General features: G+C 71.2%; 52 protein-coding genes (1 of these 52 cut by a window edge). 20 read left to right on the top strand and 32 right to left on the bottom strand.

All coding sequences use genetic code 11. The annotated features are described in order from the left end of the window. Both ACZ6O2_RS27780 and ACZ6O2_RS27775 read left to right on the top strand, forming a co-directional pair. On the top strand, window positions 1-167 hold the 3' end of the coding sequence (locus ACZ6O2_RS27780) for a hypothetical protein (protein WP_466024925.1). It extends 274 nt beyond the left edge of the window; the window shows 167 of its 441 coding nt (coding positions 275-441); the start codon falls outside the window, past its left edge; the stop codon is at window positions 165-167. Window positions 168-417: 250 nt separating this feature from the next. Then, window positions 418-903 (top strand): hypothetical protein, encoded by a 486-nt coding sequence (locus ACZ6O2_RS27775; protein ID WP_466024924.1) that lies wholly within the window; start codon window positions 418-420, stop codon window positions 901-903. 132 nt (window positions 904-1035) lie between these two features. Here ACZ6O2_RS27775 and ACZ6O2_RS27770 read toward each other — a convergent pair whose 3' ends face one another. The 4 genes from ACZ6O2_RS27770 to ACZ6O2_RS27755 form a co-directional block, all read right to left on the bottom strand. Beyond that, window positions 1036-1680, bottom strand: coding sequence for an SMI1/KNR4 family protein (locus ACZ6O2_RS27770; protein ID WP_466024923.1), 645 nt, complete (start codon window positions 1678-1680; stop codon window positions 1036-1038). Between the two features lie 612 nt (window positions 1681-2292). Then, window positions 2293-2715, bottom strand: a complete 423-nt coding sequence (locus ACZ6O2_RS27765) for a roadblock/LC7 domain-containing protein (RefSeq protein WP_393268154.1) — start codon at window positions 2713-2715, stop codon at window positions 2293-2295. Next, the gene (locus ACZ6O2_RS27760; RefSeq protein ID WP_466024922.1) at window positions 2712-5210 is read right to left on the bottom strand and encodes a sensor histidine kinase; all 2499 of its coding nucleotides are present in this window, start codon (window positions 5208-5210) and stop codon (window positions 2712-2714) included. Before ACZ6O2_RS27760 ends, ACZ6O2_RS27765 begins: the two co-directional genes overlap by 4 nt. 102 nt (window positions 5211-5312) lie before the next feature. Beyond that, window positions 5313-6692 (bottom strand): FGGY family carbohydrate kinase, encoded by a 1380-nt coding sequence (locus tag ACZ6O2_RS27755; RefSeq protein ID WP_466024921.1) that lies wholly within the window; start codon window positions 6690-6692, stop codon window positions 5313-5315. Between the two features lie 157 nt (window positions 6693-6849). On the opposite strand from ACZ6O2_RS27755, the gene ACZ6O2_RS27750 reads away from it, so the two are divergent. After that, window positions 6850-8058 (top strand): RNA-guided endonuclease InsQ/TnpB family protein, encoded by a 1209-nt coding sequence (locus ACZ6O2_RS27750; RefSeq protein ID WP_466024920.1) that lies wholly within the window; start codon window positions 6850-6852, stop codon window positions 8056-8058. 273 nt (window positions 8059-8331) lie between these two features. Continuing rightward, the gene (locus ACZ6O2_RS27745; RefSeq protein WP_466024919.1) at window positions 8332-10311 is read left to right on the top strand and encodes a chorismate-binding protein; all 1980 of its coding nucleotides are present in this window, start codon (window positions 8332-8334) and stop codon (window positions 10309-10311) included. A gap of 85 nt (window positions 10312-10396) precedes the next feature. Here ACZ6O2_RS27745 and wrbA read toward each other — a convergent pair whose 3' ends face one another. Both wrbA and ACZ6O2_RS27735 read right to left on the bottom strand, forming a co-directional pair. Further along, the gene (gene wrbA, locus ACZ6O2_RS27740; RefSeq protein WP_357703889.1) at window positions 10397-11014 is read right to left on the bottom strand and encodes an NAD(P)H:quinone oxidoreductase; all 618 of its coding nucleotides are present in this window, start codon (window positions 11012-11014) and stop codon (window positions 10397-10399) included. A 140-nt stretch (window positions 11015-11154) separates the two neighbouring features. Continuing rightward, window positions 11155-11541 carry a DUF4190 domain-containing protein gene (locus ACZ6O2_RS27735; RefSeq protein ID WP_466024918.1) on the bottom strand — a complete coding sequence of 129 codons (387 nt, stop codon included), beginning with the start codon at window positions 11539-11541 and terminating at the stop codon, window positions 11155-11157. 164 nt (window positions 11542-11705) lie between these two features. Here ACZ6O2_RS27735 and ACZ6O2_RS27730 point away from each other — a divergent pair, with 164 nt between their 5' ends. Then, window positions 11706-12764 (top strand): winged helix DNA-binding domain-containing protein, encoded by a 1059-nt coding sequence (locus ACZ6O2_RS27730; RefSeq protein WP_466024929.1) that lies wholly within the window; start codon window positions 11706-11708, stop codon window positions 12762-12764. A 51-nt stretch (window positions 12765-12815) separates the two neighbouring features. On the opposite strand, the gene ACZ6O2_RS27725 is transcribed toward ACZ6O2_RS27730, so the two are convergent. From ACZ6O2_RS27725 to ACZ6O2_RS27690, 8 genes are all read right to left on the bottom strand, one after another. Beyond that, window positions 12816-13292 (bottom strand): alpha/beta fold hydrolase, encoded by a 477-nt coding sequence (locus tag ACZ6O2_RS27725; protein WP_466024917.1) that lies wholly within the window; start codon window positions 13290-13292, stop codon window positions 12816-12818. 534 nt (window positions 13293-13826) lie between these two features. After that, complete coding sequence (locus ACZ6O2_RS27720) at window positions 13827-14249, bottom strand: SHOCT-like domain-containing protein (RefSeq protein ID WP_466024916.1); 423 nt, start codon at window positions 14247-14249, stop codon at window positions 13827-13829. 11 nt (window positions 14250-14260) lie between these two features. Beyond that, the gene (locus tag ACZ6O2_RS27715) at window positions 14261-14518 is read right to left on the bottom strand and encodes a hypothetical protein (protein WP_466024915.1); all 258 of its coding nucleotides are present in this window, start codon (window positions 14516-14518) and stop codon (window positions 14261-14263) included. Then, a complete protein-coding gene (locus ACZ6O2_RS27710; protein WP_466024914.1) occupies window positions 14518-14895 on the bottom strand; it encodes a DUF2089 domain-containing protein in 378 nt (125 codons plus the stop codon). Before ACZ6O2_RS27710 ends, ACZ6O2_RS27715 begins: the two co-directional genes overlap by 1 nt. A gap of 154 nt (window positions 14896-15049) precedes the next feature. Continuing rightward, entirely contained in the window at window positions 15050-16255 is a 1206-nt protein-coding gene (locus tag ACZ6O2_RS27705; protein WP_466024913.1) for an ABC transporter ATP-binding protein, read from the bottom strand. A 9-nt stretch (window positions 16256-16264) separates the two neighbouring features. Continuing rightward, complete coding sequence (locus ACZ6O2_RS27700) at window positions 16265-17098, bottom strand: carbohydrate ABC transporter permease (RefSeq protein ID WP_357458894.1); 834 nt, start codon at window positions 17096-17098, stop codon at window positions 16265-16267. A 1-nt stretch (window position 17099) separates the two neighbouring features. Next, the gene (locus ACZ6O2_RS27695; RefSeq protein WP_466024912.1) at window positions 17100-18095 is read right to left on the bottom strand and encodes a carbohydrate ABC transporter permease; all 996 of its coding nucleotides are present in this window, start codon (window positions 18093-18095) and stop codon (window positions 17100-17102) included. Further along, complete coding sequence (locus ACZ6O2_RS27690) at window positions 18092-19396, bottom strand: ABC transporter substrate-binding protein (protein ID WP_466024928.1); 1305 nt, start codon at window positions 19394-19396, stop codon at window positions 18092-18094. The genes ACZ6O2_RS27695 and ACZ6O2_RS27690 overlap by 4 nt, the downstream gene beginning before the upstream one ends. Before the next feature lie 216 nt (window positions 19397-19612). Between ACZ6O2_RS27690 and ACZ6O2_RS27685 the strand changes: the two genes are divergently transcribed. The 4 genes from ACZ6O2_RS27685 to ACZ6O2_RS27670 all read left to right on the top strand — a co-directional run bounded on the left by ACZ6O2_RS27685 (window position 19613) and on the right by ACZ6O2_RS27670 (window position 22056). Beyond that, window positions 19613-20191 carry a DsbA family protein gene (locus tag ACZ6O2_RS27685; RefSeq protein ID WP_466024911.1) on the top strand — a complete coding sequence of 193 codons (579 nt, stop codon included), beginning with the start codon at window positions 19613-19615 and terminating at the stop codon, window positions 20189-20191. A gap of 218 nt (window positions 20192-20409) precedes the next feature. Next, window positions 20410-21114: a VOC family protein gene (locus ACZ6O2_RS27680; protein WP_466024910.1), complete on the top strand. Its 705-nt coding sequence runs from the start codon at window positions 20410-20412 to the stop codon at window positions 21112-21114. 187 nt (window positions 21115-21301) lie between these two features. Continuing rightward, a complete protein-coding gene (locus tag ACZ6O2_RS27675) occupies window positions 21302-21733 on the top strand; it encodes a RusA family crossover junction endodeoxyribonuclease (RefSeq protein ID WP_466024909.1) in 432 nt (143 codons plus the stop codon). 47 nt (window positions 21734-21780) lie between these two features. Next, window positions 21781-22056, top strand: a complete 276-nt coding sequence (locus ACZ6O2_RS27670) for a hypothetical protein (RefSeq protein ID WP_350684079.1) — start codon at window positions 21781-21783, stop codon at window positions 22054-22056. 187 nt (window positions 22057-22243) lie between these two features. Here ACZ6O2_RS27670 and ACZ6O2_RS27665 read toward each other — a convergent pair whose 3' ends face one another. After that, a complete protein-coding gene (locus tag ACZ6O2_RS27665) occupies window positions 22244-22642 on the bottom strand; it encodes an SDR family oxidoreductase (RefSeq protein ID WP_466024908.1) in 399 nt (132 codons plus the stop codon). A gap of 141 nt (window positions 22643-22783) precedes the next feature. On the opposite strand from ACZ6O2_RS27665, the gene ACZ6O2_RS27660 reads away from it, so the two are divergent. From ACZ6O2_RS27660 to ACZ6O2_RS27650, 3 genes are all read left to right on the top strand, one after another. Beyond that, entirely contained in the window at window positions 22784-26005 is a 3222-nt protein-coding gene (locus tag ACZ6O2_RS27660) for an efflux RND transporter permease subunit (RefSeq protein ID WP_466024907.1), read from the top strand. Window positions 26006-26069: 64 nt separating this feature from the next. Continuing rightward, window positions 26070-26528: a hypothetical protein gene (locus tag ACZ6O2_RS27655; RefSeq protein ID WP_466024906.1), complete on the top strand. Its 459-nt coding sequence runs from the start codon at window positions 26070-26072 to the stop codon at window positions 26526-26528. A gap of 35 nt (window positions 26529-26563) precedes the next feature. Then, entirely contained in the window at window positions 26564-29761 is a 3198-nt protein-coding gene (locus ACZ6O2_RS27650; protein ID WP_466024905.1) for an efflux RND transporter permease subunit, read from the top strand. Between the two features lie 67 nt (window positions 29762-29828). Here the strand turns inward: ACZ6O2_RS27650 and ACZ6O2_RS27645 are convergent, their stop codons facing one another. The 3 genes from ACZ6O2_RS27645 to ACZ6O2_RS27635 form a co-directional block, all read right to left on the bottom strand. Beyond that, window positions 29829-30584: an AfsR/SARP family transcriptional regulator gene (locus ACZ6O2_RS27645; RefSeq protein ID WP_350711163.1), complete on the bottom strand. Its 756-nt coding sequence runs from the start codon at window positions 30582-30584 to the stop codon at window positions 29829-29831. Window positions 30585-31009: 425 nt separating this feature from the next. Then, window positions 31010-32323 (bottom strand): sensor histidine kinase, encoded by a 1314-nt coding sequence (locus ACZ6O2_RS27640; protein ID WP_466024904.1) that lies wholly within the window; start codon window positions 32321-32323, stop codon window positions 31010-31012. A gap of 49 nt (window positions 32324-32372) precedes the next feature. Continuing rightward, on the bottom strand, window positions 32373-33050 hold the full coding sequence (locus ACZ6O2_RS27635) for a response regulator transcription factor (protein ID WP_350711167.1): 678 nt from the start codon (window positions 33048-33050) through the stop codon (window positions 32373-32375). Window positions 33051-33235: 185 nt separating this feature from the next. Between ACZ6O2_RS27635 and ACZ6O2_RS27630 the strand changes: the two genes are divergently transcribed. The 3 genes from ACZ6O2_RS27630 to ACZ6O2_RS27620 are packed head-to-tail and all read left to right on the top strand — an operon-like array spanning window position 33236 to window position 35600. Then, window positions 33236-34207 (top strand): ABC transporter ATP-binding protein, encoded by a 972-nt coding sequence (locus tag ACZ6O2_RS27630; protein WP_350711169.1) that lies wholly within the window; start codon window positions 33236-33238, stop codon window positions 34205-34207. Further along, a complete protein-coding gene (locus ACZ6O2_RS27625; protein WP_466024903.1) occupies window positions 34204-35046 on the top strand; it encodes an ABC transporter permease subunit in 843 nt (280 codons plus the stop codon). The genes ACZ6O2_RS27630 and ACZ6O2_RS27625 overlap by 4 nt, the downstream gene beginning before the upstream one ends. Continuing rightward, window positions 35043-35600 (top strand): hypothetical protein, encoded by a 558-nt coding sequence (locus ACZ6O2_RS27620; RefSeq protein WP_466024902.1) that lies wholly within the window; start codon window positions 35043-35045, stop codon window positions 35598-35600. Before ACZ6O2_RS27625 ends, ACZ6O2_RS27620 begins: the two co-directional genes overlap by 4 nt. Window positions 35601-35624: 24 nt before the next feature. Here the strand turns inward: ACZ6O2_RS27620 and ACZ6O2_RS27615 are convergent, their stop codons facing one another. The 4 genes from ACZ6O2_RS27615 to ACZ6O2_RS27600 form a co-directional block, all read right to left on the bottom strand. After that, on the bottom strand, window positions 35625-35873 hold the full coding sequence (locus ACZ6O2_RS27615) for a hypothetical protein (protein WP_466024901.1): 249 nt from the start codon (window positions 35871-35873) through the stop codon (window positions 35625-35627). A 407-nt stretch (window positions 35874-36280) separates the two neighbouring features. Further along, window positions 36281-37084 (bottom strand): L,D-transpeptidase family protein, encoded by an 804-nt coding sequence (locus ACZ6O2_RS27610; RefSeq protein WP_466024900.1) that lies wholly within the window; start codon window positions 37082-37084, stop codon window positions 36281-36283. Window positions 37085-37576: 492 nt separating this feature from the next. Further along, window positions 37577-38284 (bottom strand): HAD family hydrolase, encoded by a 708-nt coding sequence (locus ACZ6O2_RS27605; protein WP_357703915.1) that lies wholly within the window; start codon window positions 38282-38284, stop codon window positions 37577-37579. Window positions 38285-38358: 74 nt separating this feature from the next. Beyond that, on the bottom strand, window positions 38359-39513 hold the full coding sequence (locus ACZ6O2_RS27600; protein WP_466024899.1) for an RNA-guided endonuclease InsQ/TnpB family protein: 1155 nt from the start codon (window positions 39511-39513) through the stop codon (window positions 38359-38361). 18 nt (window positions 39514-39531) lie between these two features. Between ACZ6O2_RS27600 and tnpA the strand changes: the two genes are divergently transcribed. Continuing rightward, the gene (tnpA, locus tag ACZ6O2_RS27595; protein ID WP_466024898.1) at window positions 39532-39963 is read left to right on the top strand and encodes an IS200/IS605 family transposase; all 432 of its coding nucleotides are present in this window, start codon (window positions 39532-39534) and stop codon (window positions 39961-39963) included. Between the two features lie 139 nt (window positions 39964-40102). Here the strand turns inward: tnpA and ACZ6O2_RS27590 are convergent, their stop codons facing one another. Together ACZ6O2_RS27590 and ACZ6O2_RS27585 are read right to left on the bottom strand one after the other, a co-directional pair. Beyond that, entirely contained in the window at window positions 40103-40501 is a 399-nt protein-coding gene (locus tag ACZ6O2_RS27590) for a hypothetical protein (RefSeq protein WP_466024897.1), read from the bottom strand. Window positions 40502-40618: 117 nt separating this feature from the next. Next, on the bottom strand, window positions 40619-43324 hold the full coding sequence (locus tag ACZ6O2_RS27585; protein ID WP_466024896.1) for an MGH1-like glycoside hydrolase domain-containing protein: 2706 nt from the start codon (window positions 43322-43324) through the stop codon (window positions 40619-40621). Between the two features lie 42 nt (window positions 43325-43366). Between ACZ6O2_RS27585 and ACZ6O2_RS27580 the strand changes: the two genes are divergently transcribed. From ACZ6O2_RS27580 to ACZ6O2_RS27570, 3 genes are all read left to right on the top strand, one after another. Then, complete coding sequence (locus tag ACZ6O2_RS27580; protein WP_466024895.1) at window positions 43367-45310, top strand: amylo-alpha-1,6-glucosidase; 1944 nt, start codon at window positions 43367-43369, stop codon at window positions 45308-45310. Window positions 45311-45452: 142 nt separating this feature from the next. After that, a complete protein-coding gene (locus ACZ6O2_RS27575; protein WP_466024894.1) occupies window positions 45453-46784 on the top strand; it encodes a glycosyltransferase family 4 protein in 1332 nt (443 codons plus the stop codon). Window positions 46785-47025: 241 nt separating this feature from the next. Then, complete coding sequence (locus ACZ6O2_RS27570) at window positions 47026-47835, top strand: metal-dependent hydrolase (protein ID WP_350711186.1); 810 nt, start codon at window positions 47026-47028, stop codon at window positions 47833-47835. A 15-nt stretch (window positions 47836-47850) separates the two neighbouring features. On the opposite strand, the gene ACZ6O2_RS27565 is transcribed toward ACZ6O2_RS27570, so the two are convergent. The 5 genes from ACZ6O2_RS27565 to ACZ6O2_RS27545 all read right to left on the bottom strand — a co-directional run bounded on the left by ACZ6O2_RS27565 (window position 47851) and on the right by ACZ6O2_RS27545 (window position 52502). Further along, window positions 47851-48912, bottom strand: coding sequence for a phosphotransferase (locus ACZ6O2_RS27565; protein ID WP_466024893.1), 1062 nt, complete (start codon window positions 48910-48912; stop codon window positions 47851-47853). Window positions 48913-48923: 11 nt separating this feature from the next. Next, window positions 48924-49478, bottom strand: a complete 555-nt coding sequence (locus ACZ6O2_RS27560; RefSeq protein WP_466024892.1) for a hypothetical protein — start codon at window positions 49476-49478, stop codon at window positions 48924-48926. A 191-nt stretch (window positions 49479-49669) separates the two neighbouring features. Continuing rightward, entirely contained in the window at window positions 49670-50845 is a 1176-nt protein-coding gene (locus tag ACZ6O2_RS27555) for a zinc-dependent alcohol dehydrogenase (RefSeq protein ID WP_466024891.1), read from the bottom strand. 56 nt (window positions 50846-50901) lie between these two features. Then, window positions 50902-51495 carry a nucleotidyltransferase family protein gene (locus ACZ6O2_RS27550; protein ID WP_350711214.1) on the bottom strand — a complete coding sequence of 198 codons (594 nt, stop codon included), beginning with the start codon at window positions 51493-51495 and terminating at the stop codon, window positions 50902-50904. Window positions 51496-51689: 194 nt separating this feature from the next. Continuing rightward, a complete protein-coding gene (locus ACZ6O2_RS27545) occupies window positions 51690-52502 on the bottom strand; it encodes an NAD(P)H-binding protein (protein WP_466024890.1) in 813 nt (270 codons plus the stop codon). An 82-nt stretch (window positions 52503-52584) separates the two neighbouring features. Here ACZ6O2_RS27545 and ACZ6O2_RS27540 point away from each other — a divergent pair, with 82 nt between their 5' ends. Continuing rightward, window positions 52585-52998, top strand: coding sequence for a winged helix-turn-helix transcriptional regulator (locus ACZ6O2_RS27540; RefSeq protein ID WP_466024889.1), 414 nt, complete (start codon window positions 52585-52587; stop codon window positions 52996-52998). A gap of 13 nt (window positions 52999-53011) precedes the next feature. On the opposite strand, the gene ACZ6O2_RS27535 is transcribed toward ACZ6O2_RS27540, so the two are convergent. The 3 genes from ACZ6O2_RS27535 to ACZ6O2_RS27525 form a co-directional block, all read right to left on the bottom strand. After that, window positions 53012-54685, bottom strand: coding sequence for a bifunctional 3'-5' exonuclease/DNA polymerase (locus tag ACZ6O2_RS27535; RefSeq protein WP_466024888.1), 1674 nt, complete (start codon window positions 54683-54685; stop codon window positions 53012-53014). A 60-nt stretch (window positions 54686-54745) separates the two neighbouring features. Continuing rightward, window positions 54746-55966 (bottom strand): MFS transporter, encoded by a 1221-nt coding sequence (locus ACZ6O2_RS27530; protein WP_466024927.1) that lies wholly within the window; start codon window positions 55964-55966, stop codon window positions 54746-54748. 74 nt (window positions 55967-56040) lie between these two features. Continuing rightward, the gene (locus ACZ6O2_RS27525; protein WP_350711199.1) at window positions 56041-56523 is read right to left on the bottom strand and encodes a hypothetical protein; all 483 of its coding nucleotides are present in this window, start codon (window positions 56521-56523) and stop codon (window positions 56041-56043) included. Window positions 56524-56692 lie beyond the last annotated feature (169 nt).

Here is a 56692-nt window from a genome sequence, read left to right as displayed (position 1 = left end):
GCGGCGAAGCCTTCCAGGCCGCCGTCGGGTTCGCCCTGCGCGCCGACGGTGAAGTCCGGTGGGTCAGCGTCGGACTCCGCTGCACGCAGGATGGCACCCTCGGCGTCTACACCGACTGGAAGATCGACTACTCCCCGACCGGCCACCTGCTGATCGGCGCGGTATGACCCGCGCGGCCCACCCGCTCTCTTGACAGAAATAGGAGCGTCCGCTTCGCCGGCAGCCTGCTGTCCGACTGCCTGGGCTCGCATGATGGTTGACGAAACGGCGTCGGAGGTTGTTTGACGCCAGACCGAGATTGATAGGTTCTGGTGCTTGGGTCGATGGTAGGGCGAAGCCGTCGCGGAGGGGACGGTTCGCGTCTCAGGGTTCCGGCCGACGGGTGGCACGATGCGTGCGGTGAGTAGGCACTTGCTGGTGGCGCCCCTGCACGCCGTCGTCGCAGACGGTGGACTCGAGTGGGCAGCCGGCGCTGAGTCCTCCTTTGGTCTGCCCGAGGAGCCACCGGCGGCCCGTGAGCTGCCGACGGTGTCGCAGGTCCTGTCCGCGTTCCGGGAGGCCAGCTGTCACGGCGTGCCGTGGTTCCAGGTCGACGGGCATGATCTGACCCGCGATCTTCCGGGCTGTCCGGACCCGGCCACCTGCGCGTCGATGGGCGGCCCGGACCTGGGCGAGGTCAGTCTGGGCGTCGATGGCGCAGACGGTGACGAGCCTGTCGAGCTGGACCAGGCCGTGACCGACATCGGGTTCCGCAAGCCGTCCGGCACTGCGCTGCTGTCCGCAGTGGTGGCGCTGGCATCGCAGGCGGGGCCGCTGCTGGTCTTCGATGACGGCGGCGAGCATGTGTTCGTGGTGTCGCCGGGCGACGATCCGACCGACCTCGCTCAGCACTGGCCGTGGTAGCGATACCGCCCTGTTGATAGCTCTGCTTGCCGGCGCGAGCGGCTCTGCTCTCACGCTGCGTGAGCGGCGTGAACTTGCTGCCTTTGACCATTTTCGGTCAGGGCGCTCCGCAGTAGCTGCTCCGCGTTCGGGTTAGGAGTTGGGAGGTGTCCACCCGCCGAACCCCAGGTCGTCAATGCGGTCGCTGCGGAGCATGTCGGTGTCGACGGCCTCCAGCTCGTCAGCGACGTCTACCCACAGCTGCGTCACGGACTCCCACAGCGGTGTTGTGCCCTGGTGGTCCCGGGAGAACTCCACCAGGCATCCGTGTAGCGGACCCTCGCGTAGGTCTATGAATAGGCCACCTCCCCCACCGTCACCAGCGATAGGCAGCCATCGGGGGAGCCAGTACAACTGGGGTTGGAGGGTGCCGGCTGGCTGGGTGTTCTGGCTGGCCACGAATCGTGCCATCTCCTCACGCGGCCCCGGCGGGTACGACTTCTGTTGGACCTCCAGGTGCATCCGCCAACGCTCCAGAGCGATGGACGTGGGGTAGGGACTCGAGAAGTCAGGGATCAGACTTGCACTTGGTAGGCCGATACCGTGCCGGACTCCGTTGGACAGCCCCCACCAGATCCGAAGGTCGGCCGGGAGCGCCACCCCAAGGGCGGTTGCAACAGTGCCGATCTCGGCTGCCGTTGCCGGCGGGTTCAGCTCCGCACGGAATCGGGGGGCAAACCGCGACAGCCAATCCTCGATCCGATGCCACGCCCGCTCCACCTCGGTGTCGGTACCCATGCTGCGATCAAACCAGGCCGATCCGCCGAGGCATTTGCCGCGTCGCACCCGGGCGACCTGGCAACTGCCTTGTGCCGTCTCCACCGGAAGTAACTCGCGTCCGCGCATCGGCGGGCAGGCAACCGCGAACAGCAGGGTCGTGCCCGGTGTCACCGAGCGTGTCCGTCACGGTAAGGGCTGGTGTAACCCTTCAAGTGAAGTCAGCGTGTAACGCGTCAACTGGAGTACGACAATGGCCCTCCCGGCTTGTTCTCCGTCGGCTGAGGTGCGACACCCGTCCGCCCAGGTGATCTACGACGTGGGCACATGGAGCTCGGCGGACCGATGTGCGACCGGGCCTCATATCTCCCGGCGCAACGGGAGGCCATGGCCGTCAAGGATGAGGGGTGCGGCTCGCAATGTTGCGGCCACCCCGTCCCCTTGATCACCGATGAGCCGTTCAAGCGAGTCTCGAGATACGGCTTCAAGCAGTTCGCGAAGCCGGTACATGACGTCGGTATCACGGTGCACGGCCCACCACGGCGTCACCGGACGTCCGGTGTGGACGCCGGTGCGCCGCTGGCGGCGTGACGCCGTGACCCGGCGATCCCGGCGTCACGCGTACGCCTGTCGTCAGCGAGGTAGGGCCTGCTGCAGTTCCGCCCGCAGCGCCGGGGTGAGCATCTCCCCCGCCTGCTTGGCCAGCCGCGCCATCTCGTAGCCGACCACGCCGATGTCGGCGTCCGCGCCGGCCAGCGTGGCCAGGATCGACCCGTCGCGCACCTGCATGACCAGGAAGTAGCCGCGCCCCATCTCGACGACCGTCTGCTTGACCACGTCGCCGTCGAACATCTGGGCGGCGCCCGCGGTGATGCTCATCAGCCCCGACGTCACCGCGGCGAGCTTGTCGGCGTTGTCCCGGGGCAGATGGTCGGAGATCGCGACCAGCAGGCCGTCGGAGGAGACCACGATGGCGTGCGCCACTCCCGGCACCCGCTGTGTGAATCCGCTGACCAGCCAGCTCAGGTCGCGGGCCTCCTGGCTCAACGTCGTCATCGATCTCCTCCTTCGGGGCGCACGCCGCCGGGCGGCATGAATATCTCGGTGGTGTCCTCGGCTTCGGCCCGCCGGACGCCGCTGTAGAGCCGGGACAGCATGCCGCCGACCGCCTCCGGGTCCGGGTCGTGGCGTGCCGCCGGCTGTTGCGGCCGCGCCGGCTGGGTGACGGCGGAGAGCTGGGCCATCGGCACCCGTACGGGCAGCCCGCGGGCGTTGGTCCCGCCGGTCACCGGGACGACGGGCGGGGTGGGCGAGGTCTCCCGCGCCGGGGCCGACGCCGGGCCCTGGCGGGACCACCAGCCCCCGCCCGTGGGCGGCTCGGCCGGCGGCGCGGGCATCTCCTCGGCCCGCACCGGCCGGGTCTGGTGGGGCACGGCGGCCTCCGGGCGCCGGCCGGCCACCGGCATCTCGTCGGGCGACGGCGCGCCGGCCCAGGCGACCGCGGAGGTCAGCATCCGCGCCGGGGCGGACGCGCCCGGTTCCGTCGCCGGCGCCGGGGCCAGCAGGTCGCCGGGCAGCCGGATCCGGGCGACGAGGCCAGCGGTCGCGCCGCCGTGCAGCCGCACCTCGACGCCGAGCCGCGCGGCGAGGTGGCTGACCACGAACAGGCCCATCCGCTCGACGGTCGCAACGTCGGCCGCCGGTGGCGTGGCGAGGACGGCGTTGGCGTCGGCCAGGGCGGCCGGGCTCATGCCGAGGCCCTCGTCGGCGATCTCGACGACCGCGCCGGTGCCCTCGGCCCGGGCGGTGACGGCGACGACCGTGTCGGGGCGGGAGAACGAGGTGGCGTTCTCCAGCAGCTCGGCGAGGACGTGGACCAGCTCACCAACGGCGTGGCCGACGACGTGCAGGTCGGCCACCGCCTCGTGCCGCACCCGCTGGTACTGCTCGATCTCGGCGCTGGCCGCCAGCAGCACCGCGCCGAGCCCCACCGGCCGGTTCCACCGGCGCGTCGACTCGGTCCCGGCCAGCACCAGCAGGCTGTCGTCGTTGCGCCGCATGCGGGCGGCCAGGTGGTCGAGCTTGAACAGGTTCTCCAGCTGGTCCGGATCGCTCTCCTCGCGTTCCAGGTCGTCCAGCAGCTCCAGCTGGCGCTCGACCAGCACCTGGCTGCGCCGCGCGAGGTTGACGAACATCGCGTTGACGTTGCGCCGCGTGGTGGCCTGCTCCACGGCGACGCTGACCGCGCTGCGGTGCACCGCGACGAACGCCTCGGCCAGCTCGCCGATCTCGTCGAGCGAGCGGACCACCGCCGGCGGGACCTCGATCGTGGGGACGCCGCCGGTCACGGTGCGCAGCCGGTCCAGGGCCTCCGGCAGCTCGACCTGGGCGATCCGCAGGGCCTGGCCGCGCAGCAGCCGCATGGACCGGGCGATGGACCGGCCGACCAGGACGGAGATGAGCAGGGCCACCAGCAGCACCGCGACGACCACGCCGACGACCAGCAGCGTCGTGCGCAGCTGCGCGGCGCTCACCTCGTCGGCCTGTCGTACGGCGTCGTCGAGCACCGACGCCTCGACCCCGCGCAGCAGCTCCTGGCGCTGCTCGCTGGCCGCCCACCACTGTGGAGCGGGCAGCACGGCCGGCTGGGCGCCGCCCGTCGGCAGGCTCTGCTCCTCCAGCCGGGTGGCGGCCAGGAACGCCGGGTCCACGGAGGTCTCGTCGTAGCGGCCGATCTGCGCGGCCGTCGCGGCCACCCGGAACGCGCCCAGCGCGGTGAGCTGCTGGGCCCGCAGGTCGGTCAGGACCACCTGGTCCTCCACGCCGTACCGGCCGGACCGGGCGGCCTCGTAGAGCTGGGCGCGGACCCGGGAGGACAGCTCCTTGACGCGGGCGAGCTGGACGTAACGCAGCACCGCGTCGCTGAGGGCGGGCTGGTCCTCGCCGGGAGACGGCTCGGCGAGGAGGCTGAGCAGCGCGTCGACGGCGCGGTGGTAGTTGCTGAGGATGGTGTCGCTGCCCAGCACCGCCGGGGGGATCGCGGCCCGGATGTAGACGACCTGCTGGTAGGCCTCCAGCGCCTCGGAGTAGGCGACCCGCCAGGACGCGTCGGCGTCGGCCAGCGGCTCCGCTGCGCGGCGCAGCTCGCGCAGCGCCTGGTCGGTGGCGCTCTGCAACGGTTTCAGCGCGACGATGGCCGCGTCCCGGTCGGCGCCCGCGCCGCTGCGCCGCAGCTCGCCCAGCTCACCGGCGGCCCGGTCCCGCTCCTGCTGGAGCTGGTGGACCACGGCGGTGATCTGCCGGCCGATGCCCACCTGCCGGGCGAAGTCGCCGAGCGCGGTGGTCTGCCCGACCAGGGCGTGGGTCTGCACGCCGGCCAGCACCAGGAACGCCACCGAGGGGATGACCAGCACGGTGGCGAGCTTGGTGCGCATCCGCCAGTCCCGCAGCCGGAACGGCGAACGGCGCCGGTGCGGGACGACCCGGACGTCGAACCGGCGCCGGCGGTGGTGCGGCACCTCGCCCCGTGCCGGGCCCGGACCTGCGCCCACACCTGCCTCCTACGTCCCTCGCGTCCGCCGCGGCGACCCGGGGAACGGAGTCCATCCAATCAGGCCCGCGAGCTGTGTCAACGGGCCGGGCTGAGGTGCGGCTCAGGAGGGTGAGGCGGGCTCGTCCGTCCGGCCGATGTCGGCGAGCCGGGTCGCGTCGCCGACGCGGCCCAGCGCGACCAGCGCCGCACCGCTCGCCCCGACCTCCGGGTTGCGCCCGTGCCACACGGGCCGGGGCGCGAGCGCGGCGGCGAACGCCGAACGCCACCAGCGTGAGGCGGCCACCGCTCCCCCGCCGAGCACCACCTCGACCGGTTTGTCGACGGTGGACTCCAGCACCGTGAGGTCCTCGGCGACCAGGTCGCACAGGCCCCGCATCAGCCCGGCCAGGATGTCCACGGCGCTGCTGCTGAAGCTCAGCCCCCGCAGCTCGCCGGAGCCGGCCGGCACCAGGCCGGGCGGCCGGTCGCCGCCGAAGCGGACGTTCACCGGCAGGCGGCCGTCGGGTGGCAGCCGGGCCAGCGCGGCGTCCAGCTCCGCGCCCTCGGGCAGTCGCAGCTCCCGGTTGGCCCAGGCGAACAGGTTGCCGCCGGAGGAGTACGCCGCGCCGGTCACCACGTGGTCGCGGTCGACCCGGTAGCGCCACAGCGTCTCCGGCAGCGGGGGCAGCTCCTCGCCCGCCGGGCCGCGCTGCATCAGCCGGACCGCCGCCGAGGTGCCCACGGTCACCGCGACCCGGTCCGGGGCGACGCAGCCGGTGCCGACGTTCGACGCCGCGCCGTCGCCCACCGGCCCGGCCCACGGCGCGTCGGTGAGCTGGGGCCAGCGCCACGCGTACGCGGGCCGCAGCCGGCCCCGCCACCGCGCCGGGGCCAGCTCGGGCAGCTCCTCGGCCCGGCTGCCGGCCAGCGCGCAGGCCTCGGCGTCCCAGTCCAGGGTCCGCAGGTCCAGCAGCCCCGTGCCGGACGCCTGGGAGATCGACATCGGCGCGGCGTCGAGCAGCTCGCCCAGCACGTACTCGGCCAGGCCGGCGAACCGGGCGATCGGGCCGCCGGTGTGCTCCCGCAGCCACGGCAGCCGCATCGACCAGTAGCAGCGGTGCCACCACGTGCCCGTGCGCTGGTGGAAATCGTCCGGGTCGGCCGGCCCGGGCGCGCCGGGCAGGGCCACCGGCCGGGTGTCCAACCAGGTCAGCACCGGCCCGAGGGGCGCGCCGTCGGCGCCCAGGGGGACCACCGAGTGCCACTGCGCGGAGGTGGCCACCAGGGACACGTCCCGCAGGTGCCCCGCCGCGGCCAGCTCGTCCAGGCACTCGACCAGGCAGGCCAGGTAGCCGGGGCCGTCGAGCGTGCCGGTCCCGTCGTCGTGCACGACGAGGCTCACCCGGCGCCGGGCCAGCGCGCCGGGCAGCGGGCGGGCGTCCGCGTCCAGCACGAGCCCGCGTACCGAGGAGGTGCCCAGGTCGAGCGCGAGAATGTTCATCAGGCTCCTTCCGTGAATACCCCGGCCTTCAGGTCGGGGAGGAGACGGAATCTCCTGCGAAGTAGGTCAGGGGATAGCCGGTTCGCCGTCGAGGCGGACAGGCGTCCAACGCGCGACCCCGCAAATTCGGTTCAAACTATCCCGCTATGTTGTGGACATGGCCTCATGCGTGAAGCGGGCGTACAGGTTCCGCTTCTATCCGACTGCGCAGCAGGCGGAGTTGTTGAGTCGGACGTTCGGGTGCGTGCGTAAGGTCTACAACCTGGCGTTGCAGGCCCGGACTGAGGCGTGGTGCCAGCGGCGGGAACGGGTCAACTACCACGCGACCAGCGCGATGCTGACCGCGTGGAAGAAGACCAAGGACCTTGCGTTTCTCAACGAGGTGTCCTCCGTTCCGTTGCAACAGACGCTGCGGCATTTGCAGGGTGCGTTCGTGGCGTTCTGGGACAAGCGTGCCGGCTACCCGCGTTTCAAGTCCAAGCGCAGGTCGCGGGCCTCGGCCGAGTTCACTCCCAGCGCGTTCCGCTGGAGGGACGGCCAGCTCACTCTGGCGAAGATGATCGATCCGTTGCACATCGTCTGGTCGAGGTCGCTGCCCGAAGGGCAGTGCCCGTCCACCGTGACCGTGTCGCGTGACTCGGCCGGCCGCTGGTTCGTGTCCCTGCTGTGCGAAGACCAGGTCGCAGCCCTCCCGGCCACCGACAGCGCGGTCGGTATCGATGCTGGCCTCGAACATCTGCTCACTCTGTCCACCGGGGAGAAAATCGCCAATCCCCGGCATGAACGGGCCGACCGGGCCCGGTTGGCCCGCGCCCAGCGACAACTGGCTCGTAAGGAGAAGGGCTCCCGCAACCGGGCCAAAGCCCGCGTGAGGGTGGCCCGTATCCATGCCCGTATCGGTGATCGTAGGCGTGATCACCTGCACAAGCTCACCACTCGACTCGTGCGCGACAACCAAACGCTCGTGATCGAGGACCTGACCGTACGCAACATGGTCAAAAACCACCGCCTGGCCCGCGCCATCAGCGACGCGGCCTGGCACCAGTTCCGCGAACTGCTCACCTACAAGTGCGCCTGGTACGGCCGGAACCTGGTCGTGATCGACCGCTGGTACCCGTCGTCCAAGCTGTGCGCGACCTGCGGAACCGTCACGGAGAACATGCCGCTGAACGTGCGAACGTGGACGTGCCGGTGCGGCACCACCCACGACCGCGACGTCAACGCGGCACGCAACATCCTGGCCGCCGGGCTGGCGGTGTCTGCCTGTGGAGCCGGTGTAAGACCTCAACGGGACTCCTCCCGAACGGGGCGGTCGGCGATGAAGCAGGAAACCCCTTGGGCAACCCAGGGAACCCCCGTCCCGTAGGGCGCGGAGAATGTCAACGACGGTCAAGTTACCCGGTACGTCGCGCCCCGGCGTCCCAGCGGGTGGGCCGTACGCCCGATCGGCTTCCCGGCCTGCGGACCGCCGCGTAGGGTGGGTGCCATGCTCGCGCACCTGACCTGCTGGTGGCCCGCCGACCCGGCGGCCATCCCCCGCGCGTAGCTTCCCACGCGGCCGCCCGACGAGGCGGCCGCCGGTCTCTCCCCGGCCCTCCCGGTCGCCCCGCCCGGGTGCCGCCCGGCCCGAGGAGACCCCATGACCCACCTGCCCGAGCTGCTGGCCGCCGTCGCCGCCGGCGCCGACCCCGGCCCGTTCGCGCTCGTCCGACGCGAGGGCGCCGACCACCTGGAGCTGTTCACCGGCACGGTACGCGTGGCGGAGCGGCTCGCCGACATCCCGCTGCCCGACGGGCCGCCCGGCCCCCGCACGCTGGCGCTGGTGCCCTACCGGCAGGTCACCGAGCGGGGCTTCGCCTGCGTCGACGACGGCGTACCGCTGGAGTGCCTGGAGATCGCCCGGCACGAGCGGATCGGTCTGGCCGAGGCCCTCGCCGCGCTGCCCGACGTGCCCGTGCGCACCGCCGGCGCCGGCTTCGACGTCAGCGACGACGCGTACGCGGCCACCGTCGGCCGGGTGCTCGCCGAGGAGATCGGGCGCGGCGAGGGCGCGAACTTCGTCATCCACCGCTGCCTGCGCGCCACCGTCGAGGGGCCGCCGCTGGTCGCCGCGCTCGCCGCGCTGCGCCGGCTGCTGTCCGGCGAGCGTGGGGCGTACTGGACGTTCGTGGTGCACACCGGCACCCGCATCCTGGTGGGCGCCAGCCCGGAGCGGCACGTCAGCGTCGACGACGGGCTGGTCATGATGAACCCGATCAGCGGCACCTTCCGGCACACCGGTGCGGACGCCGACCGGGCGGCGTTGCTGCGCTTCCTCGCCGACCCCAAGGAGGTCGAGGAGCTGTACATGGTGCTGGACGAGGAGCTGAAGATGATGGCCACCGTCGCCGAGCACGGCGGCCAGGTCGTCGGGCCGTACCTCAAGGAGATGTCCCACCTGGCGCACACCGAGTACCTGCTCGCCGGCCGGGGCACCAAGGACGTGCGGGAGGTGCTGCGCGAGACGATGTTCGCGCCCACCGTCACCGGCAGCCCGATGGAGAACGCCTGCCGGGTGATCGCCCGGCACGAGCGCACCGGGCGGCGCTACTACGCGGGGGTGCTGGCGCTGCTCGGGCGCGACGACGCCGGCCGGCAGAGCCTGGACGCGCCGATCCTGATCCGGACCGCCGAGATCTCCCCCGCCGGCGACCTGCGGGTGCCGGTCGGGGCCACCCTGGTCCGGCACTCCACGGCCGAGGGCGAGGTGGCCGAGACGCACGCCAAGGCCGCCGGCGTGCTCGCTGCGCTGGGCCTGGGCCCGCAGGCCCCCGCGGCCGGCACGCGCCCGGCGGTACGCCTCGCCGACGACCCCGAGGTCCGCGCGGCGCTGGCCGCCCGCAACGCGCCGCTGGCCCGGTTCTGGCTGGACCAGCGCGCCCCGGACGCGCCCGGCCTGCCCGGGTTGGCCGGGCGTCGGGTGCTGATCGTCGACGGCGAGGACACGTTCACCGGGATGCTCGCCCACCAGTTGGGCGCGCTGGGCCTGGCGGTGACGCTGCGGCCGTGGCACGCCGCCGGCCCCGTGGACGGCTACGACCTGGTGGTGGTCGGTCCCGGTCCAGGCGACCCGGGCAGCACCACCGAGCCGAAGATGGTCGCGATGCGCGGCCTGCTCGCCGGGTTGCTCGCCGAGGGCCGGCCGACCCTGGCGGTCTGCCTGGGCCACCAGCTGCTGTGCGGCCTGCTCGGGCTGGCGCTGCACCGCCGGGACGCGCCCTACCAGGGGCTCCAGCGGGAGGTGCGGATCTTCGGCACGCGGCGCCGGGTCGGCTTCTACTCGACGTTCACGGCCCGGGCGGACGCCGACCGGCTGACCACCCCGTACGGGCCGGTCGAGGTGGCGCGCGACGGCGCGGACGGCGCGGTGCACGCGCTGCGCGGGCGGGGCGTGGCAGGGGTGCAGTTCCACCCGGAGTCGGTGCTCAGCCCGGACGGCCTGGCGGTCCTGGCCGACCTGCTGTCCGGGCTGCTGCCCTCCCCCGCCGGGCAACTGTCGGCGGTCGGGGAACGGTCGCCTGCCGGGGACCCGTCCGCGACCGGCGCGCGGTCGGCGGCGGCAGCAGCCGAGCGTGCATAGTCGTGCCGATCGGGGGCAGGGCTGGGTGCGACCGGTGGTCCGGGCGGGTCGAGAGCCCCCGTCCGGGCCGCCGGTCGCCGCCGGCTCAACCGGCCAGGCCGGCCTTCAGCGCGACACCGATCTGCACCGCCCGCTTCGTCGTCAGGGCGGTGGCGCCGAGGGCGATGTCGTCCGGCGCGGTCTCGCCGTTGTTGCTGGTGTGCGAGGCGCCGTACGGGTTGCCGGCGACGAACTGGCTCGGGTCGGTGTAGCCGGGGGTGACCACCACCCCACCCCAGTGGTAGAAGACGGTGAACAGCGACAGCAGGGTCGCCTCCTGGCCGCCGTGGGAGGTGGCCGTCGTGCAGAACGCGGAGTAGACCTTGTTCGCCAGGGCGCCCTGCGACCACAGCGGCCCGGTGGTGTCGATGAACTGCTTGAGCTGGGCCGCCATCACGCCGTACCGGGTCGGCGTTCCGAAGATCACCACGTCCGCCCAGGACAGGTCGTCCAACTGGGCCTCCGGGACGTCCTGGGTCTCCATGCGGTGCGCGTGCCAGCCCGAGTTGGAGCGGATCGCCTCGTCCGGCGCCAGCTCGCGCACCTTGCGCAGGCGCACCTCGGCGCCGGCCTCACCGGCGGCCTCGCACGCCGCCTGCGCCATCTGGTACGTGATGCCGGTCGCGCTGTAGTAGATCACCGCGACCTTGGTCTGGGCAGCCATCAGGTGTTTCCCTCCTCATGTCGGGTCAGCTCCGGCGACTACCCGCTACTTGCGGCGTCAAACGGCCGGCGAGAACCCCGGCCCACCCGACCAGCGAGATGCCGAAACGCATGATGATCAGGGGAAGATGCCCCGGCGGGTCAGTCCAACCGGTCGCGCAGGTCGTCGACCTGCCGCTGTATCCGGTCCACGGCGCTCTCGTTGTTGAGAAAAGTGGTGATCCCGGCGGCGAAGGCCAGCCCGATCAGCACCGCCAGGGCGCTGAGCACCAGGCCGCCGAGCGCCACCCCCCGGCCGGTCACCCCGGGCCGGCGGGCCATCTTGAGCCCGACGATGCCCAGGATCACGCCGATGATGCCGAGCAGCAGGCCGATCCAGGACAGGATCACGGTCAGCACGCTGATCAGCGCGGCCACCCCGAAGACCAACGCGAAGGCCGCGGCGGCGCTGGTCTTGGCCGACGGGCCCACCCGGCCGGCCCGGGTCGGTGCGTCGGCACCCCGGGCCGGCTCGCTGGACGCAGTCATGTCGCTCCCTCCGGGGCGCGTGACGCGCCCGCCGGCGGCCGGTTTCCCGCTGCGGCGGCCGTCATGCGTCGGATGTCGGGGGCCGGCCCTAGGCTGTGGCCCTGCCCCGACCCGAGGAGCCCGATCCCGTGGACCTGACCGGCCGTGAGGCGCTCGCGCTTCGCATGACCAGCCTGCTGCTGCGCCCGCACCCCACCGCCCACCCGGGCGGGGTCGCCGACGTGGTGGAGTGGTTCGGGGCCATGCAGGCGCAGGACCTGGCGAGCGGCATGTGGTCGCTCGGGGTCCGGCTGCCCGCGCTCGGCCACGCCGACGTGCACGACGCGCTGGAGCGCCGGGAGGCGCTGCGCACCTGGCCGATGCGGGGCACCGTGCACCTCGTGCCGCCCCGCGACGCCCGCTGGATGCTGGAGCTGACCGGCGTACGCTCGCTGGCCGCCGCCGCGACGCGACGCGCGCAGCTCGGGCTGACCGAGGCCGACGCGGACCGGGCGGTCGACGTGCTCGGCGCCGCGCTGGCCGGCGGCGGCCGGCTCACCCGGGCGCGGTGCCTGGCCGCGCTGGAGGCGGCCGGCATCGGAACCGCCGGGCAGCGCGGCTACCACCTGCTCTGGTACGCCAGCGTGCGGGGCGTCACCTGCCTCGCGCCGAACGTGGGCACCGAGCAGACCTTCGCCCTGCTCGACGAGTGGGCGCCCGACGCGCACCGGCCGGAACGCGACGAGGCCCTCGCGACCCTCGCCCGCCGCTACGTGCGTGGGCACGGGCCGGTCACCGCCCGGGAGTTCGCCGGCTGGACGGGGCTCACGCTCACCGACGCGCGCCGGGGTTTCGCGGCGGCCGGCGACACGCTGGCGACGGTGCGGGTCGACGGTCAGGAGGCGCACGTCGACGCGGCCCTGCTGGACGCGCCCCGCGGGCCGGTCGACGATCTGCTGGTGCTGCCCGGCTTCGACGAATACCTGCTGGGCTACAAGGACCGGTCGCTGATGCTCGACCCGGCGCACCGGGACGCGATCGTGCCGGGCGGCAACGGCGTCTTCCAGGCCACGGCCGTCTGCGACGGGCGGGTGGTGGGCACCTGGAAGCGGTCCCTGGACAAGGCGGGGGTGACGGTCCGGGTGTTCCCGCTGGCGCCGCTCGACCGGGGCCGGGTGGAGCGCGCGCTGAGCCGGTACGCCGGGTTCCTGGGCCGGCCGCTTCGCGTCGACTGGCCCGACTGAGCACCGTGGTGCGGCGTGGTCCGGCCCGATTGTGATGTCGTCCGTCAGGGCTCAGCCGACGGCATGACCGCGGGTGGCGGCGAGTTCGCGAACCGCGTCGGCGACGGCGGGGGAGTCCTTGCGCAGGATCTTGCTGTGGTTGCTCGCGACCTTCGCGCTCACCTTGACGTTCGGGTTGCCGGCGAGCACCGGATCGAGGATGGTCCGCCCCTGTTCCATCTCCCCGGCCTGGCTCCCGAGGCTGTCACCCGTGGCCAGGAGGAACCGTACCGGGCAGGTCACCCGTTCGAGGACCGGCACGCTGGCGGCGGCGATCTCGTTGAGCTCGATGTTGACATCGGCGTGCTGGTCAGCGGTCATCCGCGCAGCCAAGCCGAGGTCGGCGATGACGCGCCGCCAGTGCGACTGGTCGGCATAGGCGCCGTTGAGGTAGACCACGGGACGGCCGGGCCCGCCGGTGTCGGTCACGTACAGTGCGGTGTCATCGACTGACATCATGCCGGTCCAGGCGGATTGCGTGATGGTCATGGTTTCCCTTTCTCCAGGGCCAGAAATGGATCGGGAACGGCGGATGGTGATGTCGCCGTAGGAGGAAGGAGAGGCACTTGTCCGACTGGCCCTCGGCTACGCGCCGATGCGCGGCTGGTGCCTCGTCTTCGAACGTTGATCATGTCAACCGCCGGCGCAACCAGCGCGCCCGGCCGAGATCCAGTTTCGCGATGAGCTCCAAGATCCGCCTTGGTGTCGGCCGGCGGAGGATCCACACGCGGGACGCTGTCGAGCTGATGCCGTAGACGATTCAGGGCCGTCGGGTGTCACATCGGCCCCGGACACCGCCTGATGTCACAGACGACTCAGCTCGACAGCGTCGTACGACCCGCTCGCCCGCGGACCGGCTCGGCGCCCACCACCGCCCCACGGGACGCCGATCACCCGTTTGAGGCTGCGTGACCAGGCACTAGACTTCAGGTTGGCAGTTCATTCGTGCTCTGCTGTAGCGGGCGCGGCCTCGGGAGGGTGTTCCAGCACCCTCCCCGGGGGCCCGTCCGACTCCGACGGTGCCTACTCGCAGAAGACACGCACTTTGGCATCGGGCTGGTCGACTTCCACGGTCATCTCGTCGAGGTGCTCCACGAGCGCCTCGAGCTGTTCGGGCTTGAGCTGCGTCAGGTCGAACGGCACGCCCGACTTGTTCAGTTCGGCGTTGGCCTGACCGAGCGCCTGCGGCGGGATCAGGGCCGCCAGCCGTACGCCGGCCCGCAGCAGTTGCAGCGGCACCCGCACGTTGATCCGCCCCGGCTCGCCGTCCTCAAGGGTGTCCACCATCACCCTCAGGTACTTCGCCTTGCCCTTCGGCCGGGCGTCAAGAGTCGACGCCGCCGGCGGCTGGTCCCGTTCGAGCGCGGCGATGAGTTGCTCCGCCTCCGCTGCGGTGATCTTGCCCTCGGCCAGCATGTCGAGGATGTCCTTGCGCTGTTCGTTCATCGGAACCTCTCCTATCGGATGGTGACGAGCACAGCCGTGCGGCCCTGCTCGACGTCGACCCGGGTGCCGGGCAACGCGGAGATGATTCGCCAAGCGGTGCCGAGCGCCCGCACCACACTGACGCGGTACGCGAGGCAGGCCACGGCTGCCACCAGCACGGCCACGACCACGACCGGTGAGAACACGAGCACCACGGGGAGCACCGGAACCCAGATCCGGAGGGGACGGCCGTCCGGGCGGTTGACCCGTACGGTCAACGACCGCGGCATCACGTCCGGGTCTCCAGTTCGGACAGTGCCTGCTGTGCGGTGATCTCGCCGCGCCGCAGCCGATCGATGATGTCGGCCCGCGACGGCGCCGGATCGGTCTCGACGAAGTCGAGCATCTGCATGATCCGGTTCAGTCGTGCTTTGACCGTCGGGTAGCTCACCCCGAAGATCCGCTCCATCTCCTTGATGGAGCCGTGGCACCGCACGAACGCCGTGACAAAGACCTGATCCTCGACGTTGAGCTGAGCCAGTTGCGGTAGCTCGAACTCGCCCTCGATCGCGACGCCGCTGCCTGCCAGGCGCACCCGCTCGACGACGAACGGCTGACCCCGGGTCAGGTTCGTGAGTTCCTGCCAGTCCATCGCCTGTTCTGCCATACCTAAAGCATGGCCCGGGAAACCTTAACTTTCAAGAGTTCGATCTTAATTTTCTTGAACGATGCTCCTTGGGCTCCCGCGCTGCGGGCGCACACGGCCGACACGGCGAGGGGCGGGTGAGTCGCCGCGACCCACCCGCCCCTCGCGTCGTACGTCAGTCGGCGAGCGCGCCGGCCGCCCGCCCCTCGCGCAGGGTCAGGTTGCGCCCGTTCGACGGGTCGAACAGGTGAATCTTCTCCAGGTTGAACCAGACCCGCCGGTGCTGACCCTCCGCCACCGGCGACTCGGCCGACAGCCGGGTCACCAGGCTGGCGCCGCCGCCACTGAAGTCGGCGCCCGCGTCGGCCGCCAACTCCTCCAGCTCGGCGGCGCTGGCCCGCTCCCCCTCGACGCTGAAGTAGACGTACTTGTCGGAGCCCATCGACTCGACGATGTCGACCGGCGCCTCGAACTCCATGCCCCGGCGGCGGGTGTCGTCGTCGATCAACGCGGCGTCCTCGAAGTGCTCCGGCCGGATGCCGAGGATCAGCTCGCGCGGGGCGTCGCCGCCGGACAGCTCGCGCCGGATCCGCTCGCCGATCGGCACGTCGCCCAACGCCGTACGCAGCTTGCCGTCCTCGACGACCGCGTGCAGGAAGTTCATCGACGGCGAGCCGATGAACCCGGCGACGAAGAGGTTGCGCGGGTGGTCGTACAGCTCCTGCGGCGGGCCGACCTGCTGCACGGCGCCACCCCGCATGATCACCACGCGGTCGCCGAGGGTCATCGCCTCGGTCTGGTCGTGGGTGACGTAGACGGTGGTGGTGCCGAGCTGCTTCTGCAGGCGCGACACCACGGTGCGCATCTGCACCCGCAGCTTCGCGTCCAGGTTGGACAGGGGCTCGTCCATCAGGAACGCCTTCGGCTGCCGGACGATCGCCCGGCCCATCGCCACCCGCTGGCGCTGGCCGCCGGAGAGGTTCGCCGGCTTGCGGTCCAGCAGCGCGGACAGCTCCAGGACCTTCGCCGCCTCCTCCACCTTCTGGTTGATCGTCTCCCTGTCCAGCTTCGCCAGCCGCAGCGGGAACGCCATGTTCTCCCGCACCGTCATGTTCGGGTAGAGGGCGTACGACTGGAACACCATCGCGATGTCCCGGTCCCGGGGAGCCTTGTCGTTGACCCGCTCGCCGCCGATGCGCAGCTCGCCGGAGCTGATGTCCTCCAGGCCCGCGATCATGTTCAGGGTAGTGGACTTCCCGCAGCCGGACGGGCCGACCAGGATCACGAACTCGCCGTCGGCGATCTCCAGGTCGACGTCCCGCACCGCCGTGGTCCCGTCCGGGAACCTCTTGCTCACCTTGTCGAGCACGATGTCAGCCATGACTACCACCTATCCCTTGACTGCGCCGGAGGTCAGGCCGGAGACGATGCGGCGCTGGAAGAAGAGGACGAACAGGATGATCGGAATGGTGATCACCACGGCGGCGGCGCAGATCGCCCCGGTCGGGTCCTCGAACTGCGACTCGCCGGTGAAGAACGACAGCGCCACCGGCACCGTGCGGGCCCGCTCGGTGGAGGTCAGCGTGATGGCGAAGAGGAAGTCGTTCCAGCAGAAGATGAAGACCAGGATCGCCGTGGTGAACAGCCCCGGCGCGGCCAGCGGGGCGATGACCCGCCGGAACGCCTGGCCCTGCGTCGCGCCGTCCATCTTCGCCGCCTTCTCCAGGTCCCACGGGATCTGCTTGAAGAACGCCGACAGCGTGTAGATCGCCAGCGGCAGGGCGAAGGTGATGTACGGCAGGATCAGCCCCGGCCAGGTGTCGAAGAGGCCGAGCTGCCGCTCGATCTCGAACAGCGGCGACACCAGCGACACCTGCGGAAACATCGCGATCAGCAGCGAGACACCGACCAGCAGCTTCTTACCGGGGAAGTCCAGCCGGGAGATCGCGTACGCGGCCATGGCGCCGAGCACCACGGCGATCGCGGTGGCGATCAACGCGATCCCGATCGAGTTGACCAGGGCCCGGACGAACTGGTCGGTGGAGAAGATCGTCCGGTAGTTGTCCAGCGTCCACTCGCGCGGGATGAACTTCCCGTCCGTCAGCGTCGCCGGGGTCTTGAACGACAAGGACATGATCCAGAGCACCGGCACCAGCGCGAAGACGACCACGATGGCGTCCAGCAGGCCCCAGCGCAGCTTCGCCCGGGTGGTGGTGTCAGCCATTTCAGCGCCTCTCCCCGTCGTCGCTGCCGGGGGCAGCGGTACCGAACAGCTTCACGAAGACGAAGGCGATGATCGCCACGGCGATGAAGATCAACACCGACATCGTCGACCCGATGCCAAGGTTCAGGCCCCGGATCAGGTTGTTGTAGGCGAGCATCGACACCGACGAGGTCTCGTTGCCGCCCGCGGTCAGCACGAAGATGTTGTCGAACACCCGGAACGCGTCCAGCGTGCGGAACAGCAGCGCGACCAGGATCGCCGGCTTCATCACCGGCAGCGTCACCTTGGTGAACCGCTGCCACGCGGTCGCACCGTCGGTGGAGGCGGCCTTGAGCAGGTCCTCCGGCACCAGCGCCAGGCCGGCCATCAGCAGCAGCGCCATGAACGGCGTCGTCTTCCAGATCTCGGCCAGCATGACGATCGCCAGTGAACTGGCCCGCTCGGTCAGCGGCGCGCCCTCGCTGAACAGGTTCGCCAGGTAGCCGGTGCCGGGCGTCCACGCGTACCGCCAGGAGAACGCCGCGACCACCGTGACGATGCCGTACGGAATCAGCGCCGCGGTGCGGACGATGCCCCGGCCGACCAGCGTGCGGTGCATGATCAGCGCCAGCCCCATGCCGAGCACCAACTCGACCGCGACGGTGACCACGGTGATCAGCGCGGTCACCCCGAACGCCGTCCACCAGAACTCGTTGGTCAGCACGGTGACGTAGTTCTCCAGCCCGATGAACTCGCGCTCGTCGGGGAAACGCAGGTCGAATCGCTGAAGCGACAGCCAGACCGAGTAGAGGATCGGGTACGCCGTCACCAGCACCATGACCAGCGCGGCGGGGGCGCAGAGCAGCCACCCCAGCCGACGCTCGGCCTTCTTGTTCTCGCTCAGCGGGGCCTTCCGGCCGCGACCGCCCCGCTGGGCCGGCACCGCGGCGTGCCGCCCGGCGGGGCGCTCGGCCTGCGCCGTGGCGTCGGCGCCGGCGGGCGTGGCGTTGACGCTCACGGCAGGACCCCCTTCGAGTCGAGGGCGTCGGCGATGGCGTCGCGCAGCTCGTCGGCGGTCTGCTGCGGCCTGATCGCCGACGGCGGCGACAGGATCGCCGACATGACGGTGGAGATGCTCTGGTACGCCGGGGTCAGCGGCCGAACCGCCGGCTCCTTGAGCTCCTCGAGGATGGTCTCCTTCATCGGGTACGCCTCGGCCATCTCCGGGTCGTCGTAGACCTTCTCGATGGTCGGCGGCACGCCGTCGTTGATCGCGGAGAACTTCTGGTTCTTCTCGTTGCGGATGCACCTGGCCGCCTCGAAGGACTCCTCGGGGTGCTTCGAGTACGCGCTGACGGCCATGTTGACCCCGCCGATGGTGACCTTGCTCGGGGTGTTCCCGTCGATGCCCGGGATCCGCGCCCAGCCGACCTGCTTGGCCAGCTCCGGGTTGGCCTCCTGCATCGCGGGGTAGACGAACGGCCAGTTCACCTGGAACGCGCCGCTGCCGGACTGGAACTCCAGCCGGACGGGGTCCTCGGTGGCGTTGCTGAACGACGGCGACGTCACGCCCGACGTGGCGAAACGCTGGAGCTGCTCCAGTGCCCGGACGGTGCCGGCGTCCATCACGGCCTGCTCGCCGTCGTCGCTGAGGATCTTGCCGCCGGCGCTCTCGGCGAGGGTGTTGTAGAGGACGACGAGGCCCTCGTACTGCGCGCCCATCGTGAGCACCTGGTACGGCTTGCCCTGCTGCTTCAGCTCCTGGGCGGTGGAGATCATCTGGTCCCAGGTCTTCGGCGGCTCGGGGACGAGGTCCTTGCGGTACCAGAGCAGCTGCACGTTGGTGTTCTTCGGCGCGCCGTAGAGCCTGTCCTGGTAGCGGGCCGTCTCCAGCGGGCCGGCGAGGGTGCCCTGCTCCACCTCGGCCCTGTCCTGGCCGGTCCACTCCAGGATCCAGTCGGCGCTGGCGAACTCCTGGGCCCAGGTGACGTCGAGGCCGAGCACGTCCATGCCGCTGTCCTGTGCCGCCAGCCGGCGGACCAGCTGCACCCGCTGGTCGTCCGCCTGCCGCGGCAGCACCCGGTACGCGATCTTGTAGCGCCCCTGGGCCTGCGCGTTGCAGTCGTCGACGACCTTCTGCAGGTTCTGCTCCGGCGGGTAGTACAGGTTGATCGTGGGCGTGCCGCCGTCCCCGCCGGAGCCGCAGGCAGCCGCCATCGGCGCCACCAGCGTCAGCGCCGCGGCCGCGGCCACCGCGCGTGCGCGTGGCCGTCCTCGGCGTCGGGCCTTGTCAGGGTCGCTCACCACCCCTCCCCTCATGTCGGCCAAAGCCGGGGTGATGCTCCGTGCCCCGGCGCACGGCGGAACGACCAGGGCGTTGACCTGCGGATCCGCCGCCCCGGCGTTTCGTGGCCCCAACACTGCCCGACCTGCGAAGTCGCGAAACCTGACGCTGGTGAGACGACCCCGACAGGGGCCGGGCGTGGTGCGGGTCACCACCGTGCGGGTCCGACGGGCCGCCCGTAGGCTCGGCCGATGGACGCCACCTTCTTCTTCGACCCCGCCTGCCCGTGGACCTGGCGCACGTCCCGGTGGCTCGTCGCCGTCGCCGACGCCCGCGGTCTGCACCTCGAGTGGCGGGCGTTCAGTCTGGCCATCCTCAACGAGGGGAACGTCGCGCCGCAGTTCGCCGAGGCGATGGCCGCCTCCAGCCGGGCGCTGCGGCTGGTGGAGGCGCTGCGCGCCGACGGCCGCCACGACGACGTCGCCCGGTTCTACGCCGAGGTCGGCGCCCGCAGCCACGACGCCGGAAACCCGCTGTCGCCGAAGATCGTGGACACGGCCGTCGAGGCGGCGGACCTCCAGGAGGCCGCGCCAGCCCTCGACGACGACCACTGGGACGACGCGGTACGCGAGTCGCACGCGCTGGCGTACGCCTCCGCCGGCCCGGACGTCGGCTCACCCGTGCTGATGGTGCCCGGCGCCGAACGCGGCATCCACGGCCCCATCCTGACCGAGGTCCCCGGCACCGACGACGCCCTGACCATCTGGGACTCCCTGCTCCCCCTGATCCGGACGCCCGCCTTCCACGAGATCAAGCGCGCCCGCCACTGACCCCCCTGCCTCCTCCTCCCTCCTCCTCCCGCCTCCCCCCGTTGATCATGAAGTTGTTGGGGAAAATTGTCCGCTTCGTCGCCACTAACTTCATGATCAACGGGGCTGGCGGAGGCTGGGGCGGAGAGGTGAACTGGTCGGCTGGTCGGCTGGTCGGCTGGTCGGCGGAGCGGGCGTGGCGGGGCGGGTCGGGCGGGGTGGGGCGGGATGATGGGGGCGTGATCGCGAGCTTTAAGGACCTCTGCCTGGACGCCGCCGACCCCCGCGAGACGGGGGCCTTCTGGGCCCGGGTGCTCGACGGCGACCTCGTGAACCTCGGCGACGGGGACACCCGGGTCGACCCCCGGGCCGCCCGGTCCGGGGCCGAGTCGATCTGGGTCAACCAGGTACCCGAGCCGCGTACGGTCAAGACCCGCGTACACCTGGACGTGCGCCTGGCCGAGGCGGACCCGGCGGCGCTGCTGGCGGCCGGCGCCGGGCTGGTGCGCGAGCCGGACGCGGAGATCGGCTGGTGGGTGCTGGCCGACCCGGACGGCAACCTGTTCTGCGCGTTCCCGCCCCGCGCGGGTGCCCGGCCCGGGCCGTTCGAGGTGATCGTCGACGCGGTCGACCCGGCCGCCCAGGCCGCCTGGTGGGCCGAGGTGACCGGCGGCAAGGTCGAGGCCGGCGACGCGGGTGCGGCCTCGGTCGTGGGCGCCGCCGGCTTCCCGTGGGACTGGTGGGTCTTCGACCCCGTGCCGGAGCGCAAGACGGTCAAGAACCGGATGCACTGGGACGTCGACCTGACCGACCCGGAGCCGACCGCGCTGCTCCGGGCCGGCGCGACGCTGCTGCGCGAGCCCGACGACGCGGTCCGCTGGTGGGTCCTCGCCGACCCCGAGGGCAACGAATTCTGCGCCTTCGCGCCGCGTCCCACCCAGTGAGCGGTGGAGCTACCCAGCGGCCGGCCGGTCGACTAACGTTTCCGTAGCTCCGCAGCCAACGCGTTCGCCGCCGACGTCGACACGCCTCCGGCCGACCCCAGCCTGTCCGATCGGTTGGTTCTCGCGGGAACTCCCCTGCACCGCTCCACCGGTTGGGCAGGATCGTCCCCAACGAGGAGGTGCCGTCGTGCAGGACACCCGCGCTCTCGCCCTGACGTTCGAGGTGAGCGGCCTGCCACCGGTCAAGACCGAGGCGCTGTCCATCTTCGCCGCCGGGCATCGGCAGGCGACGAGGGTCCGCGCCCTGCTCCTGGCGGCCTGCGAGGCGGCCCAGCGCACCGGCTGGACCCCGCTGTCGGGGCCGGTCGAGGTGGACCTCGTGCTGCGCTGCCCGCCGGGGCACCGCACCTCCGACGCCAGCACCCTGCTCGGCGGGGTGTGCGCGGTGCTCCAGGACAAGAAGCGGGTGGCCAGCATCGGCCTGGCGCACCTCGGCGTCCTCGTGGACGTCGCCCTCTACGACGACGACCGGCAGATCCGCCGGCTGTCGTACGTGGAGGAACCGGCCGAGGAATTCTCGTACCAGGTGCGGGTCGCCGCCGTACCGAACGTGGTTTGACCGACGGCCGCGGTGGGGTACCGCGGACGCCGACGAAGGGAGCGCCGATGTCGGAGCCACATGTCACGCTGGACCCTCGCGGGCTCGATCCCGTGCAGCAGAAGCTGCGCGGCCCGCTGGAGGACCAGCTGACCTCGGCGCTGCAGGCCGCGACGGAACGGGTCCGCGCCAGCTACGCCGGTGAGCCGGTCGAGCAGGTCTGCCAGCGGCTGCTCGACGAGACGCGCGGCGGCCTGCACCCCGACATCGCGGCCGGTTTCCAGCCGGACATGGACGAGTTCTGCCGGGTGGCGGTGGCGATCGTGCGCGGCGAGGTCTCCTGAGACTGGCGACATCCGACCGTGCCGGCACGCGCGGCGCGCGTCCGCTCAGGCGTACGTCTCTCCAGCAATCGATCCTCACCCGCTGACGATCGGCAGGAGGTCACCGTCTGGGTGGCCTTGTCGCTCCACACCTTGCCGTACGGCGAGGACGCGCCGTCCTTGTCGTCGTACATGAACGGCGCCGGCATCACGAAGACCGGCTCACCGCCGCCGGGACGCACGAACGCGATCGAGTTCGAGGCGAGGAACACGACGGTGCCGGCCCCCCGCCGCGCGGCGGCATGGCCCGTGCGGCGCGCTGGGCCACGAGGTACATGCCGCGCAGGTTGACCCCCAGGGGCAGGTCGAACTCGGCGGTGGCGTTCAGCGCGCTGTTGCGCAGCGACACGCCGACGTTGTTCACCACCACGTCGGGGACGCGGCCTTGCTGTTCGAGGGCGCCGAACGCGGCCTCGATACTGTCGAGGGAGGTGACCTCCAGCTCGACCGGTACCGCGATGTGGATCGCCACCTCGCCGCTGCGTCCAGCACCGATCAACCAGGTCTCGCGGGGTCCCCAGCCGCTACCTGTCTGCTCGCGGATCACCGGGGGCGTGCCGTAGAGGATCGCGTCGAGCCCGCGCAGTTTGTGAGCGTGTGAGCCCGCTGTGAGCAGAGCGTGAGCGGGCGGCGTCAATCTCGACCCTGGTCGGCAGACCGATGAACTCCAACTGAGAGGTCTCGGGCCATGATGCGGTGGATCGTCGGGTCAAGCGTAAAATTTCACCGGCTGGTGCTCTCCATCGCCGTCGCCCTGATGGCCGTCGGCTTTGTACAGCTTCGCAACACGTCGGTCGAGGCCCTGCCGGAGTTCGGGCCGGTGCGGGTGGACGTGCAGGTCGAGGCGCTCGGGCTCTCCGCCGAGGAGGTGGAGAATCTGATCACCAATCCGATGGAGAACGAGTTCTTCAACGGGATCCCGTGGCTGGCCAAGCTTGAGTCCCGCACGCTCCCGGGATTGTCGTCGATGGAAATGACGTTCGAGCCAGGCACCGACCCGATCCGGGCAAGGCAGGTCGTGCAGGAGCGCCTGACCATGGTCGCCATGCTGCCTGCCGCATCATCGAGGCCGCCGCTGGTGGTACAACCGCTCTCGTCGACCGGTCGGCTCATGATGATCGGACTGTCGTCCCAGGATCGCTCACTGATCGACATGTCGCTGCTGTCGCGTTGGACGATCGTGCCCCGCCTGCTGAGCGTCCCCGGCGTGGCCAACGTCGCCATTTGGGGGTTCCGCGACCGGCAGCTGCAGGTGCAGGTCGATCCCTCCAGGCTGATGCAGAACGGCGTCACGCTGGACCAGGTCCTGCGCACATCGGCGAACGCGCTGTGGGTCTCGCCGCTCACCTTTGTGGAGGCGTCGACACCTGGACTGGGTGGCTTCATCGACACCGCCAACCAGCGGATCGAGATCCAGCACAACCAGCCGATCAAGACTGCACAGGATCTCGGCAAGGTCACCATTCAGGGCGCCGAGGACCGAGGACTGCTCCTGGGCGACGTCACCCATATCGTCGAGGACCACCAGCTCCTCATCGGCGACGCGGTCGTCAAGGACACTCCGAGCCTCATGCTGGTGGTGGAGAGGTTCCCGGGCGCCAACGTGGCGGACGTGACCCGGGACGTGGAGGCCGCACTCGACGAGCTGCGACCCGCGATGCCGAGCGTCGAGATCGACACGACGGTGTACCGGCCGGCCACCTTCATCGAGAAGATGGTCGACAACCTGACCACGACCCTGGTCCTCGGCGCCATCCTCCTGCTGCTGGTGCTCGGTGCCTTCCTGTTCAGCTGGCGCACCGCGCTGGTCAGTCTCGTGACCATCGCAGCCTCCGTGGCGGTTACCGTGCTCGTGCTGTCCTGGTTCGGCGTGACCCTCAACATGTTGTCCCTGGCGGGGCTGGTGATGGCCCTCGCCATCGTCGTGGACGACGCGGTGGTCGCCGTCGACAATGTCAGGCAACGGCTGCGGCAGCGCCGCGAGGATGACTCCGACGAGCCCCTCTCCGACACCATCCAGCGAGCCGTCCTCGACGTACGCGGCCCGCTCTTGGTCGCAGCCTTGGTCGCCGCTATCTCGGTCGTGCCCCTTTTCATCCTCGACGGGGTGCGCGGCGCGTTCCTCACCCCGGTCGCCCAGGGCTTCCTGGCCGCCACGGTGGTCTCGCTGGTGGTCGCGCTGACGGTCGCCCCCGTGCTGGCCACGCTCCTGCTCTCCCGGTCGTCACTGCAGCACGGTCCGTCGCCGCTCGCCCGAGCGCTGGAGCAGGCGTACGGTGGGCTGCTGCCCCGGCTGCTTCGCCGGCCCGTCTGGTCCTACGCCCTGGTCGGCCTCCTCGTGGTGGCGGGCCTGGCTGCTCTGCCGTTCCTCGGTGCGCGGCCGCTGTCGCCGACGCTTCAGGAGCGGGACCTGCTGATCACCTGGGAGGCGCCGCCCGGCACGTCCCGACCGGAGATGAACCGGATCACGGGCGCGCTCAGTGCCGAACTGCGGGCCGTCCAGGGAATACGCAACGTCGGCGCCCACACCGGGCGGGCACTGGCGTCGGACCAGGTCGTCAACATGAACTCGGGCGAGGTGTGGCTCAGTGTCGAGCCGGAGGCCGACTACGGCAGAACCCTGGCCGCTGTACAGCGTGTCGTGGATGGCTATCCCGGGGTGCAGAGCGACGTGATCACCTACTCGGACAAGCGGATCCGGGAGGTGGTGACCCGCGGTGCCACGGAGGACCTCGTCGTGCGCGTCTACGGCAACGACTATTCGGTTCTCGACGAGAAGGCCCAGGAGGTCCTCGGCATCATCGCCGCCATCGACGGCGTCACCGAACCACGGGTACGGACCGCAGAGGTCGCGCCGACGGTGGAGATCGAGGTTTCCGTTGCCAAGGCCGCGAAGTACGGCCTCAAGCCGGGCGACGTGCGCCGGGCGGCCGCCACCCTCGTCTCGTCCACGGTCGCGGGCAACCTCTTCGACGACCAGAAGGTGTTCGAGGTGGTCGTGTGGGGTGTCCCGGCGGTGCGCCAGAACATGTCCACCATCCAGAACCTTCTGATCGACGCGCCGGGTGGCGGCCCGGGCGGCGGCCCGACCCAGGTGCGCCTGGCTGATGTTGCCGACGTGAGGATTGTGGCGAAGCCGGAGGTCATCACACACGACCAGGTCTCCCGCAGCATGGACGTCGTCGCGAACGTGCGCGGGCGTGGTCTGGATGCCGTCACCAGCGAGGTCAAGGACCGGCTCGCGCAGGTGACCTTCCCCCGTGAGCACCATCTGGAGGTGCTCGGCGAGGGGCAGGCACGGGCCAGTTCCGACCTGCGGGTGTGGACCTTCGTGTGCGGCGCCGTGATCCTGATCTTCTTCCTGCTGCAGGCCGGCTTCGGTAGCTGGCGGGTGGCGTCGCTGTACTTACTGCTCCTACCGACGGCACTGGCGGGTGGGTTGCTGCTGGCGGCCATCGACCGGTCGGCCGTCTCGGTCGTCGCGCTGCTGGGGCTGCTCACCGTGCTGGCCATGGCCGTTCGGGGCGGCACGCTGCAGATCATGCGGTACCAGCGGATGGAGGAGGACGGCCACCCGCCAGGTGCCGAGTTGGTCGAGCGCGGGTCACGGCAGCAGTTCATCCCTGCCGTGACGGGCATCCTGGCGGCGGGGCTGGCTCTGCTTCCCATGGTGATCTACGGCAGCGTCTCCGGCCTCGAGATCGTGAGCCCGCTCGCCCTGATCATCCTTGGTGGCCTGGTCACGACCGCGCTGCTGAACCTGCTGGTCCTGCCCGTGCTGTACCTGCGGTTCGCCGTCCGGTCTCCATCCGTGGCGGAGTCGGAGCCTCGGGCCGGATCGATACCCGCGCCCAGGCCAGAACCCGGTGCGGCGGGCAAGGAAACCCCTTCAAGCCCGGCTCCGGCCTGATCGGAACCAGGAGAGTCCCATGCACAGTGAAGGAGGCGACCACATGCGACACGGTGGTCGGTGGATGGCAGCGATCCTGATCACGCTGGGCTTGGCGGCCTGCACGACACCCGCCTCGAACACCTCGGGTGGCCACAAGGAAAGCCCCGCCACGGTCGAGGCGATCCCGGGCAGGGACGTCAAGAAGGTGACGCTGACCGAGCAGGCGGCGCGCCGGGTGGGCATCGCGACGGTCACGATCGGCGCAGCGCAGACTGCACCGCCGGTCGGGCCGAGCCCGTCGCCAGGTACGCCGGCGACCGTGGTGCCGTACTCGGCAGTGCTCTACGACCCGAACGGCGCGGCCTGGGTCTACACGGTTCCTCAACCCTTGACCTATGTCCGGGAGAAGGTCGTGGTGGAGACCGTGGGCGGGGCGCGCGGGACCGACGCGTTCCTTGCGCAGGCACCGCCGGCGGGGACCTCGATCGTGACGACAGGCGTGATCGAACTCTGGGGCGCCGAGCTCGGGGTCGGCAAGTAGTCCATCCAGTCGCTACGAGGCTAGGAACCCTCACCATGATGCGTTGGATCATTGGAACGAGTCTCAAGCTCCGGTTCCTCGTGGTTGTCGGGGCCTCGATGTTGATGTTCATCGGTGTCCTGCAGATTCGCGACATGCCTGTCGACGCCTTCCCCGAGTTCGCGCCGCCCCGGGTGGAGATACAGACGATCTGTATCGGGCTCTCTGCGCAGGATGTCGAGGAGCTTGTCTCCGTCCCGCTGGAGCAGGGGCTCACCGGGATCGAGGGCCTGGACGTGATGCGCTCCAAGTCGGTCTCCCAGCTCTCCTCGATCATCCTGATCTTCAAGCCCGGGACCGACCTCATGGCGGCCCGTCTGCTGATCCAGGAGCGCCTCACGGCCGTCACACCGAGACTGCCCCGCTGGGCCAACGCGCCCTTCATGATCCAACCGCTGTCGTCGACCAGCCGGGTGATGAAGATCGGAATATCCCAGGCGGACACGTCGGATGCGGCTCATGTCGAGATGGCGCTGCAGGCCTATTGGACGGTCCGGCCCCGCCTGATGCGGGTACCGGGGGTGGCGAACGTGGCCATCTGGGGCGATCGGTGGCACGTCAAGCAGGCGCTGGTCGATCCCGAGCTCATGAGGCAGCACAACGTCACGCTGGCCCAGGTCATGGAGGCCGCCGGAGATGCGGTGGACGTGGGTCAGCTGAAGTTCAACGGCGGGTTCGAGATCGGCACCGGCGGGTGGGTCGACACCGCCAACCAGCGGCTCCAGGTGCAGCACCAACTGCCCGCCCTGACCGGGCAGCAACTGGCCGAGATCCCCATCGAGGTGCCGAAGGGCGCCAAGCCGGTCTACCTGAAGGACGTCGCCTACATCACCGACGACATCATGCCGCCGTCCCTGCTCACCGGGGACGCGGTCATCAACGACGGTCCCGGCCTCATGCTCATCGTCGAGAAGCTGCCCTGGGGCAACACCCTTGAGGTGACCCGCGGGGTGGAGGCCGCGCTGAGGGAGATGGCGCCCGGCATGCAGGGACTCGACGTCGATACCGAGATCTTCCGGCCGGCGACCTTCATCGAGACCTCGGTCGAGAACCTCGGGCGGGCGATGGTCATCGGATTCATCCTGGTGGTCCTGATCCTGGTGTTCTTCCTCTTCGAGTGGCGGGTGGCGCTGATCAGCGCGATGTCGATCCCGCTCTCCCTCGTCGCGGCGGGGCTCGTCCTGCACTGGACCGGGGCCACGATCAATACCATGATCCTGGCCGGGCTCGTGATCGCCCTCGGCGTGCTCGTCGACGACGCCATCATCGACGTCGAGAACATCGTGCGCCGCATTCGCCAGCACCGGCGAGCGGGCAGCACGAGGTCGACAGCGGCCATCATCCTCGACGCGTCGGTGGAGGTGCGGGGGCCGATCGTCCAGGCCACGATGATCATCCTGGTCAGCACGGTCCCTATCTTCCTGCTCACCGGGCTGACCGGCTCGTTCTTCCGGCCCATGGCGTTCGCCTACGGGCTGGCGATCCTGGCTTCCCTGCTGGTGGCCCTGACGGTCATCCCGGCGCTCGCCCTGCTGCTGCTGGCCAAGTCGCCGATCGAGCGGCGGGAATCGCCGCTGGTGCGCTGGCTCCAGCGCGGCTACACCGCGATGCTGGCACGCATCATCCCCCGTCCCGCCGTCGCCTACGCGACCGTAGTGCTCGTCCTGGCGGGCGGTGTCATGGTGGTACCAATGCTGGGGCAGAACCTGTTCCCCGCGTTCAAGGAACGGGATTTCCTGATGCACTGGGTGACCCAGCCCGGCACCTCGCGCGAGGAGAGCGTCCGCATCACCGAGCAGGTCAGCAAGGAGCTGAGGGCGATCCCCGGAGTCCGGAACTTCGGCGCGCACATCGGGCAGGGCACGTTGGCCGACGAGGTTGTCGGCATGAACTTCACCGAAAACTGGATCAGCATCGATCCAAACGTCGACTACGACAAGACTCTTGCCGCCGTGCAGAAGGTGGTCGACGGCTACCCCGGACTGCAGCGGGATGTGCAGACCTACCTGAAGGAACGCACCAAGGAGGTGCTCACCGGATCCAGCGAGGCCATCACCATCCGGATCGTCGGTGACGACCTCGACGTCCTCCGCGACAAGGCCAACGAGGTCAAGGAGCTCATCGCCGGGATCGACGGCATCATCGATGAGCACGTGACGCTGCAGACCACAGTTCCTCAGGTCGACGTCCAGGTCGACCTGAGCAAGGCGGCACGGTACGGCATCAAGCCCGGCGACGTACGCCGGACGGCCGCCACGTTCATCGCCAGCGAGGAGGCGGGCGACATCTGGCGGAACGGAAAGAACACCGAGGTGCACGTGTGGAGCGTGCCGAGTGCGCGGTACAGCATCGAGAGCGTTCGTAGCCTGCTGATGGACGCAGCGGACGGGCGCAAGGTCCCCGTGGGTGAACTCGCCGAGGTCAAGATGGTGCCCACGCCCAACCAGATCCTGCGGGAAAACGGGTCACGGTACATCAATGTGGGCGCCAACGCGGCCGCGGGGAAGGCCCTGAGTGACGTCGCGGCCGAGGTTCAGCGCCGCCTGGCGACGGTGGACTTCCCGCCCGGCTACCACCCGCAACTGCTCGGTGAGTACAAGGAGGCGACGTCCGCCCAGGACCGGCTGCTACTCTTCGCCGGCGTCGCGGTGATCGGGATTCTCTTCCTGCTGACCACCGCCTTCAACAGCTGGCGGCTGGCGTTCCTCGTCCTCCTCACGCTGCCCATGGCTCTGGTGGGCGGGGTCCTCGCGGCATACCTCGGTGGCGGCATCCTCTCGCTCGGCTCGCTCGTGGGATTCTTCACCGTGCTGGGCATCGCCGCCCGCAACGGCATCCTGATGATCAATCATTTCCAATACCTGGAAAGGGAAGAATCTGAACAATTCGGCCGAGGTCTCGTCCTCCGCGGCGCGGAGGAGCGACTCTCGCCGATCCTCATGACCTCGTTGGCGACCGGGCTCGCTCTCTTTCCCCTGGTCCTCGCCGGCAGCCTTCCCGGTCACGAGATAGAACACCCGATGGCGGTCGTGATTCTGGGTGGCCTGGTCACCTCGACGCTGCTGAACCTGTTCGTCCTCCCGTCCCTCTATCTGCGCGTCGGACGACACGAGCATTCGTCCACGCCTCAGCGATCTCCGCTTGCAACGCGCGTGTGGCCAGCAGCCCGGCGGCCCGGAGCGACCCATGCCTGACCGGCGGATCCTCATCCCAGCCACGACGAGTCGCCGTGGTTGCCGACGGGTCCGCTGGGCTGCTGGGTCACGGCAGGTCAAGCCCAGGATCGCCGCGAAGTATCGCCTTCTCCAGTTGCTGCAGCCGCGGCGCTGGATCGAGTCCGAGTTCGTCGACGAGCCGGCTCCGCGCAAGCCGGTAGGCGACCAGCGCGTCGGCGGCGCGGCCGGCGCGGTACAGGGCCAACATGAGCTGCGCGAGCAATCGTTGGCGGTACGGATACTGCCCGGCGTACTCGGCGAGGTCATCCAATACGGCCTCGTGCCGGCCGAGCCGCAACTGCGCGTCCAGCCACTCCTCCACAGCCGTCAACCGCGCTTCCTCCAGTCCCCGGCACAGATCTTCGACTCGCGGGGTCGCCACGTCGGCCAGCGCGGGTCCGTGCCACAGATCGAGCGCGCGCCGCAACATCGCCGCCTTCTCCAGTTCGTCCGTCTCACGGCGAGCCCCGGCGAGGAGGGCGCGGAAGCGGTGGGCGTCCACGCTCATCGGGTCGGCCCGCAGGAGATACGTCGGGCCGCGCGTGGTGATCTCCACGCCTTCACGGTCCGCACCGGCCATGGCCAGGACGGTGCGCAGTTGCGAGACGCGGACGTGGATGGCATGACGTGCGGTCTGTGGCGGTGATTCGGGCCATGTCAGGTCAACGAGGCGGTCGAGCGGCACGAACTGGTTCACATTCAGCGCGAGGATCGCCAGGATGAGCCGCTGTTGGCGTGGCCCGAGATCGACTTGTCGATCCCCCGCCCATGCCTCCACTGCCCCCAAAAGCCGGAACTCCACAACCCACACCCCCTGTGATGCGTCTGCACCTCCTCCGCCTCACTGCGCAGGGTCACGGAACCACGCCGTGGACGTTCGTGATGATCAGGCTGATCGGCCGATTGGTCACGTGCCCCGCATTCCGCCGCACGAGCCGCACGTAGTAAGCGGAATCAACGCGCCTGAACGGATGTAAACTGGCCTGTAATACGACCTACGCGGGACCGTCAAGCTTAAGTCTACTTTGTAATACTATGTTGCAACTCAGCTGATTGGCTGGTCAAGAGGTTCGCCGGATCGCCAAGACTTTCCGCCCCGCCGCCCCGACCGAAATCTTCATTGCTGCCAATACGCACAACTCAGCCTCGGCCAAATGCTGGTGCGCGCTCCTCACGGACCTGAGATTTCGTGAGAAATCGTCGGAACTTCCCACGCGAGGTCGTCGGTCAGCGCGCAGGTAGGCAGATAACGAACCGTGCACCACGAGGCGCATCCTCGACGTCTATCGAGCCTCCGTGTGCGTCGATGATCTCTCTCGCGATGGCCAGACCGAGACCGGTGCCGCCCGTGCGACGGCTCCGGTCGTCGTCGAGACGGGTGAACCGCTCGAAGACGCGCTTCCGGTCCACGTACGGAATCCCTGGCCCGTCGTCGTGGACGATCAACGTGACCCGGCGGTCGTCGCTGCCGAGCTCGACGCTGACCGATGACGAGGCATAGTGCTCAGCGTTGTCGAACAGATTGCGTACCGCCCGGGTCAGGTCGTCGCGACGCCCGTCGACGGCAGCCGCCGAGACCGCGCCGGTGTCGACCCGCAGGCGGCCGCCGCCCCGGATCCGGGCCGCCTCGGCCAGGACGATGTCGTCGAGGTCGACCGGACGGGCGGGGCGGCGAGGAACGCCGGCATCCGCCCGTGCGAGGAACAGCAGGTCCCGGACCAGCCGCTCCATGCGACGGTTCGCCGCGAGCAGGTCGGCTGCGGTTTCGCTCCATCTGGTGAAGTCGGGGTGGGCGAGCGCGACCTCCAGATCGGTGCGCGCCGCAGCGAGCGGAGTCTGCAACTCGTGCGAGGCGTCCGCGACGAAGCGACGTTGACGCTCGACAGCCGCGTCCAGCCGGTCGAGCATCATGTTCATCGTGCCCGCGAGTCGACTGATCTCGTCGTCCGTGGCCGGCACGGACACCCGCCGGTTGAGGGAACGTTCGGAGATGTCGGCAACCTCGGCCCGGATTGCGTCGACCGGCCGCAGGGTGCGACCCGCGACCGTCCAGGTCGTGACGGCGACGAGTGCCAGCAGCAGTGGACCACCGGCGGCAAGTGCACCCTGGAGAACGTCAACAACGTCATCGACCGGGGAAAGACTCGCCGCAACGTAGACGGTCGCCGGCCCTTCGGGCGTGGCCGTCGGCAGCGCGATGACCCGATAGCCGCCGGCCTCGCCGAACGGAAGGCCGTCGACTGTGCGCACCTCGGCCCCCGCCCCGGGAGGGCGGAACCGGGCAAGAGATTGATCGCGCCGAATTCCGACGGTGGCGGCCACGACTCGGCCGTCGCCGTCCACGACCTGGACGATGCTGCCGTCGTCACCTTCGACGGCCAACTCCGTGGGGAGCGTGCCCTGGCGGGCCAGGGCCGCGACGTCGTGCGCACGCACCCTCGCGATGTCGTCGACGCGTTCGACCAGAGAACGACGCAGAAACACCACCAGGCTCACGGCCGTGACCACGAGGGCGACGCCAACGACGATCGTGGCAGCCATGGTGGTGCGGGCACGCACCGTCGCCAGGCGCGCCCGAGGCCGGAGGTTTTCAGCCCCCATCGGGGTCCAGTCGGTAACCGACCAGACGGACCGTCTGGATCGCGGAACGACCAAACGGCTCGTCGATCTTCCTGCGTAGGTGCCGGACGTAGACCTCGACGATGTTGGGATCGCCGTCGAACGCGAAGTCCCAGACGTGGTCGAGGATGGTGCCCTTGGAAAGCACTTCGCCCGGACGCCGCATGAGGAACTCGAGGAGGGCAAACTGACGCGGAGTAAGTGAGACCTCCGTTTCCCCACGCCAAACCCGGTGGGCGGCGGGGTCGAGCCGCAGGTCGCCGACATTCAGCCTGGCCGGGCGCTCCCGCGAACCCCGGCGCAACAGCGCCCGAATTCTGGCAACCAAAACCACATAGGAAAACGGCTTGGACAGGTAGTCATCGGCTCCGGTATCGAGAGCTTCCGCCTCGTCGAGCTCGCCGTCCTTGGCCGTCAGCATGATGATCGGGGTCCAGTTGCCGGCCTCACGCAACTCCGCGCACACCTGGAAGCCGTTCTTGCCGGGAAGCATGATGTCGAGAACGATGACGTCGAAGTCGCCGTCCGTGGCCAGCCAGAGGCCGTCGATGCCGTCGAGCGCGACCTCAGCAGCGAACCCCTCGGCCTCCAATCCACGCTTGATTGACCGGGCGAGGTGCTTGTCGTCCTCGACCACGAGGATGCGCACACCCCCAGTGTGCCACTCGCCGGCCTACTGCCCGCTGAAGCCGCCGACGCAGACCTCCGGCCTCGGGGTTGCGTCCGCGTTCAGCCGGTATTCAGCCAACGCGCCCTACAGTCGCCTCACGTCCCGGTCGAACCGACCACGGGTGGCAGCGACGTCACCTCGCACACGACGAGAGGGGGATGGTCATGACTACCGTGCAGCTCGAGGCTGTGCAGCTCACCAAGCGGTTCGGAAACCGCACGGCGATCGACGGGTTGAGCATCACGGCACGACAAGGCGAGATCGTGGGACTGCTCGGGCCAAACGGGTCGGGCAAGACGACCACCATCCGACTGCTCACCACGGTGCTCGCGCCAACGAGCGGGCAGTTCTCGGTGGCGGGTGTTCCCTGCACCCGGCCCGGCGAGATTCGCCGACGGATCGGTGTACTGCCGGAAAGCAACGGCTATCCCGGACACCAGACGGGCCAGGAGTACCTGCGCTACCACGCGCGGCTGTTCGGCCACACCCGTCCAGACGCCGTGCTGGTCGCCGGGGGGCTGCTGGCAGAGGTCGGCCTGGCCGAGCGTGGCTCGTCGCGGATTTCCACCTACAGCCGCGGCATGCGGCAGCGGCTGGGCATAGCACGGGCGCTGGTCAACGATCCCGCTGTCGTGTTCCTCGACGAACCGACGCTCGGGCTCGACCCGGCCGGGCAGCGTCAGATGCTGGCGATGGTCCGCGAAATCGCCACAGGCCGAGGAGCCACCGTCATCCTCAGCACCCACGCCCTCCCTGACGTCGAGGAAATCTGCACGAACGTGCTGATCCTCCACAAGGGAAAAATCCTCGCCTCCGGCCCCTGCGGCGAGGTCACCCGCGCTGTCCCCACCCAGCGGTACGCGCAGATGCGCGTACCGATCGAGCTGGCCAGCCGGGCCCGGGACGCACTCGCGGGGATCGCCGGCCTGACGATGGAGCTGGCCGCCGAACGTCCCGACATACTCAGGTTTTCCGTCAACGAACGGTCGTCCGCCACACAGGGCGGCACGGAGACGGGGATGAATGGACCGCTGCGGGCGGTGCTGAGCGCCGACGTGCCGGTCCTTTCTTTCGAGGTCGAAGGCGCGCGGCTCAGCGCCACTTTCCTTGCGATGACCGGTGAGGGTGTCCGATGACGGCGGGTCCACGTACGCGCGTCCGGAACGCCGAGCCCAGCGCGGGCGCAGTGCGCGACAACAATCCGGGTTGGCGGGTTGTCGCCGAACAGGAATGCCGCGATCTGTGGGTAAGCGGGCGCGGCCCCGGGTTGGTCTTCGCGTTCAGCGTCGTCCTGAGCGTCATGACCTACCTTGCCGGCACCAACCAAGTGCTCAACTTCCTCGAGCAGCGCGAGGCAGTCAACCTCACCCTGCAGGTTACGGTCGCGGTCGGCGTCCTCGTCACACTGGTGGTCAGCGCCGACGCGATCAGCGGGGAGCGGGAACGGGGCACGCTGGAGAACCTGCTGCTCACGCCCGTCTCCCGCCGCGCCATCGTCATCGGGAAGATGGCCGCCGCGCTGTCGCTCTGGCTCGCGGCCTTCGTCGTGAGCGTGCCGTATCTATGGGTGCTCGGACGCGGAGTGTCCATCGTCGGGCAGGCGCTGCTGCTGGGCCTGCTCGTCGGCACGCTGCTGGCGATCGCGCTCGCCGCGCTCGGTCTGCTGATCAGCGCCGTGTCGAGCTCCAACAAAGTCAGCCTCGCGGTGAGCCTCTTCCTGCTGTTGGCGTTCTTCGCACCGACCCAGTTGCCCGGCGGCGCGCCGAAGGGCTGGTTCGGTGACCTTCTCGTCCGGCTCAACCCGATCGGCGCGGCGCTGCACTACCTGACGGCTGTGCTCGTCAACGGGCACGGCTGGACGCGGGACCTGTCCTACCTGATCTCTCCGCTACTCACCGCAGTACTGGCCGGGGGCGTCCTGGTTGCCGCCGGCACCCGGATAGTCAAGCTTCATGGAGGGGTGAGCGGAGCATGAAGACAGAGCTGGCCCTCGCCGGGCTGTTGCTGGCGCTGACGGCTCCAGTCGGCCTGACCGCTTCGGCGGCAGCCGCTCCGCCGCCACTGCCGGGCACCGTCGAGGTCGTATTGGAGCAGAGCCAAATCGACACGGTCGTTGGTGAGAGGTTGACGCTTGAATCCCGGGTGGTCAACTCGGGTAACGCGCCGACCGAACGGCTGGTAGCCCACTTCAACGTCGCGAGCCTGGACGGCGTCTACGTCGACCTCGAGGACTGGTCGGCGGACGTGACCCGGGAAGTTCCGCCGGTGGCGCCGAACAGCAGCATGTCGCTGTCCTGGCAGGTCCAGACCGTCAACACCGGCAGTTTCGACGTCTACGTCGTGCTCATGCCCGGCGGCGACGCCACGGCAGGCAGCGGCCCGCTGGTGGTGAGCCAGCCGGTACACGTGACGGTGGCCGGAAAGCGGACCCTGACCGCAGCGGGGTCGCTGCCGGTTGCCATCGTCGTTCCGGTCGTGCTCGGTCTGGTGGCCGCAGCTGCCAGATACCGCATTCGGCGTACGAGTTGACAGAGGAGGAACTCGTCCTCGGATTCAGGCGTGCCGAGCCACAGCTATCCGGCGCCAAGTCGACGCCGGTGGGCGTCCGGCCGCATCCAGGACCGGTTTCAGCACCGTCTGACAGGCGGGCGCGATCTTCGTTCGTCGGCACCGTGCTGCGCCATGATCCCCGCCGGCCAGACCCTGATAGGTGACGGTGGAACCCGAGACCTTCGGCGTCACGCCCTTGGCGGCGCCGACCAGGCCCAGCTCGATGCTGCGGCTGTCCCGCTCGAAACGCACCAGGTCATCCGAGCGGTCCGGCTTGTGAAGGTGTTGGTCCGGTTGCCCTGGACGTGTCCCTTGTCCTTGGTAGGGCGGACCGTTGTGTCGATCGGCTGGTAGCGGCCCTTGCCGTCCTTGTAGTGCAGCGGAACCGCCGAGATCTCCGCCTGCGTCCGCCCGTCTGAGAGCTGGTAGACACGGTTGTTGGCGGTGCGCTTGCCGGTCAGCTCCTTGACCCGCTTCTGCGATGGCCAGACCCTGGCCGGATTCCCGCAGGATCGACGGCCCCGGCGGTGGCCGGGTCGGAAATGGAGGCGGATGGGGCTCGGGTGCTGACCTGACAAGGGGTCAGGCGACCGCAGCCGTGCCGGCCACAAGGGCCCGCACGGCTGCGGGAGATGCGGACGTCGGGTCGCGGACGACGGTCAGTAACGGTCGAGGTTGGCGTACGGGCTGATCACGATGTGCGGCGACAGCGCCGGGTTGAGCCACCGCAGGACGGCCACCAGGTTGGTGTGCGAGAGGCTGACGCAGCCGGCGGTGGGGTTGCCGCCGCTGGTGCTGAACTCGTGCAGGAAGATGCCGCTGCCCGCGTACGGCACGGGCTTCGCCACGTTCGGCGGCATGTTGTACGTGATCACCGCGAAGTGCGTGTACGCGGGCGTCTCCTGCCACAGCGCCTCGCTGTAGCCGCCGGGGTTGGTGGCGCTGTGCTGGAACGTGTTGTAGAGCGCGGACTCGGGGTTCTCGTTCCACCAGTCGCCGCTGACAAGGCGGTGGTACGGGTAGCGCACGCCCGGGTTGGCCCCGATGCCGTACATGGTCGGGCCGATCGAGTAGACCCCGGTCGGGGTGGTGGGCACCCCTTCCACGTGGTTGTCGCTGAACCCCTTCGAGCCGACCCGGGCGGGCAGCGCGCCCGACACCCGCCGCCAGTGGCCCAGCACCTTGGCGTACGTCTCGAGGGTCGCGTAGGTGGTGGTGTAGCTGGTGCCGCCGACGACGATGACCTGCTGGCACTCCACCGGCAGCGTCCGCAGCTTGGCGGCGCGGTTGTTCGGGTCGACCCACATGCGCCGATCACTCGGATAGCGGGCCACGGTGGTCGTGGTGCTCCAGGCGTCCCGGGTTCCCGGGCCCGTGGGGGCCGCGGAGGCGCGGGCCGCGGGGGCAACGACGGCGGACGCCGCCGCGCCGGCGGCGGCAATTAGGAGTTTTCTCCGATTCATGCCGGACATCCTGGCAGCCGGCACACGTCCCCGTGGTCCCCTGGCATCAGATTCCCTGGCCCCTTGACGTCAAGCCGGGGTGGAGGAGGCGTGTCCGCTGGGGCGGGTCAGGACCGGGTCCGCAACTCCCCGATCCTGACCCCCAGCCGTCCGGCGTGGTAGCGGACATCACCGAATGAGCGCGCGGGCGTGGCACGCCGCCCACGCCGGGCTCACCACGGCGAGCCTGCCGCCTGCACTCAGCTCCACGGTGCCCAACTACCGGACTTCGGCGCGCCCCCGACTCACCCCGACGAGACGTGAGCGCCGGATCAGGTTAGGCGCGCGTCCGCGGGCCGGACAAGGACGAACCGGGTCCGAGCGAGCGTGATTGATGTCAAGGTGAAAAAGCGGCATGTCGACGTAACGCGGCCCTGCGGGCCAACGCTGTTCCCCGTCGAGGCGACCACCGTGCCGCGGCCCTCGCGCCGCCGCCCACGACCAGCGTACGGCTCAGAAGTGGAGCAGCAGCTCGGGGAACGCGGACAGCCGCAGCACACCCCGGTCGGCCGGGTCCAGCTCGGCGTGCTCCAGCACCCAGGTGTTGTCGTTGGGGATGAACACGGCGTTCATGCCGGCGGCGCGGGCGGGCAGGATGTCGGACTTCGGGGAGTTGCCGATCATCCAGGCGACGGCCGGGTCGATGTCGTGCTCCCGGGTCAGCCACCGGTAGGTGTCGACGTCCTTCTCCGGCACGATGTGGGCAGCCCGGAAGTGGTGCAGCAGCCCGGAGGCGTCGAGCTTACGCTGCTGGTCCTCGGGCTCGCCCTTGGTCAGCAGCAACAGCTCGTGCCGGCCGGCCAGGTCGTCCAGCGCCTCGGCCACCCCCGGCATCAGCTCCACCCGGTGATCGGCCAGCGCCGCCGCCAGCCCCTCGATCTCGCGCCGCTCGGCCTCCGTGGCGGGTCGCTGACGCAGCCGCTCCAGGCACTCGGCCAGGCTACGCAGGAAGACCTTGCTGCCGTAGCCGTGCGCGACCGTGTTGGCCCGCTCGATGTCGTCCAGGATGGCGCGGGTCTCGGCGCGGTCGAGCGTGGGGTGGTCCAGCCACTCCAGGAAGTCGTCGATCACCCGCTCGAACAGGATGTTGTTCTCCCAGAGCGTGTCGTCGGCGTCGAAGACGAGCACCTGCCCGCCGCGCCGGCGCGTCGTGTCTGCCATGGTTTCCTCCCGGTCAGCTTCTCGGCCCTGAAGGGGCCGAGCTTGCAGATCGTGCTCGATGCTGGCTGTATCGGTCACGCCGCGTTCGGCAGGCTGACTGCTGCCCAGTCCGTGGCACCGCGTGTGGCGATGTTGCGGGCTGCGTTCACGTCGGCGTGCTCAGCGAAGCCGCAGGACGTGCATCGGAAGGTGGATTGGTGGGGGCGGTTGGCTTTGGCGGTGTGCCCGCAGGTGGAGCAGCCCTGCGAGGTGTACGCCGGGTCCACGCGGACGAGAGGCAGCCCGACCCGGGCTGCTTTGTAGGCGATGAACTGGCCGAGTTGGTGGAACGCCCACGTGTGCAGTGTGACCCGCTGGGGCCGTCGGAGCCGTACCCGGTCGCGGATGCCCGTGAGGTTCTCCAGGGCGATGCCGCGGCCGGTGCGTTCGGCCTCGGTCACGATCTGCTTGGCGATGCGATGGTTGGTGTCGGCCGCGAACCGGGCTTCCTTGCGGCGGCGGGCCTTCAACAGCCGCTTGGCCGATTTGGTGCCGATGCGTTGAAGCTTGGCCCGTAGCCGCTGGTTTCGATGCCTGACCCGGTTGAGGCCCTTGCCGCAGTGCCGGGTCCCGTCGTTGGTGGTGGCGATGTTCGCGATGCCCAAATCGACGCCGAGGAACCCGTCAGGCTCTTTCACCTCAACATCAGGGATGTCACAGGTGGCGTGCAGGTACCACTTGCCGTCACGGTGCACCAGGTCGGATTCGCCCTTGCGGTGGGCGGACAGCACCGCGTACTGCTGCGCGGAGCACCCGAACCGGATACCGGCCTGCCGCCCCGCGATGGTCCAGATGGAGACCGTACGGGACCGGATCTGCCAGGACAGACAGCGGTCGTCGAACGCCTGCGCGGCGTCCCGACGGAACCCGATCGGCTTTCCCTCGGCCGTGCGGCGACGTTTCGACCCGGGCTTGCCGAGATTTCCGGCACGAATGTTGGCGTTCAGGGTGGCGTACGCGCCGGCGACCTTACGGGCAACATGGATCGCCGGCTGAGCCGACAAACCCAGAGCCTTCAAACGGCCGTAGGTAAGCCGCTGAAGCGCCTGCTTCCCGTGGATTCGTCGCTGGAACGCCTCCACCGAGACGAGATTCGCGGCCTCGTTGCACAGGCTCAACGTGTTCCGCAACGCCGCCTCCTGGCCAGCGTCGGGAAACAGGCGAACCTGCACAACAATTTTCACATCCACAGTCTCCCATTCTGGTCTATGTCACCCCGATGGACCCCAGCCCCGAATGTCCGCCGCGGCCGGAGCGTCGTGCACAACCTGCACGTACATCTTGTCTTCGTCACCAAACATCGGCGGGACGTGCTCGATGACGCCATGCTCACCCGGTGCGGGCACATCATGGCTGACGTGTGCGCCAAGCTCGGTGCGGACCTGCGGGAGTTCAACGGCGAAGACGACCACGTCCATCTCCTCGTCCACTACCCGCCGAAGCTACCGATATCGACCCTGGTCAACAGGCTCAAGGGCGTCTCCGCGCACTACCTTCGGCAGGAGTTCACCGGCCGGATCAACCGGCACATCATGCACGGCCACCTGTGGTCGCCGTCGTACTTCGCCGGATCGTGCGGTGGGGCACCCCTGGCCGTCATCCGCGAGTACATCGAAAATCAGAAGCGTCCAGGCGCGTGACGCGATTCCTCCCGGCCCTGAAGGGACCGGGATTCCTCGCTAGGCCACGTTGACGGCCGGCGCCACGATACTGCCCTCCGCCAGCCCGGTCATCCGGGTTCCGCCGGCCCGGCGCCCCTCACGCCGTCGCGGCGGAGGGTCACGGGCCGGCGAGCAGCCCGGCCACGGTCATCTCCTCCCGGCTGTTCCTGCGTCTCCGGGCGCAGCCGCCCGCCGCGGGTGAGCATGACCATGCCGTGCAGCAGGGCCTAGCCGAGCTCGGCGAGCGTGTCCGGGTCCCGGCCGGCCGCCAGCGGCGCCACGGCGGCGCGCAGCTCGGCGAAGGCGGCCGCGGCGCGCCCGGCGCCGGGTCGCGGCCGAGGATGAGGTCCGCGGTGTGGGCGAGCATCACGTCGCACACCTCCGGGTTGGCGTACACAGAGTCGAGGTAGGCCGTCACCACTCCCGGCCAGGCGCCGCGGTCGCTCCTGCCGGTGGCCCGGGCGGCGGCGAGCGCGGCGGCCAGGTCGGCGAAGCCACGCACCGCCACGGCGGACATGATCCCGCAACCCATGCCCCTGCGCGGGGCGGACACCCGGCGACGCGGTCCGCCCCCGGCACCGGTGCCGCGAGCCCGGCCGTCCCGGTGACCGGTACCCGGCGGGGCGCCGCCCGGTCAGCGGCGCAGGGTGAGGATCAGGTCGGCGACCAGCGCGGTCCAGCCGGTCTGGTGCCAGGCGCCCAGGCCCGCCCCGTTGTCGCCGTGGAAGTACTCCGGGAAGCAGATCAGGTCCCGCCAGTCCGGGTGGGTCTGGAAGAGCTGGGCGGCGCCGTAGATCGGTCGCCGGCCCCAGTCGTCGCGGGTGAACAGCGAGATCAGCCGTGCGGAGAGGTCGTCGGCGATCTCGTCGAGCGTCCGCTTCACCCCCGAGCGCGTCGGGTACTCCACCTGGAAGTCGTCGCCGAAGAACGTGGCGTAGTCGCGCAGCGCGCTGATCAGCAGGAAGTTCGTCGGCATCCAGATCGGGCCGCGCCAGTTGGAGTTGCCGCCGAACAGGCCGCTGGTCGACTCGGCCGGCTCGTAGCCGACGCTGAACTCCTGGCCGCCGAGGGTCACCGAGAACGGCTTGTCCAGGTGGGCCCGGGACAGCGTCCGCAGGCCGTATTCGGAGAGGAACTCGTCGGGGTCGAGCATCCGGGCCAGCAGCGGGACGATCTGCTCCGGGCCGACCATGGACAGCAGCCGGTGCTGGCGGCCGTCCGGGCCGAGCCGCCGGGCGCCGACCACGTCGGCGTACTCGGGGCGGTTGGTGAGGAACCAGCGCAGCCGGGCGCCCAGCTCGGGCAGCCGGTGCAGGGTACGCGCGGTGAGCCGGGTGGTGGCGGCCAGCGGCAGCAGCCCCACCACCGAGCGGACCTTCAGCGGCACCTTCGTGCCGTCGGCGAGCCGCAGCACGTCGTAGAAGAACGCGTCCTCGTCGTCCCACAGGCCCTGCTCGTACGCGGCGGCCGCGATGTAGGCGAAGTGCTCGAAGAACTTGGTGGCGGTGTCGACCCAGGTGCGGTCGTGCTCGGCCAGCACGATCGCGATGTCGAGCAGGTTGAGGGCGTACATGGCCATCCAGCCGGTGCCGTCGGACTGCTCCAGCACCCCCGCAACGGGCAGCGCCGCCGAACGGTCGAACGGGCCGACGTTGTCCAGCCCGAGGAAGCCGCCCTCGAAGACGTTGTTGCCGCCGGTGTCCTTGCGGTTGACCCACCAGGTGAAGTTGAGCAGCAGCTTGTGCATCGCCCGGGCCAGGAAGTCGTGGTCCCGGCTGCCGTCGATCTCGAACACCTTGAGCGCCGCCCAGGCGTGCACCGGCGGGTTCACGTCGCCGAACGCCCACTCGTACGCCGGGATCTGCCCGTTGGGGTGCAGGTACCACTCGCGGAGCAGGAGCAGCAGTTGCGCCTTGGCGAAGCCGGGGTCGACCCGGGCGATGCTGACGCAGTGGAAGGCCAGGTCCCAGGCCGCGTACCAGGGGTACTCCCACGGATCCGGCATGGAGATCACGTCGAAGCTGCTCATGTGCCACCAGGCGCTGTTGCGCCCGTGCCGGCGACCGGGCGGTGGCGCGGACCCCGGATCGCCCTCCAGCCAGCGCTTGACGTCGAAGTGGTAGAACTGCTTGCCCCACATCAGTCCGGCGATCGCCTGCCGGGCGACCAGGGCCTCGTCCGGGGTCGCCGCGGCCGGGATCACGCTGGCGAAGAACCGGTTCGCCTCCGCCCGCCGGGCCCAGACCACCGCGTCGAAGCCGTCGCCGAGGTCCGCCGGCGGGGGCGGGGTGCCGCCCGGCGGCGGGGCGGTACGGGTCAGCCGCAGCCGGATCCGCCGCTGCGCGCCGGCCGGCACGTCCAGCACGTAGTGCAACGCGCCCTTGGTGCCCTCCCGGGCCGGGTTGACCGTCGCGGCCCCGTCGACGACGTGGTCGTTGATGCCGTCCTTCGGGTAGCGGGACCGGCTGCGCAGCCCCCAGAGCCGCTCGGCGTTGCTGTCGTTGTCGCAGAGCAGCGGCGTGGGCTCGCCGTCGCCCTCCAGCAGCAGCTGGCCGAGCACCCGGTGCTCCCCCACCAGCCGCGACCCCTCCCCGACCAGCCGAGGCACCCGGTCGCAGCCGGGCAGCCCCCACGCCCAGGTGTTACGGAACCAGAGGGTGGGCAGCACGTGCAGGGTGGCCGCCCGGTCGCCCCGGTTGGCGACCGTGACGACGACGCACATGTCCGTCGGGGTCGCCTTGGCGTAGTCGACGGTCACCGCCCAGTACCGGTCGTCGTCGAAGATGCCGGTGTCGACCAGCTCGTACTCGGTGTCGTCCCGGCCGCGCAGGGCGTTGACCGCGACCAGCTCGTCGTACGGGAAGGCGGCCTGCGGGTAGTGGTACCGCCAGCGCATCCACGAGTGGGTGGGCGTGGAGTCCTCGTACCACCAGTACTCCTTGGCGTCCTCCCCGTGGTTGCCGCCGTCCCCGCCGAGGCCGAACATCCGCTCCTTGAGGATCGGGTCCTCGCCGTTCCACAGGGCGAGGGCGAAGCAGAACGTCTGCCGGTCGTCGCAGACGCCGGCCATCCCGTCCTCGCTCCACCGGTAGGCTCGGGACCGCGCGTGGTCGTGCGGGAAGTAGTCCCAGGCCGTACCGTGCTCGCTGTAGTCCTCCCGCACCGTCCCCCACGCCCGTTCGGACAGATAGGGACCCCATGCGCGCCAGTCCTGCTCCCCGGCGTCGGCCTGAGCCAGCCGGAGCCGTTCGGGGTCGGGCGCGCGGTCGTCGGGGGGCGGCACGTCGGTGATCACTCGCACATCTTCGACGCCGCCGGGGGACTTCACCACACGGGCCATTCTCGTCGTGGTCCGTCGCACGCCGCGGCCGGTGGAGGAAAGTTGATCGACGTTCGATTCGGTCCGCAGGTGTGCGGCGACCTGACCGGCGGGGCGACCCGGGAGTGGCTGGTCACCGACGGCCTCGGCGGGTACGCGATGGGCACCGTCAGTGGCCTGCGGACCCGCCGCTACCACGGCCTGCTGGTGGTGTCCGGTGAGACGCCGGCGTCCCGACGGGTGGGACTGGTCAGCCTGGACCCGACGGTAGTCCTCCCCTCCGGCGCGCGGGTGCGCCTGGGCGCGCACGAGTGGGCCTCCGGCGACGTCGACCCGCGCGGCTTCGAGCTGCTGGAGCGGTTCGACCTGACCGACGGCCTGCCCCGGTGGCGCTGGCGGATCGGCGACGTGGTGATCGAGCGGGAGCTGGCGATGACGCACGGCCGCCCGTGCGTGGCGGTGGTGCATCGGCTCGTCTCCGGCGGGCCGGTGCGGCTCGAACTGGCGGCGGCCTGCACCTGGCGGGACGCGCACGGCGAGCGCCGGGCCGACGGGCCGGCCCCGCGGGTGGAGCCGGTGCCGGGCGGGGCGGTGGTGGAGGGCGGTTTCCGGCTCGCCGGGTCGAACTGGACGCCGGAGGGCCAGTGGTGGCTCGGCGCGCACCACCGCGAGGAGGCGGCGCGCGGCCTGCCCCCCGACGAGGACCTCTGGTACGCCGGTCGCTTCTCGGGGAAGCTGGGCGGGCCGGGCGACACGGTGTCGGTGCTCGCCTGGGCCGGCGACCTGGCGCAGGAGCCGCCGCCGGCGACCGAGGTGGTGGCGGCGGCCCGGGCCCGTAACCGGCGGGTCGTGGCGGCGGCGAAGCCGGCGGACCCGGTCGAGGCGACGCTCGCGCTGGCCGCGGACGCCTTCGTGATCCGCGCCGGCAATGGGCCGGACGTGGTGGCCGGCTACCCGTGGTTCGGCGCCTGGTCGCGGGACACGATGATCTCCTACGAGGGGCTGTTCCTCTGCACCAACCGGGCCGACGAGGGCCGCGAGCTGCTGCGGGCGTACGCGGCGACGCTGTCGGAGGGGATGCTCGCCAACACCGCCGACACCGGCCGGGTGGAGTACAACACCGTCGACGCGACGCTGTGGTTCCTGCACGCGGTGAGCCGGCACGTCACCGTCACCGGCGACACCGACCTCGGCGACGAGCTGCTGCCCGCGTTGCGCGGGGTGGTCGACGCGCACCTGGCCGGCACCCGGTTCGGCATCGCCGTCGACCCGGCCGACGGGCTGGTCACCCAGGGCGGCACCCCGGGCACGGCGCTGACCTGGATGGACGCCCGGGTGCACGGGGTGCCGGTCACGCCGCGTACCGGCAAGCCGGTGGAGGTCAACGCGCTGTGGGTCAACGGGCTGGCCGGCCTCGCCGAGCTGACCGAGCTGGCCGGGCGGGACGCGACCGACCTGTGGCGGCTGCACGGGCGGGCCGTCGCCGCGTTCCGGGACCGGTTTCCCGCCCCGACGGGCTGGCTGCACGACGTGGTGGACGCGCCCGCGCCGGCGTACCCGCTGGGCGGGGCCGCGCACCACGACGACGACCTGCTGCGCCCCAACCAGTTGCTGGCCTGGTCGCTGCCGTACGCCTCGCTGGAGCCCGACGAGCCCACGCTGCGCCGGGTCGCCGCCGGGCTGCTCACCCCGCTGGGCCCGCGCAGCCTCTCCCCCGACTCGCCCGAGTTCGTCGGGCGGCACCGGGGCGGGCCGGCCGAGCGGGACGGCGCCTACCACCAGGGCACCGTGTGGCCCTGGCTGCTCGGCCCGTACGCCGACGCCGCCCGGCGGGCAAAGCTGCCGGTTGACGACCTTCTCGTGGGCATCGAGGCGCACCTGACCGAATACGGGCTGGGATCGGTGAGCGAGACCGCCGACGGCCTCCCGCCGCACGGCGCGACCGGCTGCCCGTTCCAGGCGTGGTCGGTCGCCGAGGTGCTGCGCGTGCGCCGCACCCGCCGGTAGCGCTTTACACGACCGCAACGGCGGCGTCCCCGCTGGTTAGCCAACCGCCAGGAGGATGGGTGCCGATCCGGTCGCGACACCCGACGGGCACCCTCCGCGATGCCGGCACGCGCGCTCGGAGACAACTCAAGGGGGCCGCCGCATGTCACCTGACGCCGACGTGATCGACATCCACCCCACCCGGCAGCAGCGGGTGCTGATGCTCTCCTGGGAGTACCCACCCGTGCTCGTGGGCGGGCTCGGCCGGCACGTGCACGCCCTGTCGGTGGCCCTGGCCGCCGCCGGGCACGAGGTCACCGTCGTCACCCGGCACGCCGACGGCGCGCCCCTGGAGGAGTACGCCGACGGCGTCCGCATCCTGCGCGCCGCCGAGGACCCGGTGACCTTCCCGCTGGCCACCTCCTCCCTGCTCGCCTGGACGATGGCGTTCAACCACACCCTCACCCGGGCCGCCCTGCGGGCCACCGAGGCCGGCTCGTACGACGTGGTCCACGCCCACGACTGGCTCGTCGCGCACACCGCCGTCACGCTCGCCGAGCACCTGGACCTGCCGCTGGTCAGCACCATCCACGCCACCGAGGCCGGCCGGCACCAGGGCTGGCTGCCGGAGGAACTGAACCGCACCATCCACGGCGTCGAGCACTGGCTGAGCAACGCCTCCGCCCGGGTGATCGCCTGCTCCGGCTACATGCGCGATCAGGTCACCACGCTCTTCGACCTGCCGGCCGACCGGATCGACGTGGTGCCCAACGGGGTCGACGACCGGGCCTGGCGGGCGCGCCCCGGGGCGGTCGCCTCGGCCCGCGCCCGGTTCGCCGGAGACGGCCCCCTCGTCGGGTACGCCGGCCGGCTGGTCTACGAGAAGGGCGTGCAGCACCTGGTGCACGCCGTGCCGCACCTGCGCGACCGACACCCCGGGCTGCGGGTGGTGATCGCGGGCGACGGCCCCTACCGCGGCGAGTTGGAGGAGGAGGCCCGCCGGCTCGCGCTCGGGCAGACCGTACGCTTCGCCGGCTTCCTGGACTCGACCCAGCTCCCGGCGCTGCTCGGCGCCACCGACGCGACCGTGGTGCCCAGCCTCTACGAGCCCTTCGGGATGGTGGCCCTGGAGGCGGCGGCGGCCGGCGCACCCCTCGCGGTGGCCCGCACCGGCGGCCTCGCGGAGATCGTCGAGCCGGGCGTGACCGGCGTGACCTTCCCGCACAGCGACCCGGGCGCCCTCGCCGGCGCGGTCGACCGGCTCATCGGCGACGAGGTCTTCGCCCGGCGGGTGGCCCGGCGGGCCCGCACCATGGTCGGCCGGCGGTACGGCTGGGCCACCATCGCGGCCCGGACCGCCGGCACGTACGCGACCGCCCACCGCGAGCACGGCCCTGCGCGGGCCCGGCGGGGCGCCGCCCGGCTCGGCGAGCCCCGGCCGAAGATCACCATCCCCGAGGGGAACCTCCTCACGGTCGGCGGCGCCGCCTGCTGAACCGGCCGGCACCGCAACGGACGGCGTGCCATCCCACCCCGCGCGACACGCCGTCCGGTGGCCGACAGAACGGCCCTGCCCGCCCGTCGGCACGCGATACTTCCTGGTGGCCCGGCATCGACCGGCACCCCCTCCCCGGCACCACCCTCTGTGGACCGTCCGGGTGATGCCCCTGCGCCACGCCGACGAACTACAGTGGCGTAGTTTTGGCGCTCAAGATCCCTGGGGAGGGCGAGCCGACATGATGGGACCGTCCCACGCGCTGTCCGGCGCGGCGGTGTGGCTGACCGGGTCCTGGGCGCTGGACCACTTCGCCAACTACCACCAGACCCCGCTGGAGCTCGCCGTCGGCACCGCGGTCTGCGCCGGCGGGGCGCTCTTCCCCGACCTCGACCTGTCCGGCAAGGTGACCCGCAACCAGGGCGGGGCCACCGTCGCCCGCACCTTCGGCGTGTTCTCGCTCTTCATCGCCGAGGTGATGGAGAAGATTTCGCTCGGGGTCTACTACGCGACCAAGCTCAGCAAGGACCCCCGCCGCAACAACGGCCACCGGACGCTGACCCACACCATCCCGTTCACCCTGCTGGTCGGCTGGGGCACCACCACGCTCTGCGCCGCGTACGGCAAGTGGGCGGTGATCGGCATCCTGTTCTTCATGTTCGGGCTGGCCCTGCGCGGGCTGTTCGACAAGTGGGCGGAGCGGGCCGGCTGGGTCATCGTGACCCTCGCGTCGGCCGGGGCGGCCTGGTTCACCTTCGCCAACCTGCCCGGCGACCGGGGCTACCCGTTGATCGGCACCGCCGTCGGGGTGGGCTGCTTCGTGCACATCCTCGGCGACATGATCACCCGGGCGGGCGTGCCGATCCTGTGGCCGATCCCGATCAAACGTCGGATGTGGACGCCGATCGGCCTGCCGAACAAGATCGCCCTGCGGGCCGGCAGCAAGACCGAGGTGATCGTCGTCCGGGCCGTGCTGACGGCGGTCTCGGTGCTCGCGGCGCTCGGGCTGGTCGCCCCGTCGGTGTTGCAGCGCTTCAACATCGAGGGCTGAGCGGCCCCCGGGCTGTCAGGACAGCGCCTCGGCGGCCCAGCGCACCAGCAACTCCAGCACCGGCCGGCGGCCGGCCATCATCTCCGCCTCGTCACGCGCGTCGTAGGTCGCGCTGATCGCGGTCCGGCCGAGCCGGCCGAGCATCATCGGCGCCAGCCAGAAGTACTTGGCCGCTCCGGTGAGCCGGACGGCCCGGACGACCACGGCCGGTGCGACGGCGCCGCGCAGCCCCTCGACGTAGCGGTCGACCACCGTGGCGGCCACCTCGTCGAGCAGGGCGACGTCGACCAGCCCGTCGAGGAAGGTGTCGAGTGCCAGGTTCGCCGCGTCCTCGCCGAGCGGCCCCGGCCCGACGCCCGACCAGTCCAGCAGCACCGGCCCGCCGTCGCCGAACACCAGGTTCATGGGCCAGCAGTCGTGGTGGCAGAGCGTGCGGGGCAGCGCGTCGGTGGCCGCCAGCACCTCGTGCCGCCGCTCCCACAGCGCGCGCAGGGCGTCGCGCAGGGGGCGCGGCCAGGCGCCGACGGCGACCGGGTGCTCCCACGGCACCGGGGCGGCCACCGGCCGGGTGAGTGTGTAGTCGCGCAGCCAGTCCCGCGCCAGCCAGTCCGGCGCCCGGCCGCCCGGCAGCAGTTCCCGCGCTTCGGGATCGCCGAGCCAGCGGGCGTGTCCTGCGCCGAGCCGGGCGGCAACGTCGCCGAGGTCGGCGGGCGTGCAGGCGATGCCCGGGCGTCCGGTCGCCTCGGCCAGCCACAGCGCCACCGAGCCGTCCGGCCGGTCGTCGACCGCCAGCGGCGTCGGCGCGGCCAGCCCCGCGTCGGCGTACGCGGCGGTGGCCAGGCCGCTGCGGTACGCCTCGACCTCCCGTCGCCAGTAGTTCCAGTGCCCCGGCTCGTCGCTGCCGGCCCAGTGCGCCGGGCCGGGGCGGCCGGGCGGGGTGACCAGCTTCAGCACGGCCGCTTGTCCGTCCCGGCGGGTGCGCCAGATGCCGCCGGTCACCCCGTTGAGCGTGTTGTGGATGAGCTGCTCGGCCGGCACGCCGGCAGGGACCAGGTCGGCCGGCGGTCGATCCGGCACGCCGGTCACCGTCAGGGCCGCTCGGCGTGGTCGGCCCGGCGGGCCGCCGGCACCGGGCCCTCGGAGCCGCCGGGCGACGGCTGGGCGGGCACGGTGCCGGACGGGTCGGTGCGGCGCCAGCGGGCGAGGAACCGGGTCGCGGCCGGCGAGCCGTGCACGACGGCGGCGTAGGCCACAACGGGGCAGAGCAGCGCCGCCGTCGTGAGCGGCCAGGCCAGCGCCGCGTCGGCGACGGCCGTCTCCGTGACCGCCGCGACGCCCCCGACGTACAGCCCGACGATCACCACGGCGACGGCGCAGGCCACCAGCGTGCGGGCCACCGGCCCGTGGCGGCTCGCGGCGGCGTCGGCGATCACGACGGCCGGCGCCACCGCCAGCGGCACGAGCGCGGCACCAAGCAGGGCGGCGACCAGCACCCAGAACGGCCCGGCCACCGGACTGCCCAGGGGGGCACCCGTGACCAGCGCCAACACGAACAGCGCCAGGTAGCAGACCGCCGCCTCGACGACGAACACCAGCCAGGCGGCCACCGCCCCGGCGACGTGCCGGGCCACCGTGCCGATCATGGAACCTCCCCGGTTGCGGACTCCCCCGGCCCGCGTCGGCGAGCGGCGCCGCGCCGCGCCGCGCCCGCCGACGCTATCGGAAGGACCGCCCGTCGTGCGTCCCCGCGTCGCGGTCGCACCTGACGCGAGGCACGTCGGCGACGGGCAGGAGCGACGTCACGCCCGGCGCTCGGGTGGGCGGCGGTGCGCGGTCACCCTGCCGGCTCGAAGACGACCCGTACGCAGCCGTCGAGCCTGTTCCTGAACAGGTGGTAGCCCTGCGGGGCGTCGGCGAGCGGCATGGTGTGGGTCGCGAGGTGTTCGGTGACGAGCTCGCCGCGGGCCATGCGCTCCAGCAGCATCGGGATGTAGCGCTGTCCGTGCTGCTGGGCGCCGCGCAGGGTGAGGCCCTTGTTCGTCACGGCCCCGAGCGGGAACTTGTCGACCGGGCCGGCGTAGCCGCCGAGGAGGAACACGCTTCCGCCCTTGCGGCAGTGGTGGATCGCCTCGCGGGCGGCGACGGGACGCTCCGATTCGAGGCGCAGCTGCTGCTTGACCTGGTCGAACAGGAATTGCGGGCCGCTGCTGCGGGCCTGCATGCCGACGGCCTCGATGCACACGTCGGGTCCGCGTCCGCCGCTGCGTTCCCGCAGTTCACCGCCGACGTCCTGGGTCTGGTGGTCGAGCGTCTCCACCCCCAGGTGGTCCCGCACCATCCGCAACCGGTCCTCCATCCGGTCGATCACGACGACGCGCTCCGCGCCGAGCAGGACGGCTGCGCGTGCCGCCAGCTGTCCGACCGCGCCGGCGCCCCAGACGGCGACCACGTCGCCGGCCCTGACGCCACCGAGGTCGGCGCCCATCCAACCCGTCGGGGCGGCGTCGGAGGCGAACACGGCCCGCTCGTCGCTGACGCCGTCCGGGACCGTGAAGGCCCCGTGGTCGGCGTAGGGGACGCGGACGTACTCGGCGTGGCTGCCCGCGAAACCGCCCAGGGCGTGCGAGTAGCCGTAGCACCCGCCCGGCGCGAAGCCCCACCCGCCCTCGGTGACGGCCGGGTTGGTGTTGCCGTTGTCGCACAGCGAGAACTGCTGTTGCCGGCAGTACCAGCAGCGCCCGCAGGCGACGAAGGAGCAGACCACCACGCGGTCGCCCACCCTGTGCTCGCGCACCTGCGGGCCGACCTCGACCACCTCGCCGAGGAACTCGTGGCCCAGCACGTCACCGTGCTCCATGAACGGGATGTAGCCGTCCAGCAGGTGCAGGTCCGAGCCGCAGGTGGCCGTCTTCCGTACCTGGACGATCATGTCCTGCTCGTTGCGCAGCTGCGGATCCGGCACCCGCGTCACGGCGAGCTCGTTGGCGCCCTGCCACACCAACGCCTTCACGGTCGCCTCTTCCGGCGCCGACCAGGCACAGTCACCGACGCCGGTGGGCGGGGCATCTAGACGCCGACCCGCTGGGGCGGGACCGTCAGCCCGTAGAGGGCCATCAGCTCCGGGCTGTCGACCCGGCTGCCGTCGGCGACCGAGTCGCAGGAGATGTCGACGATCTGGTCCTTGTGGGCCAGCAGGTAGGGTCGGGCGCCGACGTCCGCGCTGGCCAGGGTGGCGATGCCGGACCAGTGTCGGCGCCCGAACAGCATCGGGTAGCCGCGCAGCCCGGCGTACGTGGCGCAGACCAGCACGTCGGGGTACGGCAGCGCGGTCACCCGGCGGACGGCGGCGGCGGTGAGGCCGGGCATGTCGACCGGGACGACCACGACCGCCTCGATCCCCTCGTCGTCGAGCGCGGCCAGGCCGGCCCGGATGGACGAGCCGACGCCGGTGCCCCACGCCCGGTTGATCACCACCGTGGCCCGGCTCAGGTCGGCCGTCTCGCGGACCTGGTCGGCCGCCGCGCCCAGCACGACCACGATCTGCTCGCAGCCCGCCTCGGTCATCGTGTCGATCATCTGGTCCACCAGCGGCTTCTCCCCGTGGTGCAGCAGGGCCTCCGGGCCGCCGATGCGGCGTCCCCCGCCCGCGGCGATGATCATTCCTGCGATCCGGTTCAGCTGGGCCCCCTCCACCATGGAGCGGACCGTGCCGCGAGGCACGGCCCGCTCCGTCGTACGGACATCGGGAGCAACGAGGACGAGGCGAGCCGGGTAGCGGGGCGAAAGGGGAAAATAGTGCAACTGTTACCAACCGGCAACCCCGCTGGACCGCCCGCGGCGGACTGTGCGGCCGGTCAGGACGACGCCCTCGCGGCGGCGACCGCGACCGGCATCGGGTCACGGGGTGGACGCGGGAGCAGGCGGGCAAGGTCGCCGTGGGTCTCGGCGAGGAACCCGCCCGCCGTGGCGGAGTAGATCGACATGAGCATCGCCGGCTGGAAGGGCAGCAGGCCCGGGCCCGCCAGCGCGGCACGACGCTCGCCCAGCGACACCGGACGGTAGGGCACCTCCAGCGCGGCGGCGAGACCGGCTGCCGTGAGCGCGACGGGCCCCGTCAGCTCGTATGTACGGTGGCGGTGCGCGGCGGGGTCGGCGGCCACCCGCACGGCCGCGTCGGCCAGGTCCTGCCGGGCCACCGCCGCTAACGCGCCCGCGCCGAACGGAGCGGTCACCGCGCCGCCGACGGGGGCGGCCAACTGGCCGAACAGCTCCGCGTAGAGCCCGTTGCGCAGGATCGTCCAGCCCAGCCGGCTCTCCTGCAGGCGGCGCTCCGTCCACCGGTGCGCCAACGCGAACGCCAGGTGGTCGCCGGCCCCGACCAGGCTCGTGTAGACCACGTGCTCCACCCCGTGCCGCTCCGCCGCCGCGACCACCCGCTCGTGGCGGGCGATGACCACGTCGTCCTCGCCGTAGCCGGCGGAGACCAGCACCAGGACGCGTACGCCCGCGAGGTCCGGCCCCGCCGGGTCGTCGAAGTCCACGTGCCGCCCGGCGTCGGCGAAGCGGCCGGGGGTACGGGTGCCGGCGAGCGGGGCCAGGCCCCGCTCGGCCAGACCGGCGTGGATGAGGGAGCCCAGGTGCCCGGAGGCACCGGTGACCAGCAGCATGAGACGAACCTTCCGCGTGGTACCGAATCGGAACTAACCTCATCGTCGGGAACCACGGAACCGGGCACAAGGAGGCACTTCCATGTCGGCAGGGCACACGGCGGTAACCGACGCGCTGGCACCGTGCGGGCTGCCCGAGCACCCGGACTGCGGAATCCGCGACGTGCTCGACCGCATCGGCGACAAGTGGTCGGTGCTCGCGATCGTCGAACTCTCCTCCGGCGTCCGGCGGTTCCGGGAGCTACAGCGGGGCATCCACGGCATCTCCCAACGGATGCTCACCCTGACCCTGCGCCGCCTGGAACGTGACGGCCTGGTGGTGCGCACCGCGTACCCGACCGTCCCGGTGACCGTGACCTACGAGCTGACCGAGCGCGGCCGGAGCCTGACCCACCTCGTCCGGCAGCTGGCCGACTGGTCGCTGGCGCACAAGGACGCGATCGCCGAGTCCCGTCGGGCGTGGGACGCCGCCAACCCCGGATCCGCCGTCTCCTGACCGGCAGGCCCCGTCACGCGGCGTCGGCGTAGCAGTCGACGACGGACAGATCCAGCGGGAAGCGGACCGGGGTGTCGCCGAAGAGCAGGGCGGCGGCCCGCTCGCCAGCGCGGGTGACCGCCTCGGCGACCGCGCCGGCCTGCTCCGCCGGACAGTGCACGATCACCTCGTCGTGCTGGAAGAAGACCAGCTCGGCACGGGTGCCGGCGAGCCCGCCGCGCAGCGTCGCCAGCAGGGTCGAGGCCCACTCGGCGGCGGTGGCCTGGATGACGAAGTTGCGGGTGAACCGCCCCCGGGACCGGGCCGCCCGGGCGCGCGGCGACTGCGGGTCGCCGCCGCCGTCGGGGTCGGCCTCCTCGCCGTCGCCGAACCCCGCCGTGCCGGGCGGGCAGGTGCGCCCCAGCCAGGAACGCACGAGCCCGCCAACCTCGCCGGTGCGGGCGGCCGCCTCGACGTAGCCGAAGGCGGTCGGGTAGTTGCGCCGCAGCACCGCCAGCGCCGGCACCGCCGACCCGCCGGTCTGCCCGTACATGGCCCCGAGCAGGGCAACCTTGGCGCGGGCCCGGTCACCGGCGAAGGCGTCCTGGGCGAGGGCGGCGTAGAGGTCGCCGGCGCCGCCGGCCGCGGCGAGCCGGGCGTCGCCCGAGACCGCGGCGAGCACCCTCGGCTCCAACTGGCCGGCGTCGGCGACCACGAGGCGCCAGCCCGGGTCGGCGACCACCGCCCGCCGGATCACCTTGGGGATCTGCAGCGCGCCCCCGCCCCGGGTGGCCCACCGGCCGGAGACCACCCCGCCCGGGACGTACTCCGGCTGGAAGCGCCCGTCGCGCACCCAGGCGTCGCGCCAGGACCAGCCGTGCGCCGTCCAGATCCGGTACAGCTCCTTGTATTCCAGGACCAGCGGCACCGCCGGGTGGTCCACCCCGCGCAGCACCCAGGCGCGGGTGTTGGGCAGCTCCACGCCGGCCCGGGCGAACGCCCGCAACAGCTCCGCCGGGGAGTCGGCGTGCAGTTGGCGTACGCCGAACGCGGCGGCGATCCGGGCGGCCAGCTCGGCCAGCCGGCGGGGCGGGCCGCCGACCGGGGACGGCTCGCCGAGCAGCTCGGCGAGGATCTCGTCGTGCACCTCGGCCCGCCAGGGCAACCCGGCGGCGCCCATCTCCACGGCGATCAGCGTGCCGGCCGACTCGGCGGCGACCAGCAGCCGGAACCGGCCGGGGTGCTCGGTCGCGGCGATCCGGGCGAGCTGGTCGGCGTACACCCGGGTCAGCGCCTCGATGCCCGGGCCCGGCGGGCCGGGCAGGGCGTCGAAGAGCGCGCCCTGGCCGTGGCCGGGCGGCGCGGCCGGGCGCGGCGGCGGATCGGGTGGGACAGGCCCCCCGGTGAGCCGGGCGTGGGCGGCGGCGAGCGACCGCGGCTCGCCCCAGCGGCCGGCGTGGCCCAGCAGCAGGGCCTCGGTCAGCTCCACGTCGTGGCAGCGCTCCACCCGCACCCCGGCGCGCAGCAACGGGGGATAGATCGTCGCGCCGGACGCCCAGACCCAGCGCGGGTGATCGGCCCGCTCGCGCGCGGCCACTGCGGCGGCCAGGTCGGCCGCCGGCTCGACCGGGCCGGCAGGAGCCCCGGCAGCGTCGAGGGGTTGCAGGGCTCCCCCGCCCCGCTCGTCCGACACCACCGCCACCAGCACGAACGCGATTCTGCCTCGTTCCTACGACACTTCCTGCGGCCCACCCCACCGCCACAACGTCTATTGCGGTGACCGCGCGGGTGGGCGGGGCTGGCTGCCGGAGCGGTTGGTGGACGTGGCTGCGCTCCGGCGCGTCGGTGAGCGGTAGGAGGTGGCTACCACAGAAGTCAGGCAGAGCGCGGCAGCTGCGATGAGTGACGGACGGCTGCCGAGGTGAACAGTTGCGGAGCCGAGCGGAATCGCCAGAGCGATCGGCCCGAACATCACGGTGTTGGCCGTCGCGGCGACTCGACCGAGCAACGCCGACGGTGTGTGCGTCTGCACTGCGGTCACTGCGGCGACCAGGGTCCAGGGCAGGCCGATGCCGGCGACCACCGAGGCGGCAACCGTGACCGGCCACCAGGGCAGGCAGCGTGCCAGGCAACCGGCTGCGAACAGCACCGTGCCGGCGGCGCCGACAGCAACTGGGCCCCGGCGAGCGATGAGTGGGCCGACGAACAGTCCGCCGACGATGGATCCGGCGCCCTGGGCACCGGCCAGGACGCCGAGGAACGCAGTCGGCAGGCCGAGCACCCCGATGACGATCGCGTAGACGGCCGCGGTCGTGAAGCCGGACATGGCAATGGACACCGCTGCGAGCGCGACGGTGACCCGCATCGCCGGTTGCCCGAAAAGGATGACAATCCCTGCGCGGAGGCCGCGCTGCCGCTCCTGGGGAAGGTCGGTTGGCGTACGGGTCAGTCGCACCCCCGCGTACAGGATGGCGACCAGGACGGGCATGGCCGCGCTGAGGACGGCCACCACGTGACCGCCGTGCCATGCGTAGAGGCCCGCGCCGGCCAGTGGAGCCACGAGCTTCATGCCTTCCTGAGCACTCGAACGCCAGCCGTTGACATGGCCGAGTTCCGCAGGTGACAGCGATGACGGCAGCAGCGCGGTCTCGCCCGCGTCAATCAACACATAGCTGAGCCCGTAGGCGCACGAGACCGCGAAGATCAGCCAGGTTTCGCCGGGCCCCCGCACCGCGAACAGACTCAGCAGGACGGCGGCCAACGTGAGGTTGACTGCGATGATCAGGGGTCGCGCCGGCGCCCGGTCGAAGAGACCTCCCAGCCACGGGCCGGCAAGTACAGGGGTATACACGCAAAGCCCGGCGAGGGCCGCGAGGCTGCTGGAACCGGTGAGGTCAAGGATCCAGATCCCGGCTACCAGGGACATGGCGCTGCTACCAAAGCCCGACAGCAGCGATATCGCCACGAACAGTCCGGCATTGCGGCGCACGAGGCCTCCAAGGTTGAGCCGAGGTGACTCATCCTCTTTCTTGAGCCTCAGCAAGGCAATGCAGCTGGCGAGTGTCAAGCTTTCATTGACAGCCCCGCATTCAGGTTCGCGGCGACCGCTCGAACGGGCCTTGGCAACCGTTCGAGCCCCGCCTCGGCGAGGTCGACGGCGACATGCGATGCCAGCGCGTAGAGCGAGCCCGGAGCGGCATCGAGGGCGACCTCTGCCGTACTACGTACGAGCGCCGCCCGCCGGAACCGCGTATCCCAACCTCGATCCACATCGATCCAGCGCTGAAGCTCCGCAATCGCGGTCCGCAACGCCGCGATCCGCGACGAATAGTGAAGATCGCGGTCCTGCCGCCGGGACCACCGGGCTGCCGCCAGACGTTGGCGGCGCTGCTCCGCGGCCTGCCGACTACCGAGTCCCAGCGCGGCAGCGATCTGCGCCCACGTAGCACCCTTGTAGCGGGCGCGGTCGATAAGCTCCAACTCTTGCTCGTCGAGTTGGCAACGGGCAGCTCGGATCTCAGCCAACTGACCCATCTCCGGTGTCACACGTCAACGCTACGTCGACGGTGGAAACGGGTCGATGCGGCGACAGCCGGATCGTTGACATCCTCTCCGCCCTGAAGGACGGAGATTCCCTCCACGCTGCGCGTGGAACACGCGGCGTCCGGGTGGGTTCCCGCTTCCCTGCGCGCCGCCGGCACGAGTGCCGGTCTTA

This window comes from Micromonospora sp. NPDC048040 (assembly GCF_055587185.1).
The sequence above is the reverse complement of the archived record's forward strand: the minus strand, read 5'-3'. Positions and strand labels throughout refer to the sequence as shown.

Excerpts from the sequence above, each read along its gene's own strand:
- ACZ6O2_RS27660 (WP_466024907.1), top strand. The coding sequence starts at position 22,784 with ATGATGCGGTGGATCGTCGGGTCAAGCGTAAAATTTCACCGGCTGGTG.
- ACZ6O2_RS27745 (WP_466024919.1), top strand. The coding sequence starts at position 8,332 with ATGACCCACCTGCCCGAGCTGCTGGCCGCCGTCGCCGCCGGCGCCGAC.
- ACZ6O2_RS27650 (WP_466024905.1), top strand. The coding sequence starts at position 26,564 with ATGATGCGTTGGATCATTGGAACGAGTCTCAAGCTCCGGTTCCTCGTG.
- ACZ6O2_RS27735 (WP_466024918.1), bottom strand. The coding sequence starts at position 11,541 with ATGACTGCGTCCAGCGAGCCGGCCCGGGGTGCCGACGCACCGACCCGG.
- ACZ6O2_RS27670 (WP_350684079.1), top strand. The coding sequence starts at position 21,781 with ATGTCGGAGCCACATGTCACGCTGGACCCTCGCGGGCTCGATCCCGTG.
- ACZ6O2_RS27770 (WP_466024923.1), bottom strand. The coding sequence starts at position 1,680 with ATGGGTACCGACACCGAGGTGGAGCGGGCGTGGCATCGGATCGAGGAT.
- ACZ6O2_RS27540 (WP_466024889.1), top strand. The coding sequence starts at position 52,585 with ATGTCGGCAGGGCACACGGCGGTAACCGACGCGCTGGCACCGTGCGGG.
- ACZ6O2_RS27630 (WP_350711169.1), top strand. The coding sequence starts at position 33,236 with ATGACTACCGTGCAGCTCGAGGCTGTGCAGCTCACCAAGCGGTTCGGA.
- ACZ6O2_RS27625 (WP_466024903.1), top strand. The coding sequence starts at position 34,204 with ATGACGGCGGGTCCACGTACGCGCGTCCGGAACGCCGAGCCCAGCGCG.
- ACZ6O2_RS27570 (WP_350711186.1), top strand. The coding sequence starts at position 47,026 with ATGATGGGACCGTCCCACGCGCTGTCCGGCGCGGCGGTGTGGCTGACC.
- ACZ6O2_RS27715 (WP_466024915.1), bottom strand. The coding sequence starts at position 14,518 with ATGCCGCGGTCGTTGACCGTACGGGTCAACCGCCCGGACGGCCGTCCC.
- ACZ6O2_RS27690 (WP_466024928.1), bottom strand. The coding sequence starts at position 19,396 with ATGAGGGGAGGGGTGGTGAGCGACCCTGACAAGGCCCGACGCCGAGGA.
- ACZ6O2_RS27705 (WP_466024913.1), bottom strand. The coding sequence starts at position 16,255 with ATGGCTGACATCGTGCTCGACAAGGTGAGCAAGAGGTTCCCGGACGGG.
- ACZ6O2_RS27730 (WP_466024929.1), top strand. The coding sequence starts at position 11,706 with ATGACCAGCCTGCTGCTGCGCCCGCACCCCACCGCCCACCCGGGCGGG.
- ACZ6O2_RS27575 (WP_466024894.1), top strand. The coding sequence starts at position 45,453 with ATGTCACCTGACGCCGACGTGATCGACATCCACCCCACCCGGCAGCAG.
- ACZ6O2_RS27710 (WP_466024914.1), bottom strand. The coding sequence starts at position 14,895 with ATGGCAGAACAGGCGATGGACTGGCAGGAACTCACGAACCTGACCCGG.
- ACZ6O2_RS27610 (WP_466024900.1), bottom strand. The coding sequence starts at position 37,084 with ATGAATCGGAGAAAACTCCTAATTGCCGCCGCCGGCGCGGCGGCGTCC.
- ACZ6O2_RS27560 (WP_466024892.1), bottom strand. The coding sequence starts at position 49,478 with ATGATCGGCACGGTGGCCCGGCACGTCGCCGGGGCGGTGGCCGCCTGG.
- ACZ6O2_RS27620 (WP_466024902.1), top strand. The coding sequence starts at position 35,043 with ATGAAGACAGAGCTGGCCCTCGCCGGGCTGTTGCTGGCGCTGACGGCT.
- ACZ6O2_RS27590 (WP_466024897.1), bottom strand. The coding sequence starts at position 40,501 with ATGTCCGCCGTGGCGGTGCGTGGCTTCGCCGACCTGGCCGCCGCGCTC.
- ACZ6O2_RS27640 (WP_466024904.1), bottom strand. The coding sequence starts at position 32,323 with ATGGCTGCCACGATCGTCGTTGGCGTCGCCCTCGTGGTCACGGCCGTG.
- ACZ6O2_RS27720 (WP_466024916.1), bottom strand. The coding sequence starts at position 14,249 with ATGAACGAACAGCGCAAGGACATCCTCGACATGCTGGCCGAGGGCAAG.
- ACZ6O2_RS27550 (WP_350711214.1), bottom strand. The coding sequence starts at position 51,495 with ATGATCATCGCCGCGGGCGGGGGACGCCGCATCGGCGGCCCGGAGGCC.
- ACZ6O2_RS27685 (WP_466024911.1), top strand. The coding sequence starts at position 19,613 with ATGGACGCCACCTTCTTCTTCGACCCCGCCTGCCCGTGGACCTGGCGC.
- ACZ6O2_RS27545 (WP_466024890.1), bottom strand. The coding sequence starts at position 52,502 with ATGCTGCTGGTCACCGGTGCCTCCGGGCACCTGGGCTCCCTCATCCAC.
- wrbA (WP_357703889.1), bottom strand. The coding sequence starts at position 11,014 with ATGGCTGCCCAGACCAAGGTCGCGGTGATCTACTACAGCGCGACCGGC.
- ACZ6O2_RS27585 (WP_466024896.1), bottom strand. The coding sequence starts at position 43,324 with ATGGCCCGTGTGGTGAAGTCCCCCGGCGGCGTCGAAGATGTGCGAGTG.
- ACZ6O2_RS27725 (WP_466024917.1), bottom strand. The coding sequence starts at position 13,292 with ATGACCATCACGCAATCCGCCTGGACCGGCATGATGTCAGTCGATGAC.
- tnpA (WP_466024898.1), top strand. The coding sequence starts at position 39,532 with ATGTCACCCCGATGGACCCCAGCCCCGAATGTCCGCCGCGGCCGGAGC.
- ACZ6O2_RS27605 (WP_357703915.1), bottom strand. The coding sequence starts at position 38,284 with ATGGCAGACACGACGCGCCGGCGCGGCGGGCAGGTGCTCGTCTTCGAC.
- ACZ6O2_RS27765 (WP_393268154.1), bottom strand. The coding sequence starts at position 2,715 with ATGACGACGTTGAGCCAGGAGGCCCGCGACCTGAGCTGGCTGGTCAGC.
- ACZ6O2_RS27655 (WP_466024906.1), top strand. The coding sequence starts at position 26,070 with ATGGCAGCGATCCTGATCACGCTGGGCTTGGCGGCCTGCACGACACCC.
- ACZ6O2_RS27700 (WP_357458894.1), bottom strand. The coding sequence starts at position 17,098 with ATGGCTGACACCACCACCCGGGCGAAGCTGCGCTGGGGCCTGCTGGAC.
- ACZ6O2_RS27750 (WP_466024920.1), top strand. The coding sequence starts at position 6,850 with ATGGCCTCATGCGTGAAGCGGGCGTACAGGTTCCGCTTCTATCCGACT.
- ACZ6O2_RS27755 (WP_466024921.1), bottom strand. The coding sequence starts at position 6,692 with ATGAACATTCTCGCGCTCGACCTGGGCACCTCCTCGGTACGCGGGCTC.